The following is a 57,671-nucleotide window of genomic DNA, read 5'->3' on the forward strand; positions in this document are numbered from 1 at the left end:
CAGTCCGTTGCTCACGTTATATTGCTCAACGACAGTGCCTCCGGTATTGACATAGTCAAACAGCTTGTTCTGAATCTGTGCGATATCTTTATTGACATTGAAGATTCTGACACCCAAGATGATCGCGTCATAGCCCGATAGGTCACTTTTTAAAAGCTGTTCACTGGTCAGTATGTCCACTTTGATGCCAATCGCACTGAGCGATTCAGGAATAAGGTCTCCTGCACCATGGATGTAGGCTACTTTTTTAACCGTATTGATCAGGTTGATATTGCTCATTTTTATCGCAACATCAGGAAAGTAAACAATCTCTGGAATATGGTTATAACCAATTGTTTTTATCTCTTTTAGTCTATCCTTTTGATCAACTCGGAAAAGAAGTGTATCAATGGATGAAATAGCCGGATTCAAAGGGCTTATTGTGATTTCTTTTGATAGCCTGTTGACGTCTGGGGTAAACTGCAGTTCAAATGAAGCAGGATTTATTTCCCAGCCTTTTATTCCAATTGGCGTTATATGAAATGACTGTGCGGGTGTCTGTCCATTTTTTTGGAATGAAATATTTACTTTGACAGATTGGGCATTTTGGGTCAGAGCCAGTGGGCTCGAACTCTTTGCTGTGAGCTGTGGCAGAATGACGACCGGATTATAGATTTCGCCACGGACAGGGTCCGTATACTTATATTGTATATGTTGGTCAAATGTGACGGTGGTACCGTTGATCATTAATTCAAAGCGTACTTTTGGATGATTCGGGTTTTCGGGGTAACCGGTGAGATTGAAGTCCCTGACATTAAACTTCCCTTTGGCGTGCGGTTCATTCAGCCAATAGGGTTGTGTAGCGTTTGTCGCACGTACCGAAATAGTATCCTTTAAAAGAAGGTTGCTGACCAGATTTTTATGGATCTCTTTGCCATTGAGCTTCACCAGTTGTACGGTAACATCCGGACGTCTCGCAATAATGGCGTTGTCGACATTGATCTGATCATCCAATGCATAATCCGGGTTTTTTGCGATACTTTCAAACCAGATCCCGCCGCAGGCAAGGATCAATTTTTCGACTTCTTTTTTCTTTTGATCCCGCCAGTAATCATCCTTGATCTGGTCGAGTGCTTTATAAAGCTGGAGCAGATCAGGTAAGGCCGATTCCGGTTTGTCGATCTGATAGTTTTGATTGATTTTTGCGATCAATGATTGTACCGTTCCGCTATTTGGTATTCGTTTCCAGGAAGTATCTATTGCTTCCAACGGAGAAGCTGTTGCGGGGGCACCGTCGACATATTCAAAATATTCAATGGAAGAGCCACGTTGGGCGGCAGATCCGAAGCCCTGGCTTTTGTGGGAAGAGCGGCTATGCGCGGCAATTTCACCGTATGAGGCACCTATCAGCGCATTGTAGTTACCGATGTCCACTTTGAGCTGGTCTTCACGCGTATTGTCCTGTCCGCCAAAGTTAAAGGTATTCCAGAGGAGGCGTTTCGCCTGCCAGGGTTTTACATATTGAAGCTGTTCCGGAAACTGCTTAGGGTCAGCAGCGGCTTTGAATGCTTCATGTGCCAGCATTGCGGAGGCCTGATGATGCCCATGGCCACCCCTGGCATCAGGTGGAAACCTCGTTATGATCAGGTCAGGTCTGAATTTGCGGATCAACCATACTGCTTCGGCGAGCACCCGTTGTTTGTCCCAAAAGTCAAATGTTTCCTCGGGTGTCTTTGAAAAGCCAAAATCGTAAGCTGAAGAGAAAAATTGTTCCCCTTTGTCGATCTTTCTCGCAGCAAGAAGCTCCTGCGTACGGATCAGTCCCAATTCAACGCCTTGTTCGGTGCCGATAAGATTCTGTCCCCCGTCACCACGGGTCAGGGATAAATAACCCGTTCTATATTTTTTCTCCTGGGCCAGCCAGGCGATCAGTCGGGTATTTTCGTCATCCGGATGTGCGGCAAAGTACAGAACGGAGCCTAAAACATTCAATTTTTCCAGGTTGAGCTTAATCTCGGCGGCATTCCACTGGGGATTTTGTGCTTGTACAGTTGACTTTGACAGCATGCTGGCCAATAGAACAATGACAGAAAGAAAGGGTTTTCGCATGCCTAAAGATAAAGATTTCATCCAAAACAGCATCGTTGCGCATTGTAATTTTAATGTATATTATTTGCTGTAAAGAAGGTGAAAATCAGGGAAAATAAGGGCGTTAGCTTAAGATTCGTCTAAAAATAAAAAACGGAAATTCCAACCAAGTTGAAATTTCCGTTTAACAATTAAAATATTTTTTCCTGAAACGAATTTTTAGAGAATAGTTATTTTGTCGCTTCGCTCCAAGTGGCAACCTTTAACATAGTAAATATATGTAGAAAATATTTAGTTCTGTCAGATTCCTTCAATTAGTTTTCCACATTGCTAAATTTTGTCAACAATTTAGCTTTTGGGCAACTAAAAATATGAAAAGAAAGTTTCACTTCAGTGTGTTTAGTCAAGCAAAATTATTTGTCAATTGCTCCTAGAACACGTTTCATGAACATATTTAAGGCGTCTTTTTTCGAATTGCCTTCTTTTATCAATTTATCAACCTCCACGGCACCGTATAGGTTAGAAATTAATTCACCGATCACGTCGAGTTCCTCATCTTTCAATGGAGCTTCTGTAAGAGCTTCCAATGTCTCGATGGTCTCCAGGATATAGTCTACATCATTTTGTTCGATGAATTCTGTAAGATGTTTAATTACTGGCAGCTTCATTGAATAATTCTACTAATGCGTCCAACTTATTTGTTTGTACTTGATTCACCAATTTACCGTTTTTAAATGCAGCAAATGTAGGCAGATTATTGACGTTTGCCAATTTGCGTGATTCAGGAAATTTCTCCGCATCAGCGATGATAAAAGGAACACTCTCGTTTTCACCGGACAATTTCTTGAATTTTGGTTTCATGATTTTGCAGTTACCACACCATGTAGCAGCATACTGAACCATCACAATATCGTTATTGTTTACAATTTCTTGTAAATTATCGTTTTCTAATTCTTGTAACATGATTTTATTATTAAGGTGATTGATGGAGAAATCAACAGGAGCCGGGATAAAGGCCCCTGTTGATAAGACCTGAGGTCCTTTATTGTTAGTGTTTAGCTAAATAATCAGCTACACCTTTTCTGTCTGCATTCATTGCATCTTTACCTTCTTCCCAGTTTGCAGGACATACTTCGCCAAATTTTTGTACGTGAGCGTAAGCGTCGATCAAGCGTAAATATTCTTTCACGTTACGGCCCAAAGGCATGTCGTTTACAGACTCGTGGAATACACGGCCAGTTTCGTCGATCAAATAAGTAGCTCTGTAAGTAACAGCAGATCCCTGTGCCAATGTACCGTACTCAGGATGCTCAACTTCTTGAACGTCCAGGATACCCAATACGCTAGATAAGTTGCGGTTAGTATCAGCTAAAATAGGATATTCAACACCTTCGATACCACCATTATCTTTTGCAGTGTTTAACCAAGCAAAGTGAACTTCGTTTGTGTCGCAAGAAGCACCGATTAAGACTGTATTGCGTTTTTCAAATTCAGCAGCAGCCTCTTGGAACGCATGTAATTCTGTAGGACATACAAAAGTGAAATCTTTTGGATACCAGAACAAAAGTACTTTTTTACCTTCTTTAACTGCTTTTTCGAAAATGTTGATCTGCAAATTGTCGCCTAAATAATCAATTGCATCTACTGTAATGCTTGGAAAACTTTTACCTGTGAAACTCATAATATATCTTTCTTTTTTTGTTGACACAAAGATAAGGCAACCCGGTTCAAAAAGCGAATTGATTTTACCAATACACTATCATCAAAATCTATTATGACTAGAATATAACAATAAGTTTTTATTATATTAATATAAGGTCTTTGAGAGGCGGCGGACCGAACAGGGATTTCTTGAAAAAATAAAACAATTCATACTGGGGTAGTTACAGATTAATGCGTCAAAATAGTTGCACAATTGATGTGCAAAAGCTACTTTTGCGACGTTCTATTTCAAAATAGCGCAATGCTGGAGGGGTTCCAGAGCGGTCAAATGGGACGGACTGTAAATCCGTTGCTTCGGCTTCGAAGGTTCGAATCCTTCTCCCTCCACATTTTTTTCCTTTATAAATTTCACTTTAAATTTTCCTGTCAAAATTGATGAGCATATTGGGCCAACGGCTTATATAACTCCATTGATGGGAGTCTACTGCTGTTGTCCTATAGAACATATTGTAAGGATATTAAGTACTGCCTTTAAAATTTGGTGAATCTATTAAGTCTATTAAGGTATAGCCGGAACTGCCATTGTATATCATTATCGGGTGTTATACCAGCGGTGCGGTGGCAGTTGAGGTTATTGTCGGGATTCCTCACCGAATTGCTTTTTGCTTCTGATCACGGAGTCCGGCAAAAAATATAGCATGGATTTTCAACTTGCTATTGACTTATTTATAAAATAAACCTAAGTTTGGCTTTTGAAACGGCCCCGTAGTTCAACGGATAGAATAGATGTTTCCTAAACATTTGATAGCAGTTCGATTCTGCTCGGGGCTACATAAGGAGAAGTGATGCCAGCAGTTTCGCTTTTCAATTGCAGGAGAAATACGATAAAAGTTATTTCTCCTGTTTTATTTTAATGGATAATCATCTTCGCTATTTGTATCGTTATTCCTCCCATCAGACAGTCGGTCTCCTGTCAGAATGTTTTCTTTCAGAAAAACTGTTGGTTTTCAAAATAAAATATTGGGGACAATCTTTCGTTCATGCTAAATATGGGCGTAGCAGACGAAAAACACCCTGATAATTGGTCGCCACAAGACACCAATAGAAGCAGCGAAGTTCAAAAATCAGCAAAAAAAAGAAGAATGTATTCCCAAATACCAGTTGGATTAGGTATTAGACGGCGTTTCTTTAAATAGAGATAGCCTTCCGACCATGCCAAACATGAGTAGGCCAAAGCAGGCGAAAACACCATAGGAATAGCGCAAACTAAATGCTTCTGCGATATAGCCGATCAGTGGCGGCCCCATTAAAAACCCGAGATAGCTAATGCTGGAAACCATGGCCAATGCCACGCCCGATGGTACATTTTTATTTTGACCGGCGATACTATAGATAGACGGTACATTACAGGCGACACCAATACCCACAAGCATAAAAGCAAGCGTGCATATAATAAACTGAGGAAAAATGACCGAGGTCATCATGCCTACGAACATCAGGAGTCCGCTATATTGTAAGGTTCTTTTACGTCCCAGCTTACGGATCACGGCGTCGCCCACAAAACGGCCCGTTGCCATCATGATCATAAAAGAAGCATAGCCTACAACAACGAGTTTTTCGGGTGCATGAACGATTTCCTTAAAGTATACCCCGCTCCAGTCAAACATGGCGCCCTCGGTTGCCATGCTGAAAAAACCGATGATGCCCAGTTGTAAAAGACTTCCCTCAGGTCTGGAAAAAAAGCTTCGCCGTTCTTTCTGTGGTGATTTTCCCGGAACCAGATAGCGTTGATTGATGAATGTATTGCCGATGACCAAGGCCAATATGATCAAAAAATGTGATAAGGTATCCAGGCCGAGGTTCATGGTGAGCAGCCCGACCAATGCGCCTGTAAATCCGGCGATGCTCCAAGCGCCGTGGAAAGAAGTCATAATTGACTTTTTATAGATCTGTTCGGTAGCTACCCCCTGGGTATTGACCGAGATATTGCACATATTTCCCGTTACGCCAAAAAGAAAGAGAATAGCTCCCAGTTGCCAGGCATTTTGAGCAAAGGCGATGGAGCATAAGACCAATGCATAAGCAATCGGTACGATACGCAGCACTTTGGCGCTCCCATATTTGGTGACCAATTTACCCGAAAGGGCCATTGTGACCAGCTGTCCTATGGGAAGCATCAATAAAATGGTTCCCAGCTGCCCTTCGCTCAGATGAAGACGCTCCTTGATGACCGGAATACGGCTTGCCCAGGAGGCGAAAGCAATACCCTGACAAAAAAAGAAAAGAGATACTGCAATCCGAATGCGATTGCGTTTATTATAAAGATCTTCCTCTGAGAGAGTTAGCATAGTGTCCATAGTTCCTGATTTGAGGGTGCAAAGTTACGGATAAGTATTTCATTTTACGACAGGATCAATAAAGAAATTTATTCACTCAGTCCCGAAGGAACATCATCGCTAAAGCTTGGCAAGAGTAGAACATGACAATAAAGACTGTTGAAAATTATATCTAAAGCAAGTGAAAATTATCTTCTTTAATTTTGCTTTATGGCAGCCAAGGTTGTGATAATTATCTTCTTTCATGCGCTTGTGTAAATTTTACTATGTTAAACGCTTTATTATTAGATTGATACATATTCTATAATCAAACCCGATCCTACCCTATGCTACTTGATCAAGTTGGCATAAGTTGAATTTACCAGCCTTTCTTTACTTTAAATATACGAAGTTGTTCAAACAAGACCTACTCATGTCAGGTTAAAATACAATCAAAATGTAAAATTCGCAATACGTCAATAGTTTTTCGATAACGTATCCTATTTTTGTTAAAGGCAAACAATTATTAGCCTCCTAGATAAATGATAAAAAAACTGCTTTTGAGTGCAGTTCTGGCCTACGGCGGAACTGCTTATGTCGTTGCGCAGCAACCGACATTTTTGTCTCATCCAACATTGACACCCGATGGGAAGGAGATGGTATTCAGCTATGAAGGAGATCTTTGGAAAGTAGCGAGCCAAGGAGGTGTTGCTGTCCGGCTTACGGGTATGGAGGGTAACGAAATCAACCCCCGAATCTCTCCGGACGGTAAATGGTTGGCATTCTCGGCCAATCAAAATGGGAATATGGATATTTATGTCATGCCTTTGGCTGGCGGAGATATCCGTCAGTTGACAGCACATGATGCCTCGGATGAGGTGGACAGCTGGAGCTGGGACAGTAAATCACTCTATTTCACTTCCTCTCGTTATAATCGTATGGGGGCTTATCAGGTGTCTCTGGACGGTGGAACGGCAACACGCCTATTTCCGCATTTTTTCAACTATATCAGTGGTGTCGTTCCTACACCTTCGGGGGAGCTCCTGTTTAACGATAGCTGGGAAGGATACAGTTCGGCAAACCGCAAACGCTATAAGGGAGCATTTAACCCAGATATCCGTTCCTATAATCCCAAAACAAAAGCCTTTCAGCAATATACAGACTATGTTGGAAAAGATCTTTGGCCAACAACAGATCAAAAAGGAAACATATACTGTGTTTCGGATGAAAACAACGGCGAATACAACCTGTATCAGCTCAGCGGCAAGGCCAAAACAGCGCTAACAAGCTTTACAGAATCCATTAAACGTCCTTTTGTATCAGCAAATGGCGATAAAATCGCATTTGAAAAGGGGTATCAGCTTTATATTTATGATGTCGCCGGAAAAAAAACGGTACAGCCCAATATCGCATTAAACCGCAATCAGGTACTTGGCAAGCTGAAGGAATTCAATATCTCGGGCAATATCAGTGATTTTGACGTTTCGCCCGACGGAAAAAAGATAGCCTTTGTATCCAGAGGCGAGCTGTTTGTTTCCGATAGTGAAGGTAAATTTGTGCGTCAAATGCCGGGCAAAGGGGAGCGTGTCATGGAAGTCAAATGGCTCAAGGACAGTAAAACCCTACTTTATAGTCAAACCTACCAGGGATATCAGAACTGGTTTTCCCGTACCGCAGATGGAAAAGGCGAGGTGAATCATCTGACCGAAGACCTTCGAAATAACCGCGATATTAGCTTTAACGCCGACCGAACGAAAGCGGTATACCTAAGCGGCCGCGATGAGGTACGAACATTGGATCTAGGGAGTCTAAAAAGCCAGACCGTGATTAAAGACGAAATCTGGGGCTTCCAGAATTCTTCGCCCTCATTTTCGCCCGACGGTAATTATCTGTTATTTACGGCAATGCGCAATTTTGAACAGGACATCTTTGTCCATAACCTCAAGAGCGGGCAAACGACCAACCTGACCAATACCGGTGTCTCCGAGACCAACCCCTATTGGTCTCCGGATGGGAAGTATATTTATTTTGCGAGCAACAGAACCAAGCCTTCATACCCTACGGGAATGCAAAACTCGAGCATCTTCCGTATGGCGCTGACCAATTTTGACCAACCGTATCGCAGTGCCAAGTTTGACGAATTATTTGCCCAGCCCGCAGTAAAAAAAGATTCGGTCGCAAATAAGCCGAAAGCGCCTAAAAAAGAAAACGACGCCAAGGATAAGAGTAACTCGAATGCAGATAAAAACAAGCCGGCAGCTCCCGGTTCAGAACCGAAGAAAACGGTCTTGGTACAGCTTGATCTTGAGGGCTTGCGGGATCGTATCGAACAGGTCAGTCCTGCATCCGGGACACAGTACAGCCCTTTGGTGATCCAAAAAGCAGACAAGACTTATGTGTTCTATTCGTCTGACCATGAGGGCAAATTCAGCGCTTACCGTACCGTATATGAGCCATTCACGGCTCCTAAAACTGAAAAGGTAATCGAAGGTGGCATGGGACGGGTACAGGAATCGGCAGACAAGTACTTTGTGCTGCACCGAGGTACCATACAGAAATACAGTCTGGAGGGAAACAAGCTCGATGCGATAACCATGAGCTTTAAATTCAACCGAGACCTGGAGAAAGAATTTAACCAGATGTTTTATGAGACCTGGGCCAATCTGGAAGAGAACTTTTATGACAGTAATTTTCATGGGGTAGACTGGACGGCAACCAAAAAGAAATACGAAAAATATCTGCCCGGAATCAATGACCGTAATGATCTGCGTATTCTCTTGAACGATATGTTGGGCGAGCTCAACTCATCACACTTGGGCTTTAGTTCCACGGGGGCTGAAGAACGTAAACCTTTTGGCTTCGTGACCAACGAGATCGGAGTGGAATATGATAGCGAAAACCCTTATAAGATCAGCCGCATTGTAGGCAATGGGCCGGCGGCAAAGAAAGAGGTGGATATTAAAGCGGGTGATGTGCTGGTCGCTGTCAATGGTGTTAAAATAAACACAACGGCAGATCGGGACAGTTATTTTACATGGCCATCAATGGAAGAGGAAGTGCAGCTGACGCTAAGCCGCAATGGCAAAGAGGTTCATACCAATGTGCGGCCGATTTCCAGTACAGTTTTTAGGGAATTGATTTACGATGAATGGATCAAGGATAACCGCAGCCGTGTAGACAGATTGAGTGACAATAAGATTGCTTATTCACATATGAAGAATATGTCGGGCGGAGAATTGCAGCGTTTTCTTATCGATATGGCTGAGCAGGAAAATAACAAGCAAGGAATTATTTTGGACTTACGTTATAATACCGGTGGAAATGTGCACGATGAAGTATTGCGTTTTCTGTCGCAGCGGCCTTACCTACAGTGGCAGTATCGTGGTGGAAAACGAGCGCCACAAAGTAATTTTGCGCCCGCTGCCAAGCCGATTGTGCTGTTGATCAATGAACAGTCTCTGAGTGACGCAGAGATGACCGCGGCCGGATTCAAAGCCTTGAAACTGGGTAAAATCATTGGTAATGAAACTTACCGCTGGATCATCTTTACCTCAGGTAAGGGACTGGTCGACGGGTCTTTCTACCGCTTACCTTCCTGGGGTTGCTATACGCTGGACGGTCAGGATCTGGAGCAGACAGGTGTTGCACCTGATATTTTTGTAAAAAATACAGTTCAGGACCGTATGGAAAATAAAGATCCGCAGCTGGAGCGGGCAGTGAAAGAAATCTTAGCCGATCTCAAGTAATATAGTAACAATTATAAATGACTGCAAGCTGGAGGGAATACCCCTCCAGCTATAGCAAGATTAATTCCCCGACGGCCTCTTTACAACTATTTAAAATTATTTTATTCCGCTCTTGTGAAATTTTGATCTTTTGTGCATCCCTTCTCAAAACATAAAAGGAATAGACATGGAAAAGATCATATTACAAGTAAAAGAATCCTGCATAGCGGATTGGGGCAAAATGACAGCACAGGAACAAGGACGCTTTTGTGGCAAGTGCGAAAAGATAGTCGTTGATTTCTCGCAGATGAGTGATCAGGAAATCGTTGATCAGATCAAAAAATCCAGTAAAGGGCTTTGCGGTCGTTTTTATGAAGATCAGCTGTTACGTGAATTGGATGCCAGTTTTTCCTTTGCAAAAAATCCGGTATGGCTTAATAGGTGGAATGGTATTGCTGCCGGACTGATGCTAATCGGTTCATTGAGCTTACCTGCGGTACAGGCGCAAACCTTCACAACAGGAAAAGTGGCTGTGGTACAGACAAAAGATGTAGCAGCGACCGAATCTGTAGAAAAACTGACTATTCCAAGCCAACCTCTGAAAAGTGAACCTGCATTGTCAAATCAGGATAGCATTAAGGTAAAGATCTCAGGAAAAATTGTATGTGCTTCTGGCGAGGGCAGCATGACGGGGACTGACGTGTCAATTGGAGATTACCATACGAAAGCTGGTGAAAATGGCAGCTTTGAGTTTTGGGTACCACAATCCCTATTTAGTAAAGATCAGGAACTACGTGCACAAATGATCGGGTATAAGACTGTTGTTGTTCGCTTAAAAAAGGGCAACAAGAAAGCTATAAATAAGCCTATTAAGATGGAGGTTAGACCAATGATTATGGGGCTTATTGCTACTTCAGATCGGTAGGGACTAGGCCACATGAAGGTGCTCTATTTTTTGCTTGGCTGTAAGTGAGTAACGGTCGAAGCACCGAGATGACCAGCAGACTTTTTTGACAGTTTATAAGTGCATATATGTCTAATCTGGACTTTGCCGACGAGGTTTTAATTGTTATCGCATGTGATATAATTTTGCGGGACCAATGGGTGAACGTACATTTAAGGCGATCGAAGCCATGGAACAAAAAATGGAAGACAAAGAATAAAAAATCTCCTTTTATACTTGACTTTCTCTCCGCTGAATCTTACATTTGATTTATCGAATGACTTCGTAGCTCAGTTGGTAGAGCAACAGACTCTTAATCTGTGGGTCCTGAGTTCGAGCCTCAGCGGGGTCACTTTCAAAAAAGCCGTTTTACAAATGTAGGATGGCTTTTTTGTGCCCTTATAATGCCTTTAAAGCGATTTTTTGCATTTATGCCATGCCGAGAAGTTATAAAATCTATTAATTACTTCTTTGTTCAAAGATACTAAAAAATGGTCATTTTAGGACCTTTTTGTCTCGCAAAGTGTCTCACTTTGTCTCACTTTTGTCTCGCAAAATAGTGAAAAATCAATATTGAACTTCTTTTGGTATACTTCAAGCTTCAAAATGTATAGACAAATCTATTGTTAGAACAGTAGTTTAAAAAATATTGTTAATTAACCTTGTTTTTTGAGCCTTAAACAGGCTTCTGTTCTCGCAACTGTTCTCGCTAATTTATATGATAAAACCTCCTTTCTTTTTGTATAAAGTTAAGAAGGTTTTTTATTTTTTTTAATTTTAACGAGTAGGGAACCAAATGCTCTCTAATTGAATAAGACAAGAAAGTTGTGAGAACCCAAAATTTTTAAGGGGTATAAAATATAGAAATGAGTTCTCAATAGTCCTCAAAAATAATATGGATGCGTAATCCATCGGGTAATATCCCCTATTCTATTAGAAAGTGTTTCGTCATCTAAATACCCTCTAAGATATTAAGCCAGTTCTTTTGCTCGGGATCCCAGAGTGTTGAGAGATTAGCAAGTATGACTCAATGACCCAGAAAAAATTAATCGCTATATTTATCGTGGTAAGAATTGAAAAAATAAACCTAGTTATGATATCATTTCACGAAATCAACCATCATTGGAATTACTTTTTAGCAATAGAAAAAGATTTAGAAAACTTATCTAGATATATCGAATTTTCTGAAAATAATCTTCAAACATATTCTATTGAGATTGCTCATATTTTATTATCATCTTCCTCGGAAGTAGATGTAATGCTTAAACAGTTTTGTAAGCTGATTGAACCAAGTTCCAACCCCAATAATATTAATGATTACAAGACCATAATATTGTCTTCAGGATCAGATATTGTGAATCAAAAAATTTCGATTAATAGATATGGATTAGAATACAAACCATTTGAAAATTGGATAACTGATGGTGAAAACCCCGTTTGGTGGAAGAGTCATAATAACGTTAAGCATAACCGTAATAAATATTATTATCAGGCTAATTTACAAAATGTTATTAATTCTGTTGGGGCTTTATTACTTGTAAATATTTATTTTTATGAAAAGCAATTCTCAGTAAACGATGGTAAAGAAAGTATTGGACTTTTAGAAACAACAAGTAAATTAAAACCGGAATCTTCATTTATAAAAATCCCTTCTGAATATTATTATAAATACTTAGTTGTAAGGAGCTCGAAATGATTCTTCTGCTCGCCGTCCTGCGAGTTGAACGAAGGTCGTTGAAGAAAAGTGCGAAGCACGATTCAACGATATCTATGAAATAGACGAAGCTTCTTGGCGGTATTTTTGAAAAGAGGATTGTGACCTGGGCTTATCAAAAATAGTGACAAGAGCGAAGCCTGAGAGAACAGCAGGCGAGCCAAACTCTAAAAACGGTTGGATTTTGAATGTGCATGCAATGCTTATTCAAAAGACAAAAGAGTTTTTATGAAGTGGAGGGATTTATAAAACATTAAGTATGACAAACAGCGAAGCTATAAATATGAAATTTTATGAAATAAGGTTTCATATTTATGAAGTTTGGCGTATCTTAATGGCAGAAATTCCGAAACGGAATGCCATTTTACCAATGTTTACAATTTGATAAAATATTATTTTAAACAGTTTTTTTGATAATATACTATCGAAAACAAAATGTTACTTTTGCAGAATGTATGATTTAAAAAACATAGAGACTTGGGAATCAAAGTTTGGATTGCTGCCAATCAAATTAGACCCTCTTATTCAGGAGGATAAGTTTCTGATGTTAAATGGAGGGGTTGGAGATTTTTGTTTGAGAACTTCGTCTTTTGAAAAAGGGAATATTGAGCAAATTTTCCAAGAATCATGGTCAACAAATACAAAAAACTTTTTATTTATTGGTGAAGATTCTATTGAAGTAACCAATTGGTATGATAGCAAGATAGAAAATATTTCTAAAAGCAGAGTTAACTTAAATCTTGAACAATTTTATAAATATTTATCATCCAAATCATATAAAACACAAAATGATGTTGTTCCCTTTATACTAGATATATTCAGACAACTTCGAAATATTACTTTTGAAAAGCAAGATTCTTCTGAAGCGATTAATTTATTATTTCATTTACTAATAAGTTTAGAAGAAGATTACACTCATATTGATACGAAAAAATGGGGAATATCTGAATCAAATTTTCCAGATAAATTTGACTATTTCGTAGGGCTTATAAATCAAGGTGTGAGAAATATTAAGCCCAATCTAGATCTTATATTGAGGCACACTTCTGGAGTCTTATTTCAAGAGGCACATCGTGAAGTGATTTATTTTAATCCTCAGAGAGATTTATTTGGGGGTGTTTCTAGTAGATTAGAAACGAAATTAGATGCATATTCGAGTATCCATTATACACCACAATATATTGCTAGAAGCATCGTTGAAAATGCACTTAAATCATTTGATTTAGAAACTAAAGAAATAAAAATTTTAGACCCTTCATGTGGTTCCTCAGAGTTTTTAATAGAGGTGCTAAAACAACTGAAAAATAAGAATTACAATGGGAAGATCACTGTAAAAGGGTTTGATACCTCAGATAGTGCTATTAGAACATCGAACTTTTTATTGACGTATGAGAACCGTAAACAGTGGAACAATGAAATTGTAGTCGAAATAAAGAAGGTCAAAGATTCTTTGATTGAAGATTGGGGGAAAAATGATATAATATTGATGAATCCTCCATTCGTTTCTTGGGAATTATTGAAGGAGAAAGAGAGTCGCGATAACGTCTTAAATATTTTGGAGGATGTTATTAAGAGAGCTCGACCAAATCAAGCGACAGCTTTTTTTTATAAAGCTTGTTTATCGCTTAATGATGGTGGCATAATTGGGTGTGTTTTACCAACATCTATATTTAACTCGGAGATTTACCAAGAATTAAGAATCAAACTTAACAATGAGTTATCATTTAAGGTTTTAGCAAAGCTTGGAAACTATGTTTTTGAGGATGCTTTAACTGATGTTAGTTTATTTATTGCAACAAAGGCACATTCGATATTATTACCTCAACTGCTATGGACGAGAAATGAAAAGGGTGTAGTTCAGGATGCGTTAAGGGAATTTAGAAAAATGAATTCAAATAATGAACTATCTGTTGATAGTAAGTCTTATAGCATTTATACTCCTTCTCATTTTCCAATTTTGAATAAGAGCTGGAAGATTATCTCCCTGAGGGAGAACGAATTTATAAAGGAGCTTGGTATTTTTAATAAAGCTGAAAAATTATCTCCTATTTCAGAGGTTTTTGATATCAATCAAGGAGCTCTTTTAGGAATAAAAAATGTTTTCAAGATTTCTTCTGATGACTATGAATTATTGCCAAAGCAAGAAAAAAAATATTTTCGCCCCATTTTGACTAATAATTCGATTAGAAACGGAAAAATTTCGGTGTATGAATATGTTTGGTTCCCATATAATAAAAGCGGTTTAATTTTTAAAGATGAAAATGAGCTAGAGGATTTGAGTTTTTTTAAAACAAATCTTTTGCAAAATAAAGAGATACTTGAAAAGAGAGCTGGTATCACTCATTGGTGGGCATTGACGAGACCTAGGAACTGGCAATTTATTAAAGAGCCTAGGTTATTTTCTTCAAGATTCGGAAGTTCAAGTTCATTTGGTTTTGATAAAGAAGGGAACTGTGTAATTGAAGAAGGTAATGCTTTCATTCCAAAAAGAACATTTGATTCTGCCGATTATTATTTTTATTTGGCTTGTTTTAGTAGTAGTGTATTTGACTTATTACTGTCGATATATTCTAAACCGATAATGTCGGGTTATGATCTTGGTAAAATTCAAATCAAAAATATTCCTATTCCGAATATTAATAAAAATTTATTAAAACAAGAACCTGCTTATTTAAAATTAGTTCAACTTGGTGAAGAGTTGCAAAATGGAAATTCTATTGTTAAGCCAGTTATAGATGATATTTTGAGGTCCTATTTCTATCCGAATTTTTAAATATTTATGAGTGATTTTTTAGGAATTGTCGAAGCAATAAATAAAGAATGTAAGGTTTTATTTATTGAAAATTTTAAACTGTTGCCTTCAAAGGGGCATCATAATATTTATGTATATAGAACTTTTGGAAACGCTTCGGCTTTAAATAGATATGATTATGAACCCGTTAAAGTGTTAAGATGGTTTGATAATTTTTGGGTTTATGTTGAGGTCAAATTTATTATTGAAAAATCGAAAATAGTCAATAGAAATATTGAGAATACTCACACAAACATATCATTATCTGTTTATGAAGGACAAGAAGGGGATGATATGAAAATACAACTATTCCGTGCTGAATGGGATGATATGAATAATCCAGAGGAGAAACACTCACAGCCACATTGGCATATAACTTCCAGTCAAGCAATTGAGAAAACATTTGAAGAGTATTCCAGTCATTTTGATGATGGTGATTTCATTTCTTTATTGGAGAAGGAAAAAGATAAAGTTTTTGATGTAAAAAAAATCCATTTTGCAATGAATGGTAACTGGCAAGATAATCAGACCCATGTACACCCGATTAGGAGTGCCGATCAGGTTACGAAATGGCTCAAAGGATTACTTGCCCATATAAGACTAGAACTAGTATAATATTTATATAATCATTATTGAGAAACAGCTTTAAAATTTAAAAAAGTGTTTCCATATTACAGATTAACAATCTTTTAAGTCCAATTAGTATGAATAGAATGGTTAAAGTAAATATTTAACATTGTTGCAAAGAAATCCTAAATAGACCATTATAAAAATTTTAAATCCCACTCACGAAACCCTCCAAGTTTCAAGTGAGTGGGATTTTTAGTTAGATGTAGGACGAGTTATAAAGGTAGATGTAGGACGGTCGAAATCTTCTCTTACCAAAAGCGAAGCCACCTCGGCAGAAAAGAACATTTATTCTTTAATATCTCTTTTTTGACCAAAATCCCTTTTTCAAAGGTTAAATGGATCTCTTTCTTGTACACTGTATCGCAATAATCCTCACTAGTAAGCTTTACACGCTGTATTAATCTTATCTCTCCTGAAAACCATTCAGCAAAAACGTTCTGCTGATTTGGAAACAGATGATTAAGGCTAATACTTTTGGTCTCGTAGCATAATTCAGGGCTGAATTCATTTTTTTCAATTTGATAAATTCTGATCGCTCCAGAAAAATGAGTTAGAAACAACTTATTGTCTGAAATGACCCATAATCCACTATAACCCCTCCAACAATTAGAAGCTATTGGTTGAAATTCAATATTCTGCGTTTGTAAATATTGATCCAATGGTTCGGCATAGAGACCTTGATACCTTTTTCCTTTATAAATGAATTCTTCGGGTTTTTGTGCCGTCATACTTGTTGGTTTAATGCCTCTCGAAATGAGAGGCATTGTCATAATTTATTAAGTAGGGTAAATAAGTTAATCCCATTCATCCTCGGCAGAAATGCGCATTTCTATGAAGATTATTATTAATGCGTCGATTATCCAAAATGCAATTGTGCCTTCTTTATCAAAATTGAAGATACTTACTTGAAATACCCTTGTTATCGAATGAATGAAATCTTGTTCAGCTTTTAAAAGATATAACACAAAGCCGATGACGATTGACAATAGATAAGACGCGATTAGTAAAACGATTGTTATAAAAAATGGGGCCAGCAATTGAGCCATTCCTTTTGAATGCATACTTAAAAGTTTAATATTAGGATGAAGAAGTGTGAGGATTATTCACACTGATAATTATATTTATAGATATCTGAGCTGTTCGGAATAACTTCTATAACGTTTCCACTTTGGTCGGCTTTAGAATCGTAATATCGAGTTTTATTATCGGTATTATTAATAGGAGGAGTCATAGATTCCACCATATTTTTCGATGTAATTCCAAAATAACCCAGTGAATACAGGAGATTTTCACTGTCATCAACAGAAGATGCATTTTCAAATAATTCTAGATATGCTGAGTTATAAAGTGGAGCTTTAAATTTTGTGAAAGTGAATGTTTCTGTAAAAGTTCCTTTCAAGGTCTTTGGCTCATTTAATAATGAGGTTGTTCCCACGATTTTCACCAAATTTCCATTCTCATAAATCAATTCTCGTGTAGTTTTAGTTGGGCCATAGAAATAATTGTCATCCTCAGATGTTATCAATGCTAATTGATTTGATGAATTATAGGAGTAATTGACCTGAGGTTCATTGGTATTGTAGGGATTCTTTCTAAGTGTGTTTATAATTAAACCTTTATTGTTCAATGTGTAAATTACATCGAGATCATCCTCAGAATATTTAATGGTATTGCTTTCATATGTAAATCTGCCAAATTTTATCGTGTTTTTATATTTCTTCTCAATCTTAGAAACTCGATTTTGTGAATCATAATAGAACGTAGATGTCTCCTCATAATAAGTCCCTTGAGGCCCTTCACCTATTAATTGCACAAAAGACAATGTTTTACAATTCTTATTTTGTGGGTGTTCTTCGTCTGTTGGATTATTCTTAGAACAGCTTACAAATACACTGACGATCAGTAATAAAAAAGATATTTTTTTCATAAAATCTAATATGTATAAACCGCTTTGCCCAGAACGGTAGATCTTGATAAAGCGATGGGCATGAAATGTCGCTTATAAAAGTAAATTCATTTGTGAGTTGGGTTTTACGGGAATCCGTACTGTAATGGTCAATTCATTTAGGATGCTGATTTAACATCGATTCATCCCCTATCGATCGGTTAATAATAAAAAAGCGTGGGACGTAACCTAGAGCTGAATTGCTGAGAGAGGTACCTAGGAGAACCCTGCACAAACAAAACAGATAGGCACGTCCCACGCTTATATATAGCGTAGAACGTCACCTTATCCGCTCTTGTTGTGCAATTGAAAATTTCCTAGGTTTTCTCTTTCACAAGAACTTCAAGCTAACGCTTTATTTCTTCAATATTTTAATACAATACAAAGATAAATAATTATTGATTATCAATGTCAAAATATCCTTCATCTTTTAAACTGAGGTATTTGTCAGGCGTTACTATCAGATGGTCGCAGATTTCGATATCTAAGAACTTGCCTGCATCAATTGCTTTCTTTGTGATTGCTCTATCGGCAGAACTTGGTTGTAATTGCTCCGATGGATGATTGTGTGCCAGTATTATTTTAGAAGCAGATGCTTTCAGCGCAATGGAAAAGATAACTTTCATATCCACTGGAACGAAATCCTTGCCTCCTCTTGCTAGGTCTATAATTCCTAGTACCTTGTTCACATTGTTAAGCAAGATAACTTTAAACTCTTCTAAAAAGCTCATAACTGATCTGTCCCAGACCTGCATCAATATTTTGTAGGCTTGTTGTGAATTGGTAATTAATGGACATTCTGAAATTTTAAATTCGGGAACGAACTCGACCCGAATTTCTGAAACATTTAGTAGATTTTTCATGGTTTGATTGTGTTTTTAATAAATGATTTCCAAGTAGGTTGACGTCGGGGGATGATAATTTACACCTGTCGTGCGTAAAACACATATATTAGATTCAATGGCTGTGCATTAACTTCGGATTATTTGCCAAACAGTGCCTTATTCTATTAGAGAGGGGGCGTTTATAAAAGGTAGGTATATAGGTATTTACGAATTAGGTAAAAAACAGATTACTATAATTATTTGATATATAGCGAAATAAAGTGGATGACTTTTCTAGACTAGAAATGCCCTCTAATTGAAAAAGCAATATTTTTCGGTTGGGATCAGGTTATTATATTAACCGCTTTCAAGACACCTGCAAAGCAAAAAACAGGCTCAAAAATTTCATCCTCCGTATGGATTAGAAATTTTTGAAATCCTGTTTTTATATCGATGATTTGAGAACAGTAATTTTCCCCAAAAGCCCCTTTTTAGGGGCCGGGAATTTACTGTTCCGACAGGCTATTTATGTGATAAGATAGTATGCTTCCATATTTTCTTCTCTTTTCTTCTTTCACTTATATCCATAAAGTTTCGAGCTTCTTCGATGGTGGATCTGATTGAGAGGTTATGTTTTTTAATCAAAGTACTAAAAACATTCCTTAATTCTTTACCTTCAAATTTGGATCCAATAGGGAAGGTATTTCTCATTTCCTCTATGAATTCAAAATCACTTCGTTCGGCTTCTATACGCTTCGCTTTGATTAGTTTTTCAACATCCCTTTTTGTGTTGCATCCATCTAATTCTTCCATTAATCCCAATTCAGCAACCTTAATAAGTTCAGAATAGTAGAACCTGTAGGATGAATAGATTTCCGCATGAATTCTCTGGCTTTTACCATCGTCTTTACTCTTTTCATAAGCGGTCATTATCCTTTTAAAATCCCCTATCCTAGACTTATATGTCTTAAATACTTTGCCAGTAACTATGTCATCCGAGCTTACGTAAAAGGGCTGACTGGTATGATTGACTTGAAAATAGTTGATATCGGTATTTATAATCCTTGTTTTTATATACTCATTTACAATGGACTCCTCTTCAGTATAATAGTACTTTGTCCGGTTATGATAAATGAAATTATCATATTTGAAATAGCTCTTTTTCCCGAATTCGTCCAGAAATTCATTGAAAGGGAGAGTTTTTAAAGTGAGTTTTAATACTTCCTTTACAGCCTTATTAGTTGTTGTCCTCTCATACTGAAAAATGGTGTTATAAATTCTTTCTGCACAATTTAGAAACGTCTCAGCGTCATCGATAGATTTACAGTTCAGGTTTTTATCAAAGTTTGTTAAGATGGATACGTTTGTCTGACATGCCCGATTTCTAAATCGTCCAATTATCTGTATCGCATCAGAATGAGGGTCGATCACCGAATGCTCTGCAATATTGAGGTCTGTAATAATATATACGTCGGCATCATAAGCGATATTTATATCAACGGCCGTGAAAAATCGACAGGTAAAGAAGTTGAATTTCTTAAAAGTATTTTCTTCAATTTCAGCGTAGGCTGATACGCTTTCGCTGATACCATCAAGAGCTTTTTCAGAACAATAAATTGCGCTCTCAGATTTGATTTTTAGGAGGTTTATTATTTTCTCCACACCTCTAGTACTATTGAAAAATATGAATTTCTTATTCTGAGAATCTTTCGCAAGGTTATTGAACAACTCATACACATTATTTGTAGTGTATAAATTTATAGGCTTAGCAATATCATAATCTGGTATTATTGATATTTCTTCAAATCCGTTTTCTATAAACCTCGGATCTGATGGTCTGACGGCTGTAGCTGAAATAAAGGACTTTCCCTTGTGATCAAAAAAGTAACCTAAGGGGTTTACAATATCCTCTCTATAATCAATATCTTTCGTTACTTTATCGCATTCGTCAAATAATACAAAGAAATCTTCTAAAATATTGTAAGGGGTCTGGTTAAACCATGTTGCTTGCATTATCTTGATGTATGATTCCGGTGTTACAATTAGCTTTTTGTATTCAATTGAGGTATCGTTGAGATATTGCTCAATCATCTTCACCGAAACGTCCTTATAAATACCCAAAGCCTTGGTGTGTGTACGACACTTTTTTATAATAACAGGAACATTTGGTTCGATGATTATAGAGTGGCGTTTTGCTTTAAGTTCCAATGTAGTTGCACCAATTCCAGTCAGGTTTTTATAAATAATAGTATTCGATGGAATTTCTGGAATAATATCGCCTAAAAATTGATTTTTTGAAATCTTTAGATTTTTCATCTGAATTTAAATTAGGGGGAGGTTTCCCTCCCCTTTTAGATTAAAGTTGTGTTTCGGATTCTTTTTGGTTTTTAATCGCTTTTGCGTTGTTTTTGATGATTTCAAAGTCATTATTTTCTTCATCAGCTGAGGCCTCTGCGATCAATCCTTCAAGATCAACTTCAATTTTATGTGTTGCTAATAAGGCTCTAAATTTATCAAAACCATCAAAGCAGATAACTGTATAGCTGGTTCCGCCACCATTTACAAATCGAAGATTTACGTAGACAAATGTGATTTGATCTTCTTCTGTAGTGTAATCAAATGGAGATAGTTGTATTGGCACTCCATTCTGTAAATCTGAGAATAATTTTTCCAGTTTACGTTTCTCAAATTTTGATAATTTAGAAAGATGCTCTGTAAAAGATACTTTCGTTATAATCCCATTTTTAGGGTTATTTTCAACAAAAAAAGTTTTGTTGTTAATAGATTTTATTTTAAAATCTTTCATCATCTAATCGTGTAAAAATAATATTTTTGTCAACCCAGTTCGTCTCCACATCAACACTTGGCGCCTTATTGTTTTTGTGTTATCCCTTTCGGACAATACAAAGGTGCAAACAACGAAATAGGGGGCAATCTTTTCGTTTTTTAAAGATCACCCCCCATTGAAAATAAGGTTAAAAAAATCTTGAAGGAATTTACATTTTCAGCAAATCTTTTATAAAATCCTCCTTTTCCGAATAATTGCCGGATGGAGGTATGAGCTTGGGTGAATCAATTGGAATCATACCAAAAAAGCGCATAGCAGAAAAGATATATAGATGCTTTTGTTTCATCATTGGGGCGACCTTGGGTCCGGCTTCATCGATTAAAATATCCAAGAATTTCATGAGAGATTTGGCAACAAGACTGCTAAAGATTCTCCTAGCGGATTTATTTTTGCTTATTTTAAATACGCACATCTGTTTATGCAATCTTATAAAATATTCCAATGTGAATTCGAATTCTAGTCCCTCATTAATTGCCACACTTAATATAGAATTGGAAGTGATGAAATTGGTATTATAACGTCCCTTTATTCTATCATCAAATTTTGAATATCTATCATCAATTAATTTATCCAATATTTCTTTTGAACTCGCTGGGTCAACAAGAATATTATCCTGTGAGATTAAGTTGCCTTTTTCGTCCCTGTGTTTGATGGATATTTCACTCCGACTGATATTTTTTCGGATTCGTAACAGTTTTACAAGTTCTTCAACGTCTGCAATCTCCCAGTTAACCAATTCTTGATGATTCATTCCATCACTCTCTTTATTATCCAGTAGCTTGTAATGCAATTCCCACTCATAATCAAGATATGTATTAATGAGACACAGACTTTCAAAGATGAGGGCTAAAATCATCTCTTTATGATATTGATCGAGATTTTCATAATCTTCATTTAAAAGCATTGAAGATAGGTCATAGATCATAGAATAATCGTCATGCCAGAACTTTTTTCCATTTTCGTCGATATATCCCAAAGGATAAGCCATAAAGGCAAAATGTTGGTTATCTGTCCAGTCTTTGGTGTTATAATCATTTTGGTAACACTGTTTTAAACGAAATGGATTAAGTTTAATATCTATATTGAATGGCATTTCTTCTATCATGACCCAAAAATATAAAAGCCATTGGATTTACCCTCGGAATGATAACAGAAAATGAGAACTCATTTTATTAGAGGGGGTATAATTAACAAAATGAATTCTCAAATTCTCATTATAATTCTGGCATCACATGTTTTAATTCATCCGCATTATGAACACCTAATCCACGCAGGTATTTAAGCGTTACAATCATATCAGAATGACCTAACAGTTGTTGGAGTATATGAAGATCTTTGGTTTTCTTATATACATTTATGGCAGCGGTGTGTCTAAAAGAATAAATGGTTTGGTTTTCACTTAATAAACCTAATTCTCTCATTTTCTTTGCCTGCCTAGACCATGCTTTGCTAAAATAATTTTCGTTAAAATAATCTGCGGTTTCTGTAAATAGGTTTTGATTAGGTAAAAGTTTCCTAGCTCTTTCTATTATGGCTTCTTTGACATATTTGGGTATAGGCGTGACCCGAACTCTCCCGCTTTTGTTTTCTTCTCCTGAGAGGTGGATTTCACTAAAATCATTTTTAAAATGTTGTCCCTTTAGCTTACGAACTTCAATATGTGGTCTCAGAAAGCAACCATAACTAAGCAAGCAACATAAGTAAAGATTTTCGTGTGCTTTTTTTAAATAGTTCAATACTAAATGGATTTGTTTTTCATCGTAGGTCTGATGTAAAACACTCTTAGGTTTTCTTCTTTCTGTTTTCTTAATCAGATTAATATTTAAATCATACAAGTTGTTGATTTTGGACAATAAAACTCCTAGATCTCTTCTTTTGTCCATATAATAGGTGTTTGAACTTTGAAATTGATTGAGGAAATTCTGAACCTCTCGCACCTTTAAAGTGGAGATTGGATTATCTAAATTTTCTTCCCCAAGGTAACTGATAAATGCGGAGTGAACTTTTGTCAAGTTCTGTTTATAACGAGTATTTAAATTCGAAATTAATTTTTGATTTAAGGCACTCTGAAATGCTTTTCTTATAGATACCTCTTCTTCAACAAATGTGTGGTTAATTTCAGAGATTGGCGGATAATTTCCAATGTCAATAGCCTTCCTAAATTCATACTCTAATATTTGTAGTTGTTTATCTCTTTCATAAACCGATGTAGCATAATTAGGTTTAATATCTAAGCCTATTTTTAGTCCTGTGTATTCCTTTGTTCTTTTCCCATTTAGGCAAATTGAAATAAATACTCTTTTTTTTAAATCATCTGATCTTTTGATTTTGACTGAATAATCACTCATTGTGTCTCACTTTTGTCTCAGCAAGACGAAAAATGGAAAAAAGCGCTTTTAAACGTGCTCTAGTGGGTATAGCCGGTACACTCTTAATCTGTGGGTCCTGAGTTCGAGCCTCAGCGGGGTCACTTTCAGAAAAGCCTTTTTACGTAAGTAGAACGGCTTTTTTTATGCCTTTAAAGTGGTTTTTTCATTTTTGTCATACCGAGAGTTATAAAATCTATTAATTAATTTGAAACACTTAAATACGACTTCTATTTCATATTTAACCCAATTCTGGCTAAAATTGTACTGATTTGGCGCACTTTTGGCGCATTTTTATCTGTATATTCTAACCACGAGATCCCAATCTAATGCTCTCTAATTGAATAAGACACCAACGTTGTTGAGAACCCAAAATTTTTAAGGGGTATATAATATCAAAAATAAATGAGCTGAAATAACATGGATACGTAGTCCATCGGGGCAATATCCCGTATTCTATTAGAAAGTGTAGGGTTATTTAATTTTTTCTAAAGTAATGAGTAAAGTTTGTTCTTCAAGCTACTTAATTCAGTAAATTTATTCCGTAAATTTGTATCGGAGGCAATAAGTTTATGGAAAACAAGAAGATTTCAATATTGTATGTTGATGATGAGGAGAATAATTTGTTTTCCTTCAAGGCGACATTCCGTTTAAAATATAAGATATTTACCGCCATCAGTGGAGCAGAGGCAATTGATCTCGTTAAAAATAATTCGATTAATATCATTATCACCGATCAACGAATGCCCGAAATGACCGGTGTCGAGTTTTTGGAGAGGATCATTAAGATTGATGCAGCTCCAATGCGTATACTTTTAACGGGGTATACTGATATGGCTGCTGTGGTCGATGCTGTCAATAAAGGAAAGATATTCCATTACCTCAATAAACCTTGGAGCGAAGCAGAACTGGACGAAACGATTCAGCGTGCGTATGAGGTATATCTGGAACGGCAAAAAATAATCGAAACGAATGCGAAACTCGAATCATCCAATGATCAACTCGAGTTTATGTTGCGCCAAAAACTGCTTTCCTAAAACAAAAGCTTTTAGGAAAGGCAGAACTATTTACTCGGTATACTGACTGTAAATGTCGTGCCTGCACCCAGTGGCGATTGCACATCAATGGTCCCTTGCAGCTTTAGTAGCGCGTTTTGTACGTTATACAAGCCAAATCCCATGCCTTTAGCCTGATCACTGCCCCTAAAAAACAGTTTGAAAATATCATGAATGTGTTCGGGAGAAATACCGATACCATTATCGCTCACCACAATCTTCGCCTGCTTGTCAGATACGTCAACAGATAGTTTAACGAATGGCTCCGCCTGGCCCTTACGCTGATATTTGAAGGCGTTGGATAGTAAATTGTGTAAAATCAATTCCAGAATTGCCTTGTCACATTTAAATGGTTCTTTTTGGTTTACATAGATATCAAAGCTTACGTCTTTGTTTTGGGTATACATTTTATAGAACTGTCTTACATTGCCAAAAAGTTCGTCAAAATTAATTTCAGAGAGCATGAGCTCACCTCTCCGCAACAGATAGTAGTCCCTTAGACTATCAATATAGGCATCTAGGCTGACTAATGAACTATCCATCAAGGTAAGTAATTCATGGATGCGGTCTATATTATCAAATTCTAGCCCAAGTTTTACTGCGGAGAGTACCCCTGTTAAAGGATCACGTAAATCATGGCTGACACTATAGGCAAACTTATCCAGCTCATCGTACGCTTTCTGCAGCTCCTGATTCTTTGTCTCTAACAGCGAATTTGCAACATAAAATTTATTTGCTTCTTCAACTGCTGAAATAATCTCTTCCCTCATCCAAGGCTTGCGGACAAAGCGAAAGATATGGCCCTTATTGATCGCGTCAATAACTGTATCCATGTCAGCATACGCAGTCAATAAAATACGGATAGGCTTCGGAAAATCTCTTTTGATACGGTGCAGAAAATCTATTCCCAGTTCTTCGGGCATACGCTGGTCACAAAAGATCACACGGATCTCCGGATTGGCGAGAAGTATTTTCTCGGCTTCAGCTGTGTTTGATGCAGTATGAATGACATAATCGTATCTAAAATTCGCTTTAAAACCAATTAAGTTATTTGCTTCATCATCAATATATAATATTTCAAGCTCCGTCTGCATAATTTGTATAATATGGTTTATTTTCCCAAAATGACCGAAATTAATCATAATTTATCGAACTCATTGGGCTTACTTTTACGTCAATTCTTTTGTTGTATGGGGATTTGTAGCGTGAAGACTGTTCCCTCTCCTACTTCTGATTCTACAATAATCCTACCATGATGCTTGGCAATGGTATTATAGGCGATGGACATCCCTAACCCTGTCCCCTCGCCGACGTCCTTTGTCGTGAAAAAAGGTTCAAAAATACGTTCCTGAATATTTTTTGGAATACCGATGCCATTGTCTGCTATTTTAACAAAAATACTGGACAGATCCGCAGCAAGTCCAGTTTCTATCCCTAATTTCCCCCCTCCGTTATCACCGAATTTTTTGTTGATGGCATACAGTGCATTCGTTATAATATTCAGAAATACCTGGTTCAGTTTCCCTGCATGGCATTCTACCATCGGCAGGTCGCCATATTTTTTTTCGACCTCAATCGTATTATTGATCAAGCTGTTCAGTATCACCATCGTGGACGCTATGCCCTCGTTGATATCGGCAAATTTTAATGTGTCCTCATCGACACGTGAGAAGATACGTAAACTTTTTACTATTTCAGCGGTACGATGGGCTCCATCATGCATTCCTTTCAATAGGAAATCGACTTCCGTCTTCAGATAGTCAATGTCCAGATCATCCTTGAATTTTTTGATCTGTAATTGTTTCTCGTCATCAGAAAGCTCCGGTGCAAAAGCAATACGTTCGACTTCGTCCAACGTGTCCCAGATCATCCTGATATCTCTTTTCAGGGGGGCTACATTCGAGGTGACGAAGTTGATTGGATTGTTGATTTCGTGTGCCACTCCTGCGGTCAACTGTCCCAACGAGGCCATTTTTTCGGCTTCAACCAATTGTGACTGGGCTTCTTTTAGATGTGTCAGTGTCATTTGTAATGACGCATTGGATTCTTTTAGTTCATGTGTTCGTTCACTGACCTTTTGCTCCAACACCATATTCTGTTCACGGATGAGCCGCTCGTTTTCTAAAGAGATCGCTAATTCTCGTAGCCTAGATTCTTCCTTTTCCTGCTTAAGTATATTGATGCTGTAGGCCAGACCAAAGGATAGCAATGCCATTTCGATTACGGAGGCAATCTGCACAGCGTTGCTTGTAAAGTTATTATAGTCTAATATTCCGTAGTCTTTTAATAAAAACACAACGGATCCTAGGAGTAAAACAGTCCATCCATAAACAAAGTATTTTGCTGGTCTATAGCCGCTTATCATAATGCGATAGGATAAGTAGAGAACAAATAAAGAGCCAGCTCCAGTGGTCACCTGCATCACAAAAAATGCGGATTGCGTTAAACTGGCTAGCGCCAGGATGGTACCAATGGCAAACAAAATAATAAAAATGATGATTATCCGTCTTGATCGCGGTGCATTTTTCTTTAATTGGAGAAATGAATCTGCAAATAAAAGCGCACTAAGCCCCGATAGACAACCAAATATCATGGGGCCTTTGGTTGCAAAGTAAGGCCAGGAAGGCCATAGATACTGAAAACTATAACCTTTGATGCCCATTTGGGTGACACCGGCACAGAGGACATATAACACGTAATAAAGGTACCCCCTATCCCTTACGGAGAAAAATAGAAAGAGATTATATATCACCATAATGAGTACTATTCCGATATAGATACCACTAATGAGGCTATCGTTATTCATCTGCGTCACAAATTGTCGCTCGCTACTCAGGTAGATGGGTAATATAATCTGCTCGGTACTTTTAATACGAATGAAAAAGTTCTTTTCAGCCCGTCTGGGCAGATGAATGTCAAATACATAGTTCGGAACTTTATATTTTCGTATGGAAAAATTTTGATGTTCCCCAAGTTTGATCGATTGGTAAGAGCCATTCCCGGACGGGCTATATAATTCAACTTCATCCAATAACGGATAGGCAATTTCTAATAGAAAATATAAATCTTGTTCGCTGCTATTTTTTATAGGGAGGCGAAACCAGACGGCGTCAGATGAGGTGCCTAAGTTTGGAACTGCACTATTTAGGGGTTGAAAGTCCGATGAAGATAAAATGGTTGAAAATGCGGGGTTCCCAGGCCCGGTATAACGCTCCAGCTGATGACCGATCAGTAGCCTTTGTCCGGGATGGTCAACAGTGAGCTGTGCTCGTGACGGGAGGCATGCGAGAATATACAGACAGATTAGGGAAAACCAGCACTTCATTTTTAGGAGGCTATTTTTTTGCCAGGGCGATGACCAGATTCATTGACACTAAAAAACAGCCAGTTTCATCCAATTGTTTCAGTGTTTGTTGGAATTCCTCAAATTCTGCTTGGCTCAATTTGCCTTTTTCGAACATCTCCAAGAGGATGCTGTCTAAAAACAGATAGCGGTTGGCTTCTTCTTTAGAGCGTGTCACCATGCAGAAAGTTTGCAGTTGAACATCTTGAAATCCATTTGCAAGGAGGTCTGTTGTCAGCTTATTGCCCGCCCAGCCGTTGTTGACTTTCTCTTCGGTCAAATAATGGCAGATCTTGGCTTCTATGCTTACATGCTGGGTGTAGAAAGTCAGGCTATTCCAGATGGTCTCAACGATAACCACAGGTTGGCCCTTGCCCAATATGCGATATACCTCACGAAACATCTTTTGTGGATCAGTCAAATGCTGGACAAGACGTTCCATCCGTACTCCGGAAACCTCCTCATCTTCGAAATCGAGCTGATATACCTCACCCTGAACGAAATTAACATTGCTGATTCCGTCGCTACCTGCTTTCGCATGATCAATCAATTTCGCATCATGGTCTACGCCGATCACCTGTACTTCGCTTCCCAGCATATTGGCCAGGTTAATAGCATCCATTCCGGTACCGCAACCCAAATCGGCAAGGAGCCCCTCTTTGATCGTTGTGAAAGGAGAATAGGATTGTATTTTTAATTGCTTGAGAAAGTCTCCGGTATCCTGTAAATAACCGGCGCCATAGTGTTTAGTGTCCATTACAAAATATTTAGATTACGTTGATCTGTTTTGAGATCTGCCGATGTGTGCTGCAAATTTTTTATGACCTCTTCAAGATCCCAACGGTCTAGGTTGGGGATGTCTATTTGATAGTGAATTTCAATTTCTTTATTTCGCAGGGTTTCTATCCGGACAATATTGGAATTGTTTCGGAGGGAGAAAATAGCTTCCTTATTTTCCTGATCGGCTTCAGTCAACGTATCCAGATTTCTCATGATCATGACTGTCGCCACTAAGTCTAATTTGGGATAGTAAAAAGTACCATTGTTACCAACGCTGGTATCTATGCGGTAACCCACACTTTCCGCCAGTTTTACCGTATATGGGGCGCACAGTGCAAATAACGATTTGATTCCGATCTGTGTACTGATGGCTGCTCCGGCCCTGGTGAGGAAAATACTCCCGATTCCATAGCCCGCGATCTCCCGCGAGTTCCATAGCCCGCAGCCTTCGCCGGTGCCATGTAAGGCGTAGTCGTATACTAAATCGTAAATCCGCGCATCCATGGCACCTGTAGCCTGTTCTATCGGCAATGGCTCACTTCCGCCGGCGGCATGTATGCGAACACCTCCATATACCTTCTCACCATCAAGAGATTCTACAATAAGGACGAATGACGCCGGATTGTACATCCATTCGTTCTTGGACGAAGTAACTTTCTTGACACCTATCGCTGTCAAGACATGGGCGTGCCCTTCTATAAAACGTTCACAGGTCTTAGGATCGTCGATAGCACGAAATGCTCTCAATCTAACTACCGGACGTCCATCGTTGAATAATAATGCCACCGAAATGCTTTAATTTATCGTTGAAACACAAAACTAATCAATAAAAAGCAAAAGGTGTTTAAAGCTTTGATAAATAAACACCTTTATGATCTGCCTTTTACAAAAAATATATGTAAGGCCGGTTCTATCCATAAAATCAATTATATTAATAGAGATCGGAACCAGCCTGGAATGAACTGTCAACGTTTTTGTAAACTATTCTTATAAATTTGTCCGTCTTTGACAATAAGGAGAAAATTTTTGTCCGGATCGGCCAGTAGTGCCAGGTCCCGGAGCGGATCGCCATTGACCAAAAGCATATCAGCCATTGCTCCCTCTTCGATCACGCCAAGTTTGCCGGGATATGGGCTCCGTAAACCCGCAAGCTGTAACAGCTCCGCATTGTCCTGGGTAACCATTTTAATGATCTCAGCATTCGTAAACCATTTTTGAAGACGGAGGATAAATGAATTTTGCAGTTCATTCAGATCTGGTTCAAAAAGGAAGTCGGTTCCCCAAGCGAGCTTAACACCGTGTTTCTTGGCCAAAGGCCATACTTTTTCCTGTCCTTCGATAACGGGCTTGCGTTTTATTCGCCTTTGCGGATCCATATCAGGTGTGTCTTCGACCAAATTTTGTAAGCTGAGCCAGATATTTTTCTCTGCAAGAAGTTGCAGCGTTTCCTCATCCAATAGCTGTCCGTGTTCGATGCACTTTACCCCTGCTTCGACCGCCCGGCGTATCGCCCTGGGGGTATAAGCGTGTACGGTAACATAAGTGCCCCAATCTTCCGCTGCTTCGACCGCCGCCTTCATCTCATCCAGGGTATATTGCGTAACATCCACGGGGTCATACGCCGAAGAGGTGCCTCCGCCAGCCATCAGTTTGATCTGACTGGCGCCGAACCGTAAATTTTCCCTGACGGCTGTCAGTACCTCATCGCGTCCGTCGGCTATAAAAGTGGCTCCATATCTTTCGGCGCGTGAAACAATGCCGAAGAATCTGCGCGATTTTTCCTCTGGCGTCCTAAAATCACCATGCCCCGCAGTTTGGCTTACCGTAGCTCCGGAAGGCCAGATCCTGGGGCCGATTAGTTTACCTTTGTCAATCGCAGCCTTCAATGGAAATATCGGTCCACCCACATCGCGCACACTCGTAAATCCACGCATGAGCATTTTCTGCGCTGATTGGCCAACCTTGTTTACCAGAAATTCCTCAGAAAGATCGTTTGTCATCATCTGTGGCATTGTAAGTGCCCCAAAGACCAAATGCACATGGGCATCAATCAAGCCGGGCAGTAATGTTTTGCCTTTGGCATCTATCTTTACAATTTCGGCTCCTGTGGTTTTAATGGGCGCAGCACTGATCGTTTGAATCGTGTTGCCGTTGATCAGAACGTGTTTCAGACCGTTAAGGCTCTGGTTTTTATAATCTATGAGTTTGACATTTTCCAAAAGGATCTGTTTCTGCTGTGCTGTTAAAACATGGGTGCTGCAAGCACAGATAAAGAAGGTAAGTACATGACGTAAACGCATAATTATTAAATATAATGTGTTTAAATAATACTATGACTACAGTCATCAAACCATATAAAAGACATGTTTAATGAACTATTCCCTAAGTTAAATATAATTTGGATATTTCTTTATTATAGTGTAATAATATTTCGCCATAATTAGTCGCTAAGTATCTCTGTACGATCAAAAAGTGCTATAATCAGCGCTAAATTTTTAGTAAATTTGTCACTGATTATGATCAGTTTAACTCGATGGCTAGGGCGGCACCAACAGGTCATTCCGGAAATATTTTCACTTCGGACCTCGCTGCGGTATGCTTTTTTGCTCGGAGGATCCTGTTATCTTTTTTTAATCATTTTTCAGCCTTTTGGTACCTACAATTTTGAAGATTCAGGGAAATATATACTATTGATGGGCTATGGGGGCATTTTCGCCTTATCTTATCTATTCGCTTCCGCCTTATTGGCCAACAGAAAGAAATGGACGGTAAAAAAAGAATTCCTGCGTATGCTATTGGTATACGTAGCAGCGACAATATTGAATTTTTTATACAATAGCTGTATTGTGAGCCGGGTGTCCATGCAATGGATCAACTTGCTGTATATGGGACTTTATACCCTGTCGCTCTATGTACCCATCGGACTGATTTATTTTTTAACACTCATAAAAACGGATCGGGGTAAACCGACGGAGTCTGTATCGGTCCCTTTCGCCCAGAGGCAAGTTTTGCCGATACGGGTGAGTTTACCGGCGCAGCGTATATCGAACCTCGGCGCTCATACCCCGGCTGCTCCACTATTGGCGAGCTTACCGGATCAGCATGCCGTGGTTTCTGATAACAGCACTGTTGTTTGTCTTGCTAATGGGAGCCAGCTTTTATGTTTTGGCCGACAGGATTTTATATTTGCCAAATCCATGGATAATTATTGTGAGGTCTATTTTTATGAAAATAAAATAGCCAAAAAGGAGATTATCCGGATCACATTGGGAAAGTTGGCGGAGCAATTGACAGATGCGAACATACACCGTTGCCATAGGTCATATCTGGTTAATTTCGACAAGATTCTGGTCAAGGAGGGCAATGCAAAAGGCTTCCTGTTGCGTTTCGCCGATAGGGACGAATATGCACTGGTATCGCGTTCGATGCTCCCGGCTGTAAGAGCCTACTTATTGAAATGATGCGGTTCAATTGGCTCCCTGGGATAACCGGTACCATTCATCCCTAAATCTGGCGAACCGCCACATATTTTTGTCAGTCCTGACATTGCCATATAGTTTTGTGCCAAAAAAATATGAATCCTACAAATTTCAACTTGCTTGTTTTGTTTTCCTTCTTCGGGATTTACTTTGGCTTAGATCAGGCATTTTTTACCTCCGTTCAGTCCTGGGTAATCGGCTTTGTTCACAACAGGGCCTTGGCCCACATGGTAACCTATATCCTCAGCCTGCTGCCTTTGCTCTTGGGGGCACTTTTGCTCAAGCCTAAAGATCAGGACACATTGGTGTCTAAATTTGGGGTAAATGGGTCTCCTGCATTGGGGATAGGTATCGCCGCGCTGGCAACACTTCCGATGTTTATCGGTTATGCATTTAGGTTTTCTTTGATCAGGGAACCCGATTTCAATTCATTGGTCATTAATACCTTCTCTGCGGGATTGTTTGAAGAACTCATCTTTAGGGCTTATTTTTTTGGTCTTGTTTACCGCTATACACGCCTAGGGTTTATTCCCGCTATTCTGGCAACATCGTTGGTATTTGCCTTACTGCATCTATATCAAAGCCAGGATCCGATGGAATTGGTTCTCATTTTTATGACAACATTTTTGGGATCGGTATTGTTTGCCTGGTTATATGCTGAGTGGAAGTTCAATGTTTGGGTTCCGGTAGCCCTACATATATTGATGAATCTGGCCTGGATGCTATTTAATGTTGACGAAAATGCTGCAGGCAACTGGTATGCTAATATCTTCCGCTTTTTGACGATCGCTCTAATGATCGTATTGACAGTAATCAGAGCCAAGAATAGCCATAACGGTCTCCGGGTAAACCGAAAGACACTCTGGCGCAAGGTATAAAATTCGGAAGCGAAGTTCCGGGAGTTTACATTGGCTTTTGCCCGATATCGGTAGGTTCGGTTTATAGGCATTTCCGAATTTATAGCAATAGAAGAGAACCCCTGAATACCAGTATTTTTTTTCGGCACGGGAATCGCTATCTTCACCTATATGAAAAGACTGTTATTTTTACCCGTGTATATGCTTGTCGGAAGCACTATTTTGATGGGAATGTCAAGCTGTGGTGACGGAGCAAAAAAGAAAGCTATCCGGAAGGAGGATTCGGTGCAAATGGGTGTGAGTGCGATCAAAGATACCGCGATAGCGGAGAAATTTCCGCCCTTGCCGATCATCTATGATCAGACAAAGGTCTTGAAAAATCTATATGTGATCGACCGTGCTGGCGTGGTTTTGCGTCAGGGGGCAGATGAAAATGCTCCGTCTCTTGGAAAATATCCTTTTGGAACAAAACTGGACGTGATCGGTGAGGAAGGTGAGTGGATTGCAGTGATGGATCGTATTCAACGGGATTATAAAGGGGCTAACGGTGAAGCCAATGATGTAACACAATGGGAAAAAGTATATGTGGCGAAATCTAAATTGGGCAAACAGGATAAAATAACAATATCGCCCAAGGATTTAAATATTATTGTCTCACAGACCGTAAACGGAAAAGAAAGCTATTATGAAAAAGGGCATCCATTGGATAAATATCTTTTTGTGGAATTAATAGATGAACAAACGTTTTTGGCCGCCCGAAATACGGTAGAAAATTATCTGATCAAAGATACGCTGTCCTATACCAAAAACGGAAAGATTTTGGAACTGCCGCTGGCAAACGGGAAAAAACTGACTTTTACAGATAAGGATATAGATAATGAGCTGGAATCTAGCTATTCGTACATGGGGCATTACGATTTTCTGAATGCTTTTGCCGTAGCGGGCAACTATTGGGAAAGTGCTGATGTACGCCTTTTTGATCGGCAGGATGGTCATCTTATTGTGGAATGCGGCGATTATCCTTTCTTTTCCGCGGATAAAAAATATTTGATGACGTTGCATGCTGATCCCTATGAATCAACGGGTGACCTACAAGTCTTCCACGTGAAACAGGGAAAGGTGATCCCGATGATTTCAGTAAGTTTTAAAGAATGGATGCCAACCTGGAAAGAGGAACTGATGTTCTGGGGTAAAGATGGGTACATCTATACCGCCGCCAACCATGTGAATGGTTATTGGGGCGAGGAAGGAAGCTTGAGTGAAAGGTCTCAGTTTATTAGAATCAAGTTGCTTAAACCTTAAGCGGTGCCAAAAAGGTGTTTTGCCGATTCAATTTGCGAGTATCAGGCTGCATGGACACTATTTTTCTGTTTTAAGTAAAACTATTTTGGGACGCACCTGTTGTATTCCATAAAATAGATTATAGTTTGTAATTTAGCTGGATGAAACTAAAAACACTACTGTTATTTGCTGCGCTATGTTGTTCATTCTTTCTGGTAAAGGCCCAAAATAGGCCTTGGCGGGAGCATAACAGCTGGATCTGGGGGCCTTCAGCGGGATACCAGTACCAAAGCGGCAATTTTCTAAAAGTTTCTGGTTGGGGCCTATTTGCACCGAACGACTTTCAGTACATGAAAATCGACGCCGGTGCAAATTTCAGCTGGATGGACAACAAAACGACAGTTATTCCCGAGGTGGGCTTTACCTATTATCTAAATGACTTTGTCCTGTTCCCATTTGTTAAGGCCGAACTGACCCCTTATACCATCACTCCAAAAGTTGGAGCAAGTTTATTCTCAATCGTCGACTTGGGTATAGGCTATGGATTTGATTACAACACAAAGAAGAATTTTAGGCCGATAGATGGTTTTACGGTGTCTTTAGGGGTGAATATACCGCTGAATTTTCATCTTTATTAAATGACGGATTATGCAAAATAGAAGTATACTTTGGATAGGCTGTATGATTATTTTGCTTGCTTTTGGAAAAAAGGCAGCAGCACAGGATCATTTGATCGGTCCTACGCTGAGTTATCAATTCCAAAAAGGGAGTATTATAAAAACAGGCGCTTATTTTGCATTTCCATTTTTAGGTGATAATATCTTGCGGGCAGATGTCACAGCCAACTTCACCTGGACTCAAAAGAAATTTGCGGTTATTCCAGAAGGGGCCATTACATATTATCCACAAACGTATGTGTTGACTCCATTTGTACGTGCGGAAGTGACGCCTTATACCTTTACCCCAAAACTTGGTGTCAGTCTGGCAACACTTTTGGATATTGATTTTGGATATGGTTTTTCCATCAAAGACAAAGCGGATTATCGGCCAATGAAGGGATTTGCAGTGTCTCTGAGATTCAGTATTCCGCTGAACTATAGGCTCAACATGTAACTTCTTCCGCCTTCAAGTCATCTGTCCGATTGCTCAGTGATCAAAAAGAAGATGATTCGGAAATTTTCTCTGCCTGATTACAGCGCCTCATGAATAAATGGGTGAGGTCAGCCTTCGGTTACTGATTTATCCAACTTTTGAAAGCGGCAACTTTCTCTCTCGAAACAATCAAATCGTCAGACTCGTAGTGCTTGAGGTATACTTTCAATCTGGCATTGGAGTGCACAGCGACGTTTTTTATAGCATTAAATTGCACAATGGAACTTCGGTTGATTCTGAAAAAATCTTTGGGCGACAATTGTGGCGTCAAAGCATCCAGCGTCTGGTCCAGCAGATAGGTCCCATTTTCATCGGTATATATATAGGTCCCTTTGTTTTCGCTGTAGATACATTCGATCTGCTGACTGGTTACAATTTTGAGGCTCTGTCCGATCTTGATGGTAAAACGCTCTTTAAATGTCTGGCTTGTATTTCTGAATAATGCCTCAAAAGCTGCGGGATCAAATGGAAGAACAGGGCGCCTGAACTGCAGAAATTTTTTAATTGCGTTTTCAAGTTCTTCATCTTCAATTGGCTTCAACAGGTAGTCAATGCTATTTTGCTTAAATGCCCGTAATAGATATTCATCGTATGCCGTCGTGAAAATAATGGCTGAGCTGGGTTTTATCCGTTCAAGGATCTCGAATGAAATTCCATCGGCAAGCTGAATGTCCATAAGAAGTAGGTCCGGTTCGACATTTGACAGAAACCATTCGATTGATTCTTCTACGGTCTGTAGTATCGCCATTACAGTGTAACCGAGCCCTTCCAATTTTCTTCTGAGCAGTCTCGCAGAGGGGAGTTCGTCTTCTATAATTAATATCTTCATTGCATATTCGTCCTCATTGATCATCTGATCCATGAGCTACTTGTTTAATAGTGATGTAATACCAGTCTGATTATTATCTTCAGTTGCTGCTGGTGTTTCGTTTGTTTTATTTAATGGCCTCCTGGGCCGGGCTCATCCTTATGGCAAAAATTTACAAATCTGTTTTAAATGAGCTGATTTTCATAATACCGTTTCCGGAATAATCGGTAGCCCCACAGAAAACAAATCATCGCTTTCATGTATGTATACAGGTAGACTGGATAACAATGCATATCGCTCCTGAATATTTTTCAAACCGATTCCGGAATTGCCGTTAAGTACTTTCTTTTTCTGCAGATTGTTCTCAATATATAAATAATTGTTTTTTCGATAAATCTTTAAAAAGAGCGGGCTTTTTAGTGAAATGACATTGTGCTTGATCACATTCTCGATGAGCAGCTGAAGCGAAAGCGGTAAAATAAGACCACTGATCTCGTCTTCATGAATATGTAGATCAATCTGAATACCTGCTTCAAACCGCAGGTTCAAGAGATTCAAATAGGCTTTTGAAAACGAGAGCTCTTCCTGTAAGGAAACAAGACTCTTGTCTTTGTGTTCGAGCACGTAGCGGTATATCCTTGATAGGTCTGTTGTAAACAGGCTTGCCTTTTTGGGATCTTCTTCAATAAGTCCATTCAGCACATTTAAGCTGTTGAACAGAAAATGTGGATCCAATTGGTTTTTTAAAGATTCGAACTGTGCAGTAATCTGTTGTTTTTCCTGCTCCGATTCTTTAATCTGGTAGTCTTTAAATTTTTTGTAAAAATAAAAACCAAAGAAGACCATGGAAATAAATAATGAGGATACAGCAATCTGAAAATAGTAGACAATATGCTGTTGGCCTACAAAATTATAGAAGCGCTTTGAAAAGTTTTTTGAGCTGTTGACTATGAATAAATCAGAGAAAAAGGCATTAACAATAAAAACAACAAGTATGGTCAAGATAATGCTTCCAGTATAAATGAAAACCATCTTTTTCCCAAAATCTTTATTGGCAGGGTATTTCTTTGTTGCCCATTTTGAGAGATAGTTATTGCCAAGAAATAGAATAAATCCATACGATAAACCTCTAGCCATATTAGGATGCAATATGATGGAAAGCCAAGGGGTATCTTTATGATCAAGTTTGGCCACGATTCCAAAATAGATGCAAATAACCATACTTGCCAGTATGGCCTGAATGATGGCTTTAAATGGTGCTTTCTTCACAGCAATATTATTTGCACGTTTTCAGTAATTGTTCTGCCCGGTCTTTACCCCATGAGGGCGCAAATAGGACAGTCACTTTTTCTTCATTGAATAAAGATAGTGCTTTCTTCACGTCCTCACATTCTTTACTGCTGTCCTTATTGAAATATTTTTTTGCGTTCATTTGGAATTCGGCTAATCCTAACACCGCACGAGGATTATTGGGTGTTATTGCTAGCGCTTTTTTGTATAATCCGATAATGACCGGCGATAGGTCTTTGGCTTTTGTCATTGGATCCGTTACCATTAATGCTGTTGTGTTCATTGCTTTCAATACCAGCCATTCTGAATTATTTTCCTGTGCACCGTTGTTCAGGATGACTTCGGCAGATTGTATATATTTTGCCTGCGCTTCCTTGTCTTTTTCCCTGAAAGCGGCTGTTGTCAGGATCATGGCCTGATAATAAGCCGGAATCCAATTGTCTTTTTCCGCTTGGCTAATACGTTCCAGTAGTGCGGAGGCTTTCTGTATATCTCCTGTCTTCCACAAACTCATGGCTTGTCCCATGTTTTTTTCGTAATTGCTTTGAGCAAATGCTGTGCTGCTGATTAAGCAGACAATGATAATAGCAATTGATTTCATAACATCTCTTTTAATAGTTGACATTTTTTTTATCTCGTTGGTCCTCATCTTGTTGAACTTCGGTAAAATTGCCGATAGTCGCTGACAAAAAGGAATAATTTTGGATGAACCGACATATTTTGATGATGAGCTGTTGATTGTTATAGATGGTCCAGTTGATTGTCTTTTTCATTTTTACTTATTGTCCAGAAATAACCCAGAAAAACAAAGCGTTTGGCTGTGGGTACGATAGGCCTACGGTCGTAAATGCCCTGTGTGTTCGGACAGTTGGCATATTGATAACCATAGATTGGTGATGCTCCGAGGACATTGCTGACAGAGAAATGGACAATTTTTTGCTGACTGTAGAGGAATGACCAGCTCATTGATAGGTTGTTATAACCTTTGGTGTGAGCGTTCATAAAAAGGGTCTGGTTCGGATTGTTGTAATTTCTTCCTGAAACAAACGAATTTGTCAAACTGAGCTGTGATCGGAGGCCTGCAAACCAGTATTTCCCAACGATAGAGAAGCTATGCTTATAGACATAAGATGGAGTAACCATATAGGGGTAGTTAGCCTCATTTCTTTTGCTGTCCGTGTAGGAGTATGAAATCCAACATTGTAGATTCTTTACGCTGCTGCTGTTTTTGTAAAATACATCAAAACCTTTGACCTTGCCATTACCCTTGTTGTCATACCGACTGTCGTACTTTGGTCTTTGGCTGTTGTATTTTATTAGGTTGTCATATGTTTTGTGATAGGCTTCCAGACGCAACAGGTGCCCACTTTTCTCATAAAAGTAATTTGCGATATAGTGCATGGCGGCCAGCCAGTCCAGTTGGGGATTATATTTTAATAATAGGCTGGGGGCCTGTTGATTATTCAAATTTGTACGCAAACAATTGCTTCTACGAAAAAGAGTGGATGAAATGTCAAAAAATCATGACGAAATGTAGTATTCCGATTTTATGCTGTAAATTAATGTTCGAAATGAAAACCGGTCATCATAAATGAGCGGTGTAAATTAAGTCACAGAAAGATGCGAATTACCATTTTAGATGACTATCAAGATGCTGTCCGACAGTTGGATTGTTTCAAAATACTTGATGGTCATGATGTTCAGATATTGAAACAATCCTATACAGATCCTCATGAATTGGCGGAAAAACTTAAAAACACAGAAGCGTTGGTGCTGATCAGGGAACGAACGAAAATCTCTGCCGAGCTGCTCAGTAAGCTGCCAAACCTCCGGCTCATCAGCCAAACCGGAAAAATTTCCAATCATCTTGATCTGACGACCTGTAGCTTTTATCAGGTTGCTGTTGCAGAAAGTACGGGATCCCCAACTGCTCCCGCCGAACTGACCTGGTTATTAATTATGAATGCTTTGCGGAAACTGCCGCAAGCGATTGCAGCGATGCAAAAAGGGCAATGGCAGACGAATATTGGTCAGTCCGTGGCAGGAAAAACAATGGGGATATGGGGCTACGGTAAAATAGGTCGGCTGATCGCCCAATATGCCAAAGCCTTTGGCGCGGAAGTGATCGTTTGGGGCAGCGAATGTTCAAGGGAAGAGGCTGTGAGGGATGGATTCTTAGCAGCATCCAGTAAATCAGATTTCTTCCATTTTGCGGATGTGGTAACCCTACACCTACGATTGGTGCCAGAAACCCGGGGTATCGTAAAATTGGAGGACCTAAGGTCCATGAAGCCGTCAGCACTATTTGTAAATACTTCGCGGGCGGAACTGGTGGAACAAGGTGCGCTTCTGAAGGCTCTGGAAAGTGGAACTCCAGGCGCCGCTGCTCTGGACGTCTATGAGTCCGAACCGATCACGGATCCCAATTATCCATTGTTGAAAATGCCAAATGTCATCTGTTCTCCGCATTTGGGCTACGTGGAAGAGGATGGGTACGAAAAGCTGTTTAGGTTGGCATTTGAAAATATTGTCGCTTTCGCACAAGGAATACCACAACATATCGCCAATCCAGAAGTACTTACAGCTTACCCCAGATCGACCGGTCAGAGCAATTAACGAGCTTTCTGGAGCACCAATCGACTCTTCGTTCATTGGCAAATGAAGCAATTAAAAGCCTCCTACAATGTTACTCTTTGGTCATAAGTGGAGCTGAGGATTAGGGACGAATGTTTCTGTTACAATTTGATAGGCCAAACCAAATGCGTATTATTGATTACAATACCCTGCATGTAGTAGGGGCTCCATGGTTAAAATGAAAAATTTCACAAAACTTGATCAACCCACTGGGCGGTCCATATATCTGGATGAAAAGGAATACCTCTTTTTTGGGGGAACCTCCTATCTGGGGCTGGCAACGGATAAAGCATATGCCGAACTTTTTATTGAGGGAGTGCGACGGTATGGTGTTAATAACGGGACTTCGCGCAATAATAATGTTCAGCAGGCTATATTTGATCAAGCTGAACAATATGCGGCCATGCGGTTTGGTTTTGGAGCTGGGTTATTGCTGTCTAGCGGCTATTTGGCGACCCAATTTGTTGTCAAAATGTTATCAATGGAGGGAGAACTGCTTTATGCCCCCGCCTGCCATCCCTCCTTGTGGCTTGACATAAACCCTGCTGTAACGGGCGATTTTAGGGACTGGAGTCTGCGAACTGTCGAGTATATCAATCAATCCAAAGCGGCCTCTTTTGTTATCGTGAGCAATAGCTTGGATAATATGACTCCAGAACGATATGACTTCTCGGTTTTTAAGAACGTTTCGGCAATGAAGAAAGTTACCTTGATCCTGGATGATTCTCACGGTATAGGTGTACTGCGTGAAAATGGCATTTCGATCGCTGACCGTGATTTTCTAGGGGAAAATATAGAATTGATTGTTGTTGCCTCCTTAGCAAAGGGTTTAGCGACAGATGCAGGACTGATCTTGGCCAGCGCGAAACGGATTGAACAGCTCAAGAAATCAAATTTTTATACGGGGGCCTCTCCCAGTTCCCCCGCGAGCCTCTTTGCTTTTTTAAATGGGGAACACATCTATCGTAAACAATTTGAAAAATTGCAGGCAAATATTCGTTATTTCGAATCACTTTCTGAGGGATATTTAAATAGCATGGCTAATTTCCCAGTCTTTTCGTCCAAGGATACCAGCCTATATGCAAGGCTGATGGAAGCCGGTATACTGGTCTCGAGTTTCCCTTATCCGCTCCCTACGGATCCCTTATTGAATAGGATTGTGGTCAATGCACATCATACATCCGAAGATTTGGACCGTATTAGTCATGCAATTGGCATATCTTGAATTTTCTATGACATCCAATGAATCAACTTGTTGTAAATTAGGAAATTGTTTTTATTTTTGAGATTTATTTCAGCATTTGTTGGATGTGAAATGGCGTTAATTGATTGTAAATGTTTGGCTTTTGGAAGGTTATTTATCAAAAAAGTGTTTAAATAATTTCCATTCCTCATTTTAAAACAATACTTTTGCATCCCCAAACATTAGTTGGCTTAAGGGTTGAAAAATAAATAATTACAGTAAAATAGATATGACTAAAGCAGAAATTATTGCAGAAATCTCTAACAAAACTGGCTTAGAGAAGGTAGATGTTCAAGAGACCGTAGAGGCGTTCTTCAAAGTTGTCAAAAACGCAATGATCGGAGGAGAAAATGTATATGTAAGAGGTTTTGGTAGCTTCGTAGTCAAAAAAAGAGCTGAGAAGACTGCAAGAAACATTTCAAAAAATACAGCAATCATTATTCCGGAGCATTTTGTCCCTAGCTTCAAGCCAGCTAAGATTTTCGTTGAGAAAGTAAAAAATGGCAATAAATAATCTTAAAATAGATTAAAATGGCAAATACCAAACAAATAATAGTCATAGGAGCAGTTGTAGCCTTGGTTGCTGTGCTATTTGCGCAGCCTATTAAAGGTTTGGTGGACAAAGAAAAACAAACTGCTGCAGCATCTGAATCGAAACCTTCCAATGAAGTAAACTTGGAAAATATCTCTTCGATGACAAAACAAGGTTTAGATGCTAGTTTAGTCAAAGAAATTTCCGATATTGAGGCCCAAGTTGCAAAAGCTTCTGGTGAAGATAAGGTAAAGCTGTTGCAACAGTTGGCAGATAAGTGGGACGACGTCGCAAAACCAGCCCCTCAGGCATTTGTGTATGAGGAAATGGCAAAGGTTTCCCCTCAATTTGAATATTGGTTGAAAGCCGGTAATGCTTATCGTGCTGCTTATACGAATTTGCAAGATTCTACTTTAGCCCAAGCACTCAATCAAAATGCAATTCATGCATATGAGGCAGCGCTAAAAGCGAATTCAAGTAGTCTGGATGCAAAGACAGGATTAGGTGCCGCAATGGTATCAGGGACAAACAACCCAATGGCAGGAATTGCTTTATTACGGGAAGTTGTTGCTGCTGATCCGAAAAACTTAGAAGCGAATAAAACTTTGGGATTGTTTTCATTACAGTCCCGTCAGTTTGACAAAGCCATCGAGCGTTTTAAGACCGTTATCGATCAGAAGCCCGATGCAGAGTCATACTTTTACTTAGCCACAGGCTATGAAAATATTGGGATGAAAAAAGAGGCCGTCACTGCTTTTCAAAAAAGTAAAGAGCTGGCTGCTGATCCATCCCTATCACAATTCATTGATCGCAAGATTGCGGAATTGAGCAAGTAATTAATTTATTATTTATAATCATTAAAAAATTTAGCTATGCCAAGCGGAAAAAAAAGAAAAAGACACAAGATGGCTACTCACAAACGTAAAAAACGTTTAAGAAAAAATAGACACAAGAAAAAATAATCTTGTGATGAGCTTTTAAACATCTTGGCCCATTTTGCTGAGATAGCTTTACGAAACGATCTACATGTCTTTATGGATGTGTAGATTGTTTTTTTCGTAACAACGTTCTTTAAATGTTTAATCGGATACCGAAAATTGCGATAGGATATCGCATAGGTATCAAAAATGAGTAGCTTTTGGTAAAGGAATTAATTATCGATTCAACTCCTGATAAAGGGGTAACTATTGCTTTACTACAGGACAAGCAGCTCGTTGAACTTAACCGTGAGCCCGCAAATAACAATTTTGCCGTTGGGGATATCTATCTCGGACGGATTAAGCGAATTATGCCGGGGCTAAATGCGGCTTTCGTAGATGTAGGCTACGAAAAGGATGCTTTTCTACATTATTTAGATTTGGGTCCCCAAGTTCAATCTTTGCTTAAGCTTACGCGTATCGTAAAGAATGGCAGTTATCAAGAGAAACTGCTCAATAGTTTAAAACTTGAAAAGGATATCGATAAAGCTGGTAAGATCTCTGATGTCTTGAGCAAAAATATGCTCGTGCCAGTACAAATCGCCAAAGAACCCATCTCAACAAAAGGACCTCGTCTGAGCTCAGACCTATCAATTGCCGGTCGTTTTGTCGTTTTGGTGCCTTTCTCAAGTACTGTTTCCATTTCCAAGCGTATCAAAGGCAGTAACGAACGCAACCGCCTCAAAAAGATTGTTGAAGGTATTAAACCAGCTAATTTTGGTGTAATCATCCGTACAGTCTCCGAAGGAAAGGGTGTCGAAGAACTGCAACGTGACTTATTGGACCTGATCTCAAAATGGGAGCTATTTACCAAACGTCTTCGAAATGCTGAACCACCACAAAAGGTTCTCGGCGAAATGGATCGCGCATCCACTATTCTACGGGATATCCTAACGGATGAGTTCTCGCATATTTATGTTAATGATCCTTCGATCTTCGAAGAAACAAAATCATATATACACGATATATCTCCGGATCTGGAGAAAATTGTAAAACTTTACAAACATAAAGAACCAATTTTCGACCATTTCGGAGTTGAAAAGCAAATCAAGGCAGCTTTTGGCAAGACTGTTACTTTGCCCGGCGGCGCGTATCTCGTTATTGAGCATACCGAAGCCCTGCATGTAATCGATGTCAATAGTGGTAACCGTTCTGCCAATAAGGAGAATCAGGAGGATAATGCATTGCTGGTCAATATGGAAGCAGCAAAGGAAATTGCGCGGCAACTGCGCCTGCGTGATATGGGGGGAATTGTAGTCATCGATTTTATTGATATGCATAAGCCCAATCACCGAAAAGAGTTGTATACATTCTTAAAAGAATGTATGGTGTCGGATAGGGCAAGGCATACGATTTTGCCACCAAGTAAATTTGGTCTGGTGCAGATCACCCGTCAGCGTGTAAGACCTGAAATGAATATTGTCACAAACGAGAAATGTCCGGCTTGTGATGGTACAGGGGAAATCCGATCAAGTATTGTCCTAATGGATGATATTGAAAATAATTTGAGTTTTATTCTTCAAGAACAGAATGAGAAAAAGGTGACCTTATGTGTTCACCCGTACATAGACGCCTACATTAAGTCTGGTCTGATTTCTAAAAGAATGAAATGGTTTATGAAGTACGGTAAATGGATTAAAGTAAATCCAATGACGTCATATTATCTAACTGAATTCCACTTTTTCAATGCGAAAGACGAGGAAATCAAGTTATAATAGAAAGAGATTAACGAAAAGGGTTAGTAGTCATACTAGCCCTTTTTTGTTTATATCCAATGGATCTTGATCCCATCCTTTTCCATTTTTCGGAAGTAGGTCATTTGACGTTTGGCATACCGGTGTATTTCCGTTTCCAGTTTGGTGAAGAAGGTCGTGTAATCCACTTGCCCAAGGAGATATAAGGAGGCATACTTGTACTCTAAACCATAATATTGCAGCTGATCATGAGAAACGCCCTCGATCAGCAATTGTTCGACTTCTTGTAGAAATCCGCTTTTGATTCGCTCATTCAATCGTTTACTGATACTTTCCCGTCTTTTTTCTAATGGTGGATTTAATCCAATGACAAGAGCTTCTGGAGCTTGCTGTTTGGGTTTGAACTCGGGGTTCTGTTGGAGAAATTCCAGTATCTCGATGGCGCGGATAATACGTTTATTCGTGGAATGGTCTATCTGAAAATCCAATGGACATGCATAGGTGCTTAGTCGATCCATCAATTCAGGCGCTGTCTTTCCGGCGAGAGACTCTTTGAACCCCGTTATACTCGGAATTAGTGCATAGGGGGTCTGTTGGATAACGCTCTGTAAATATAAGCCCGTTCCACCGCAGAGGATCGTGTGCTTGCCCTTTTTTAAAATGGACTGATGGGCTTGATGGAAGTCCGCAATAAAATTTCCAAGATTGTATTTTGCTCCCGGTTCCTGTATATCGATGAGATGGTATGGAATGCCTTGGTATTCAGTAAGGTCTTTTCCAGTTCCAATATCCATGCGTCGGTAAATTTGACGAGAATCGGCACTGATAATTTCGGCATCAATTTGTTGGGCGAGTTGTACTGCCAGTTTGGTCTTGCCGGAGGCTGTGGGTCCTAGGATAACGATAACTTTCTCTTTCGGAACCGATTGTTGTTCCAAAAGAGAAAGTATAGGTTTTAGTCTGTCTATCACAGAACAAATTTAGTCCATTTTTCTGTTCCTTCATTATTTTTTACGACAGTATCGATGAAGGCCATACCTCTGACCCCGTCATAAACCGTTGGAAAGTCTTGTTCTTCCGCGGTTGGAGTTCTTCCTTCACGTTTTGCGGTAACTGTTGCTGCAAAGTTGCGATAGATATTAGCAAAAGATTCCAATAGCCCTTCTGGGTGACCAGCAGGAACACGTGTATTATGGGTTGCAAACGAGCTCAATGTATAAGGCGCAGCGTATGCATTTCCTGTACGATACAGCTGGCGAGGTTGATCAAGCATTTTGACGATCAGGTTGTTCGGGTCTTCGTTGGCCCATTCCAATCCGCCTTTTTCGCCATAAATACGTATACGAACAGCATTCTCTTCTCCTGCCGAGATTTGTGATGCCATTAATACGCCTTTGGCACCGTTTTGGAAACGCAATAATACGGAGCCATCATCATCCAATAATCGGCCTTCAACAAATGTTGTTAAATCAGCACATAACTCTTCGATTTTTAATCCCGACACATATTCCGCAAGATGAGCTACGTGTGTACCGATATCACCCATGACCAACGACTTGCCCGAGCGTTTTGGATCCGCGCGCCAAGCCGCGCCAGCATTGCCCTCGCGTTCAGTTAAACGGCTCAACCAGCCCTGTGGATATTCAACAACAATTTTTCTTATTTTACCAAAGTGGCCTTCTTTTACCATCGCTTTGGCCTGCTTTACCATCGGATAACCTGAATAGGTATGTGTCAAACATAATGTACGGCCCGTACGCTCTACAGTCTCCTGTAATTCTTTTGCTTCTTCAACAGATACAGTCATTGGTTTTTCAACAACAACATCGAAGCCTTTTTCCAAAGCTAATTTAGCTGGAGCAAAATGTAGAAAGTTTGGAGTAACGATCGTTACAAAATCCATACGCTCCCCCTCAGGAAGCAACGATTCTTTCTCGATCATCTCTTCGTAGTTGAGATAGACACGCTCAGGAGATACAAATAAGTCTTCTCCAGACTGTTTTGAAATCTGTGGATCAATGCTAAATGCGCCACAAACCAATTCAATCTTTCCATCCATAAAAGCGGCAATGCGGTGTACAGCACCAATAAAGGCGTCGTTTCCGCCTCCGACCATACCCATGCGAAGTTTTCTCTTCATAACGTTATTATTTTTTGATTATTTATTTTTCAAATTATTACAGTGTACAATATACACAATTTAGCTTATTTTATATACAAAATCATCTTGATGCTTCCCATGTTTTCCTTTGGAAAGCCAAGTGGAGCCTGATCCATTAATACACTTAGATCTTCTTCGTTACGATAAGTATATCTATGCGCTCCCGCAATCCAGAAGGTGATCGGAGCTGTAATTTCTTTTATCGTAAAGCCGATTTTTTCTAAGGAAGAATGCTGATTCCAGTCCCTGTCGGTATACGTCATAATATCCCCCGGGGAAAAGTCTTTCGAAAAAGCCTTGATTAACTTGCTTAGCCCGCCAATCACGTTATAGCCAGATTTATTGCAAAAGCGCAATAACTCAAAAGAACGGTATTCGTCATTTTTATCGTTCATACGGCGCCCTCCGGAAAAAACAGCTATGGACACGAGTTCGCCCTGCTCATATAGTCCGTATCTGTATTTTCCCGGAAGTGGAGTTTGTAAGTGATGTTCCACGAGGAACTGCTGACTTACTTTTTTATCAATCCGTGCAACGATTGTTTTCCGTGCGTAGATACGACGATTATTCTTCCATTTGGCAACGATGCGCTGAACAATGAGGTCGAATTTTTGTGCTAATATATCCTCGTCTATATGAATGCCCTCTTCGGGGCCCTGAAACCGTAAACGTCTTTCGTTGGGATAGAGAAAGATCTTTTTTGTTAATTCAGAAGAATCAATTTGTAGATATCCATCTAGTTCGATCAGGGGTAACCGCACTGCTAGGTGACGTTCAAGTTCGATTTTGAACCGAATAACAAGATCTTTAAAAGCTGGATTCATAAAACAAAAGTAACTCTTATGGAAGTTCTGGCGAAATATTCGCTTTTAATAATTATCCGTATCTTTGTGCAAAATATGATTGTACTGTGAAATATCCATGCTTAAAAAGCATAACACCGATGCGGGCTAAGCAGCTGCAGGCGAAAAAAAATTTGTGGTATATAATTTATACAGCATATTTCATAGGACTTTAAAAAACAAACTAAGTGCGACGACTTGATTTGTATCAATGACAATCGACACTTATAAATAATTATTTATATATGAAACTTCCGATAGTGGCGTATGGCGACCCTGTATTAAGAAAGGTTGCTGAGGAAATAGATGAAGACTATCCTGATTTAAAGAAATTGATAGATGATATGTTTGATACCATGTATGCTGCACATGGTGTTGGAATTGCGGCGCCACAAGTAGGATTGCCAATACGTATGTTTGTTATTGATGCGACGCCGTTTGCAGAAGATGACGAAGAGAATAAAGAAATGCTCAAATCTTTCAAAAGAGTTTTCATCAATCCGATTATGGTGGAGGAATCTGGTGAAAAATGGGCTTTTGGCGAAGGCTGCCTAAGTATTCCTGATATTAATGAAGACGTACTTCGTCATAAGAATATTCGTATCAATTATTTGGACGAGAATTTTGAGGAGCACGAAGTTGACCTGACCGGATTGGCGGCGCGTGTTGTTCAACACGAATATGACCATCTTGAAGGGAAGCTGTTTACAGACAAATTGAGTACGCTTAAGAAAACGATGTTAAAGGGTAAGTTGGACGCAATTGCCAAAGGCAATATCCGGGTGAGCTATAAAATGAAATTTCCACAGCAAAAGAAAAAGCGTTAGTCCAAACTAACGCTTCTCTTATTTTATTGTAGCGATTGCTTTCCAACCTTATCACTCAGTCCAATCGGGGAAGATATAACCTATACTTAACCGCGGTCATTCGAATCAGAAAAACCACACCGGCAGCAATAATAGCTGCCCAGGACAAATCCAGATTGAGGTGTACAAGCAAAATATAAATTAATCCGCCCGCCAAACAGGCCGTAGCATAGACCTCTTTTTTGAAGATCAAAGGCGTCTCATTGAGGAGGATATCGCGTATCATTCCCCCGCATACAGCTGTAAACATACCAAAGATGATGGCTGCATAGACGTTACTTTCGTAGTTCAATGACTTTTGCACGCCTAAGATGGTGAAGAAACTGATTCCTATCGCATCAAAAAGTGTCAGGGTTCGATAATAGCCATAGAGCTGCCTATTGAAGATGATGGCAATTAAGATGCCTAAGAATATCGCAATAAGATAATTGCTGTCATTTACCCAAACGGGGCGTAAATTTAGAAATACGTCACGCATGGATCCGCCGCCAATAGCCGTCACAAAACCCAAGAAGGCAGCTCCGAAAATATCGATGTCCTTACGCTTTGCGGATAAGGTGCCCGATATCGCAAAAAATAAAGTGCCAAGCAAATCGCTTAAATAAAAATAGTTGGCATCAGTTATCATCGTAATATTGTTATTAAAATAATTCCCTTATTTACGCTCTACTAAATCCAGAGAGATTATACAAATTTAGGAGAAATCCCGATAGTTTAGGTTTACTGTAAGACGAATAGCTTTCAAACCTACTATTCCTTGTACATCCTCCAGTTTGAGGTGCTCTACGGTCCTTTCAATGATGCCCATATCATAAATAGCCTGTATGCTTAGATTAAGGTCTTCTAGCACCTCATCCGACAGATAGACAATGGCAATCTTGTTGACCTGGGTGAGCCTTTCCTTGGTCCGTTTTACCCGTATTTTATCTATTCTTTTTTTGATGATTTCGTAACGGATATTCAATGATCCTTCAACATCAAATCGACGCTCGTCTTCCCGAAAGCTGATATCAATACTGTGTGGGTTAATGAAAATAAGCTGTGTGGTCTCCAAGGTAATTGGTAAATCCTGTTTTGCGTGATGTGCTTTCAGGGCAATACGGGCCATGGAGATAATCTGTTGTCGCCTAAAGATATTGATAAATTCTTTGCTAAAGGTCTGCTGTGGTGTAATGGATTCTCCTATATAGATATCGTATTCGATACCGTCGGTCCTGAATTTTTGAAAATAGGAGGGATAATTGCCCTGGATAAAACTGTTGAAATGATTGAGTTCCTTACTGATGATTTGATTTATCTTCCATAATGAGGTCTCAAATTCATTTCTATAAAATTCTCCGGTTTCACGATTGGTGAAAAAATGCTTGGCATAATGTTCGATAATGGCGTGCTTTGTTGAGAATTCTCTTCTCGCGGCCTCGATAAATGGCTGAACATCTTTTCTGAAGAATTCAATGATCTTGACCATGGATTCATCAAAGGAGATTTGGTCGAGCGACATGGTAATCTGGTCTACCCGTTTTGAAAAATCAATAATGAGCTGATGTGTGCCGTCCCTGGATAGTTCGTCAATGAGAAGAGCCAGTTGTTTCACTTTGAAACTAAAATCCTTTAAAATAGATGCATTGCGGATGACGGTAGAATCCTTTACATCTATAGCTCCATAAAGTGGATAGACTTCCTCGAAAATAACAGGTTTGATATGGGTGTTCTGTTCATCGTTTTCCAGTTCCTGAATATACTGAGCTGCAATATGATTAAACTTCCATTGTACGGCCGGCTGGATTGTTGTAAACCGGTTAATAATAATCTCGTCAATGCGTTTCCTGAACTCTGCCGTGATATCATAGGATAGCTGAGACAGTAGCGGCACAAGCGTGCGGAGGGATTGAATGGTTTCATTGTCCAATTGATCCAGCTGATGACTGTAAATTTCCATAATCCCGGACAAGGCATGGTTATGTATCAATGGAATACACAGATAGGTCTTAACCCCGGACGCCTTGATTCGTTCATCAAAAATGGATGTCGTATTTTTAATGGCATCTAGGGTATTATAAAAAATAAGATGCGGGTGTTTTAGGTAGTTTGCAACTTGCGGATTGATGTTGGTATAGCTATTGCTGGCGTTTGCTTCGGAAATTAAAATACTTTTATTTGTAATGGAATAATCAAAAAAAGGCAGGCCATTTAACTGAAACAATGGAAACAGGCTAAAAATTGTATCCGTACTCTTTAGGATCGGCGCGATGATTTTCTCCAGATCTGATAAAAAAAGATGGTAATTGTATGTGGCAAGATCCAATAAAATAGACTGTATTCTCTTAATAGTATGTTCGAGACTACTTTTTTTGACAGTGAGCATAGTGAACCCGGATAATTCAAAATCTTCTAGCTTAATTGCATTAATGACATGATCCCAGTTGAACAAAGAAGCGTCATTGGTGTTTTTGGTCAGATTTCTCAGGTTGAATTGGGGAAGTTCTTTTTTGGGCTTAATATCAACAAATTTGAAATCTATAGTTAGATCATAATAATCGATGATTTCGCCTTTTTCATTTAAATGATGATAAACAATTGTATTATTTTCTTTGGCAGGCAGTCCGTATAGACGTTCGAAAATAAGCGTATATATCAGCTTTTCTTGGTTGTTTAGGGGCTCTCCATCTTGCAATTGATCTTGGATATCCTGTTCCTCCAATCTATTTTTCCAGAGGTCAAAAAAGGCATCAGTCCCATAAAATGCTTCTTCTGCAAGTGGCGTAGCGAGCGCCCAATATCGTTTAGGATCTGTATCTATAAGCGATACCGAAAGACTATAGATGAGCTGTAAAATATCTTTATAGGCACTTAAATTGTGTTTACATAGCTTGCCGCTGACATGTTCAATTTCTTTTATTCGCTCCAGGGCAAATAATGGAATCATGTCATCAGAAGATATACCACTTTCGGTAAAGGATTCTAGGTATCGAAAGAAAGGTTCAAAATGAAGTTTTTTTTCGAGCTTATAGAATGTGTTTTTACCTTTTGTTAGCTGTACTTTCCTTATTTCCATTTATTGAATATACTTTAGAAGCGAAAGCCTGTACTAAAATAAGGATACCAGCCTTCGTTGGATTTGGCCATTACGAAGTGAAGGGGCAAGGCATTTGCCACGATATAATAAAGCCCTCCGCCGAATCCTTGGTGGAAAGTGGAGCTGTTATGGTCTTTTGCCCAGACTTTTCCAATATCATACATGCCCATGAGGCCTAGCTCCCCAGGCAGAACGTAGCTTTTTATATCATGGATCTTAACACGAGCCTCCAGGTTATTGTAGACCATTTGTTCCCCAGCAAAACGGTATTGGCGATAACCACGTAGATTTTCGTGACCACCAAGAAAAAGATATTGATAGAATGTTGGGTTACCCACGACGGTTCCTCCTCCTACCCTGTTGGCAAATATAATACCTTCGTTAATTGCACTAAAATAACCGGTCATTTCTGCACTTAACTGTGCCGAATGCCGCGAATATTTGTTTAAGCCTAAATAGGATTGTAGCGCAGCTTTAACAAATACACCTTTACTTGGATTGATTTTACGATTACGAGTATCTTGTGTTAGAAAAGCATTTAATCCGGCGAAGGCCTTGTCATGGGTAATGGAGAGACTATCATAGGAATGCAGTGCCTGCGGATTTAGGATAAAACGATCTTGATTTTCAACGGGATCCAGATGATAGAACTGGATATGGGGGCCAATAGCGTAATTTAACGTCGATGATGGATGCCACCTCAGTAGTGGATTGATATTAAAAATATTGAATCGGCTTCGGTAATATTTTGCTCCATACTGATCTTTTAAAAACAAGGAATTGTTGCCCACGCCAAAAAAGTTTTGCGTATTGTCGGGCGCTTTTGCCAGTGCGTCGATAACGAAGTCGGCATTACCTATGACATCTTCCCATTCACCGCGATAATGAATTTTATAGGCACCTGTCCGGAATGCCGTAGCGACTGTAATCTGTTGTTTATAGGTAAAAGGCACTTTCCTAAATCCCCGCTGGTGGGTATATGCTGCGCCAAGCCCCAAAGAAAAACCATCATCAGCATTGTAACCAGCTGTTAATAATGGTAGCCAGGAATTGTATAAATTCACGGGAACAAACGCTGTATTTACGCTATCCTTACCGCGATGTAGCTTGACTCGTTTTTTTTCTCCTAAAATCGTTGAATTGGACGTGTTTTCATAGAGCTTTATTCTTGATCTGCTATTATCAATTACATAGGTCTTTGGCAAACTATCGCCAATTATTCGCAGTTTTATCGGAGAATTTGTATTATTTATTAACAATGAGTCTTGACCCTCAGAAAGATATAATCGGATCTCTTTCGTCAAATTTTTTTCGTAAACTTTGTCCATCAAAGTTTTAGTCACCTGTCCATTTTTGTTGATTTTGGATACCTTGACATTTAATCCCCTGTCTTTGGTGCTGACGATCTCTACCTTCTCGTTCTTATCACTGAAATGGATATCTACAATATTATTGATAAAGCGATAATATTGTTCCATCGCAGTAGGCAGGGCATCACGTCTGCTCTGAAGGGTGCGGAAAATCTGTTCGCCCCGAATGGCTATGGATGATTGAGGCAAGCTGTTGACAGACTGCCGGAGTACCGAATCGGTCAATCGGGCGACAAATTGGTCTACTTCTTTTGTCCATTCTTTGTGGGAGAGCTGATTGCTGGGATGTGCATTTAAAAACCTGGATTTGAAAAGGGAATATCTGATATTTGGAATGCCCATTGTAAACCCTTGCATAACAGGATTTACAAATCGTTGATAAATATCTTTCATTAAAAATCCCTGTGTAACACGTAAGGCCTGATCGCGGTCACGTGGAATGGGAATATAGTCCTTATCTTTGTCATTCGTATTCTGATTTTCATTGTACCAGCGCCATTGATCTTCATGACGATCCCAATCGCTTACCATCACGTCCAACATACGTGCTCTGAGGTATGCCTTGGGTTTAAAATCATCGTCATTGTCTTCCTGGAGTTTGCGCACCGCTTTAGCACTATTATCAGAATCGCCCAGCGGTTCCCGTTCTTCCAATAGGGCTACAGTATTTTCGAATAGCGCTGCGTATTGGCCAAGGATCGGATCTGGTGCGACGAATCCGATAATAGGGTGTGCATGTGGGATGTTGACAGCATTGGCCAGTGCCGGGATCATCAGCGCGGAATAAGGATGTTGCGCACTTGTTGCATCGTCCAGGACATCCTGAACAAAGGTCCCATGCAATTCTTCTGGAATCAAAGATTCTGTTCGTTTATTTACTGATCGAAGGGCCCATTCTCTTCCTGTTGGATCCGTCAATCGAAGTGACACGGATTGCATGCCCCCTCCCTGTTTGATGGGCGTTAGACCTCCGAATAATTTAGAGAGCTGAAGTATGGGTAATGAGGTTTCGGCAGCCCATTCTTTGCGATAGTTTTCTCCCAGAAATGATTTTTTAAATTTGCCCGCCTGTCCATACTTTGCATTTGCGACAACAGTAATACTGTCTTTTATCACGGCTTGTGTCAGAGGCTTGTCTTTGTGTGCTTCAGCTGCCAAGGTCGACTTGTTCTCCTGCTGGGAATAAGCTTGTGCGGTGAAAAAAAGTAAAAGAAATGGTAAGACCCGTTGCATGCTTATTATTTTTCAAATTTATAAATGATTCCTTTGTCCTGATCACCGGCTTCACTGCTGATGTAAAGATTGGATTTTGAATCAAAGTTGATCCCTTCTGGTTGGGGAAATAGCTTTGGATCCAACGGCGTTAAGGATTTGACCTTGAAGTTTTCGTCCGTTACAACGAGCGCCTTGTCAATGGAGGATAAAATATACCATTCATTGCTATCGGTTTTCTTTGCAAGTGCTGACGGTTTGAAGGTCTTTTTGATCTTGGGATCAAGTTTCTTTAGCTCATCGACTTGGATGGCAAATTCGCCTTTTGGACTGAATTTGCCATCCGTTCCAATGGAAAAAATATATCCGGTTGTTTGTGATTGTTTTTTGTCTACCCGGCATTCTTTGCAGAGAACATAAGCGAGGTTAGCTGCTTTATCGACATAAAGTCCTTCATATTCGCCCTTGGGAAGAATGTCTTTTTGCTCAGCGACCGCCTGTATGTTATCTTTATCTGCCATTGGGAAGGAATAGACACTGCCATTGCTCTTTAAAACAAAGAAGTGTGTTTTGCTAATACCAATGTCTTCGTAATCACCGTCTTTTCCGAATTGGCTGAATGTGAGCTTTTGTGTAGGCAAATGGTATTTAAAAAGTAATCCTTGTTCATCTTGAATGGCATAAATCTCTTCATCCTGACCCTCTAAAAATGCGATCCCTGATATTTCGAGCAGCTCGTTGGGTAAACTTATCTTTTCGCCGGACAGCAATTTATAAGGAATTGCCTGTTGCGGTTTTTTGTCGGTTGTTGTGTCCGTAAAATTAGCTGTGCGTTCTTTGTTTGCATTACTGGGGTTGCAGGCTAATAATACCGTGGAAATTATCCCCAATGCAAAAGCGGATAGTCGTGTTGAGTTTTTCATCAATTTAGTTGTTTAAGTAATCAACAATTTGTTGCTGCGATTTATTGCCAATCGGATGTGCTATAGGTAAATTTTGCCCTAGGTCATCAATAAAAGTAGCTTCGATATCGTCAGCGAACTGGATTTCGAAGAGCTGCTGAATCCTTTTGGATAATACTGTTTCCAGTATCGGAAAACAGGTTTCTATCCGACGGTAGATATTGCGATCCATCCAATCTGAGGAACCTAAATATACTTTTGTATCATCGCCGTACCGAAATATAAAGATTCTCCCATGCTCTAAATAGCGACCTACGATCCGTTTAATTTTGATATTTTCACTTAAGCCTTGTACTTGAGGTTTAAGCCGGCAGATTCCTCTGACCAACAATTGTACCTTTACACCGGCTTGGCTAGCCTCATACAATTTATTGATTAACGATTCTTCCTCTAAATTGTTTAACTTAATTTTTATCGAAGTAGTTATTCCTTGCTTGAGCTGAGCAATTGCTTCGTCGATCAGCCCGATGAAAGTTTGCTTTAAATTGAATTGTGCTACCAATAGGTGCTGAAATATAATCTCTGTTGGACTGCTTGGTTTCTTTCTATTGGGTAAAAACTCAAATAGCTGGCCTAGTTCCGTTGTCAGCAAACGATTGGATGTCATCAAAAAATAGTCGGTATATACGGTGGCGGTCTTCTCGTTTAAGTTGCCAGTCCCAAATAGTGCGCTTTCTTTTCCATCTTTTCGTCTGACAAGTGCAATTTTAGCATGTACTTTGAGATTAGGGATACTATAGCTGATTCTTACCCCCTGCTCCTTCATAATTCTGGACCAATGTATATTATTGGCTTCGTCGAAACGTGCTTTTAATTCAACAAACACATTCACTTTCTTGCCATTCTTTGCTGCAGTGGCCAGTGCTTGGGCGATATGCGAATCACCGGCAATTCGATAGAGTGTCGTGTGGATTTCCACAACCTCAGGATCGATAGCCGCTTCGTTAAAAAACCGAAGAATGGGATCAAACGATTCATAAGGAGTACAGATCAATATATCCTCCTGATCGAGCTGGTCAAAAAGGGAATGTTCGAAATCCTGATGTACCTCTATCTGTCGCTGTTTCGGGAAGGACAATGCTTCCTGTTTTACCGGGAAGGAGAAAAAGTCCTTTAGATTATGATAATATCCTCCGGCGACAATACTACTTTTCCGTAGGTCAAAAAGAACTGCAAGTCTTTCGATGAGCTGTTCTGGAAAACCCGGCTGATGTAAGAATCGGGTTGCGTAACCAAGATCTCTTTTATTGACTTCTGCCTCTATTTTCTGAGCGATATCACCATCAAATTCATCTTGCAAATTAAGCTCAGCATCCCGCGTAATTTTGAAGGAGTAGAAATTTAAACTCTTGTCTTTTATTAAGTTGGGTAAAAATAATTTAATGATATCGTCGATGAAGACAACATATGTTTTGGAATTGACCTGACAGGTGAAGAACCGATTAATGCGATCTGCGGGTATATTAACAATGAACAGATCAGCCGTATTATTGTCTGTCAATGCAAAGTACAGGCGGTTGTTGATCGGGAAAAAAGAGAATTCTTCGTTAACAGGAATGATTTGCAGATAAGAAGCAATCGTGCTAAAAAAATATTTGGCGGCAAGAGATTTTACTGCTAATGGAATCTCTTGGTTATAGATTAGGATAATGTTTTCCGCAGCTAACTGCTGAATAATATCAGTTAAAAAGAGTCCAAATTTTTGCTGTTGTTTATCGATAATTTTGGATGCTTTTTTATACGTTCCAATATCGAGATTCGGGATGACCTGGTCAGTAGTCTTTTTTCTAATTTTCTTCCAAGCCATTAATACAGGCATCCGTACACGGTAGAACTCATCTAAGTTTGATGAAAAAATGGCGAGGAACTGTAATTTCTCCAACAATGGTACTGCCGGGCGCCCAGCTTCGTTAAGCACCCTGTCATTAAAGGAAAGCCAACTGATATCTCTGTTGATATATAGGTCTTTTTTTTTCATTCGAAAAATAATCTAAGGAATAATGCGGTTAAAAGAGCTGTATCTATTTTATAAGAGTGTTGCAATAACAAATGAAATAACAGAGATGACCAGGCCAAACATAAAGATGCCATAAGCATAACGTAATAACTTATATTTTCTGCCCAGAACGACACCTTGGGAATAGACATCTTTTGTAAGCATTCCGTATAAAAACTCGGAGTCGACCATTACTTTCTGCATCCCTTCGTTATAGTCGTTGAGTTTCAT

The 57,671-nt window shown here is 39.3% G+C and carries 48 protein-coding genes and 3 tRNA genes (2 of these 51 running past the window's edge); 20 read left to right on the plus strand and 31 right to left on the minus strand.

Annotation, left to right across the window (positions count from 1 at the left end):
* The 4 genes from DCO56_RS19650 to DCO56_RS19665 all read right to left on the minus strand — a co-directional run.
* Positions 1-2,088: the 5' portion of a PIG-L family deacetylase gene (locus tag DCO56_RS19650; protein WP_108635506.1), read on the minus strand. 366 nt of this gene lie to the left of the window's left edge; 2,088 of the gene's 2,454 nt are visible here — the first part of the coding sequence; the start codon lies at positions 2,086-2,088; the stop codon falls past the left edge of the window.
* Positions 2,089-2,480: 392 nt separating this feature from the next.
* A complete protein-coding gene (locus DCO56_RS19655) occupies positions 2,481-2,735 on the minus strand; it encodes a DUF6952 family protein (RefSeq protein WP_108635448.1) in 255 nt (84 codons plus the stop codon).
* Entirely contained in the window at positions 2,716-3,030 is a 315-nt protein-coding gene (locus DCO56_RS19660) for a thioredoxin family protein (RefSeq protein WP_108635449.1), read from the minus strand. The genes DCO56_RS19655 and DCO56_RS19660 overlap by 20 nt, the downstream gene beginning before the upstream one ends.
* A gap of 85 nt (positions 3,031-3,115) precedes the next feature.
* Positions 3,116-3,748, minus strand: coding sequence for a peroxiredoxin (locus DCO56_RS19665; RefSeq protein ID WP_104384792.1), 633 nt, complete (start codon positions 3,746-3,748; stop codon positions 3,116-3,118).
* Positions 3,749-4,035: 287 nt separating this feature from the next.
* On the opposite strand from DCO56_RS19665, the gene DCO56_RS19670 reads away from it, so the two are divergent.
* A tRNA-Tyr gene (locus DCO56_RS19670) sits at positions 4,036-4,116 on the plus strand.
* Positions 4,117-4,488: 372 nt separating this feature from the next.
* A tRNA-Arg gene (locus tag DCO56_RS19675) sits at positions 4,489-4,560 on the plus strand.
* A gap of 335 nt (positions 4,561-4,895) precedes the next feature.
* Here the strand turns inward: DCO56_RS19675 and DCO56_RS19680 are convergent.
* Complete coding sequence (locus DCO56_RS19680; protein ID WP_241254888.1) at positions 4,896-6,086, minus strand: MFS transporter; 1,191 nt, start codon at positions 6,084-6,086, stop codon at positions 4,896-4,898.
* Between the two features lie 500 nt (positions 6,087-6,586).
* Here DCO56_RS19680 and DCO56_RS19685 point away from each other — a divergent pair, with 500 nt between their 5' ends.
* From DCO56_RS19685 to DCO56_RS19715, 6 genes are all read left to right on the plus strand, one after another.
* Positions 6,587-9,790 (plus strand): S41 family peptidase, encoded by a 3,204-nt coding sequence (locus tag DCO56_RS19685; RefSeq protein ID WP_108635451.1) that lies wholly within the window; start codon positions 6,587-6,589, stop codon positions 9,788-9,790.
* A gap of 166 nt (positions 9,791-9,956) precedes the next feature.
* Entirely contained in the window at positions 9,957-10,694 is a 738-nt protein-coding gene (locus DCO56_RS19690; protein WP_108635452.1) for a peptidase associated/transthyretin-like domain-containing protein, read from the plus strand.
* A gap of 297 nt (positions 10,695-10,991) precedes the next feature.
* Positions 10,992-11,064 (plus strand) — tRNA-Lys (locus tag DCO56_RS19700).
* Positions 11,065-11,742: 678 nt separating this feature from the next.
* Complete coding sequence (locus tag DCO56_RS19705) at positions 11,743-12,408, plus strand: hypothetical protein (protein ID WP_108635454.1); 666 nt, start codon at positions 11,743-11,745, stop codon at positions 12,406-12,408.
* A 469-nt stretch (positions 12,409-12,877) separates the two neighbouring features.
* Positions 12,878-15,199 (plus strand): N-6 DNA methylase, encoded by a 2,322-nt coding sequence (locus DCO56_RS19710; protein ID WP_108635455.1) that lies wholly within the window; start codon positions 12,878-12,880, stop codon positions 15,197-15,199.
* Positions 15,200-15,205: 6 nt separating this feature from the next.
* Positions 15,206-15,832: a hypothetical protein gene (locus DCO56_RS19715; RefSeq protein ID WP_108635456.1), complete on the plus strand. Its 627-nt coding sequence runs from the start codon at positions 15,206-15,208 to the stop codon at positions 15,830-15,832.
* Positions 15,833-16,095: 263 nt separating this feature from the next.
* Here the strand turns inward: DCO56_RS19715 and DCO56_RS19720 are convergent, their stop codons facing one another.
* The 8 genes from DCO56_RS19720 to DCO56_RS19755 all read right to left on the minus strand — a co-directional run bounded on the left by DCO56_RS19720 (position 16,096) and on the right by DCO56_RS19755 (position 23,812).
* Entirely contained in the window at positions 16,096-16,575 is a 480-nt protein-coding gene (locus DCO56_RS19720) for a hypothetical protein (RefSeq protein WP_146191090.1), read from the minus strand.
* A 66-nt stretch (positions 16,576-16,641) separates the two neighbouring features.
* Positions 16,642-16,908, minus strand: a complete 267-nt coding sequence (locus tag DCO56_RS19725) for a hypothetical protein (RefSeq protein WP_108635458.1) — start codon at positions 16,906-16,908, stop codon at positions 16,642-16,644.
* A 38-nt stretch (positions 16,909-16,946) separates the two neighbouring features.
* A complete protein-coding gene (locus DCO56_RS19730) occupies positions 16,947-17,774 on the minus strand; it encodes a hypothetical protein (protein ID WP_108635459.1) in 828 nt (275 codons plus the stop codon).
* 413 nt (positions 17,775-18,187) lie between these two features.
* A complete protein-coding gene (locus DCO56_RS19735; RefSeq protein WP_108635460.1) occupies positions 18,188-18,655 on the minus strand; it encodes a JAB domain-containing protein in 468 nt (155 codons plus the stop codon).
* 483 nt (positions 18,656-19,138) lie between these two features.
* Positions 19,139-20,932: a hypothetical protein gene (locus tag DCO56_RS19740; RefSeq protein ID WP_108635461.1), complete on the minus strand. Its 1,794-nt coding sequence runs from the start codon at positions 20,930-20,932 to the stop codon at positions 19,139-19,141.
* 40 nt (positions 20,933-20,972) lie between these two features.
* Complete coding sequence (locus DCO56_RS19745; protein WP_146191091.1) at positions 20,973-21,425, minus strand: hypothetical protein; 453 nt, start codon at positions 21,423-21,425, stop codon at positions 20,973-20,975.
* Positions 21,426-21,612: 187 nt separating this feature from the next.
* Positions 21,613-22,569, minus strand: coding sequence for a hypothetical protein (locus DCO56_RS19750; protein ID WP_108635463.1), 957 nt, complete (start codon positions 22,567-22,569; stop codon positions 21,613-21,615).
* 109 nt (positions 22,570-22,678) lie between these two features.
* Entirely contained in the window at positions 22,679-23,812 is a 1,134-nt protein-coding gene (locus DCO56_RS19755; RefSeq protein ID WP_108635464.1) for a tyrosine-type recombinase/integrase, read from the minus strand.
* 590 nt (positions 23,813-24,402) lie between these two features.
* Here DCO56_RS19755 and DCO56_RS19760 point away from each other — a divergent pair.
* Positions 24,403-24,867 (plus strand): response regulator, encoded by a 465-nt coding sequence (locus DCO56_RS19760; protein ID WP_108635465.1) that lies wholly within the window; start codon positions 24,403-24,405, stop codon positions 24,865-24,867.
* Between the two features lie 26 nt (positions 24,868-24,893).
* Here the strand turns inward: DCO56_RS19760 and DCO56_RS19765 are convergent, their stop codons facing one another.
* The 5 genes from DCO56_RS19765 to DCO56_RS19785 all read right to left on the minus strand — a co-directional run bounded on the left by DCO56_RS19765 (position 24,894) and on the right by DCO56_RS19785 (position 31,308).
* Complete coding sequence (locus DCO56_RS19765) at positions 24,894-25,979, minus strand: sensor histidine kinase (RefSeq protein WP_108635507.1); 1,086 nt, start codon at positions 25,977-25,979, stop codon at positions 24,894-24,896.
* An 80-nt stretch (positions 25,980-26,059) separates the two neighbouring features.
* On the minus strand, positions 26,060-28,210 hold the full coding sequence (locus DCO56_RS19770; RefSeq protein WP_108635466.1) for a sensor histidine kinase: 2,151 nt from the start codon (positions 28,208-28,210) through the stop codon (positions 26,060-26,062).
* Positions 28,211-28,220: 10 nt separating this feature from the next.
* Entirely contained in the window at positions 28,221-28,985 is a 765-nt protein-coding gene (locus tag DCO56_RS19775) for a methyltransferase domain-containing protein (RefSeq protein WP_108635467.1), read from the minus strand.
* Entirely contained in the window at positions 28,985-29,794 is an 810-nt protein-coding gene (locus DCO56_RS19780; RefSeq protein WP_108635468.1) for a hypothetical protein, read from the minus strand. The genes DCO56_RS19775 and DCO56_RS19780 overlap by 1 nt, the downstream gene beginning before the upstream one ends.
* A gap of 179 nt (positions 29,795-29,973) precedes the next feature.
* A complete protein-coding gene (locus DCO56_RS19785) occupies positions 29,974-31,308 on the minus strand; it encodes a metal-dependent hydrolase family protein (RefSeq protein ID WP_108635469.1) in 1,335 nt (444 codons plus the stop codon).
* A gap of 216 nt (positions 31,309-31,524) precedes the next feature.
* Here DCO56_RS19785 and DCO56_RS19790 point away from each other — a divergent pair, with 216 nt between their 5' ends.
* From DCO56_RS19790 to DCO56_RS19810, 5 genes are all read left to right on the plus strand, one after another.
* Positions 31,525-32,469 (plus strand): LytTR family DNA-binding domain-containing protein, encoded by a 945-nt coding sequence (locus DCO56_RS19790; RefSeq protein ID WP_108635470.1) that lies wholly within the window; start codon positions 31,525-31,527, stop codon positions 32,467-32,469.
* A 113-nt stretch (positions 32,470-32,582) separates the two neighbouring features.
* Positions 32,583-33,365 (plus strand): CPBP family intramembrane glutamic endopeptidase, encoded by a 783-nt coding sequence (locus DCO56_RS19795; protein WP_108635471.1) that lies wholly within the window; start codon positions 32,583-32,585, stop codon positions 33,363-33,365.
* Positions 33,366-33,515: 150 nt separating this feature from the next.
* On the plus strand, positions 33,516-34,646 hold the full coding sequence (locus DCO56_RS19800; RefSeq protein WP_108635472.1) for an SH3 domain-containing protein: 1,131 nt from the start codon (positions 33,516-33,518) through the stop codon (positions 34,644-34,646).
* A gap of 140 nt (positions 34,647-34,786) precedes the next feature.
* A complete protein-coding gene (locus DCO56_RS19805; RefSeq protein WP_245935875.1) occupies positions 34,787-35,263 on the plus strand; it encodes a hypothetical protein in 477 nt (158 codons plus the stop codon).
* Positions 35,264-35,273: 10 nt separating this feature from the next.
* A complete protein-coding gene (locus tag DCO56_RS19810; RefSeq protein ID WP_219929423.1) occupies positions 35,274-35,738 on the plus strand; it encodes a hypothetical protein in 465 nt (154 codons plus the stop codon).
* Between the two features lie 118 nt (positions 35,739-35,856).
* Here the strand turns inward: DCO56_RS19810 and DCO56_RS19815 are convergent, their stop codons facing one another.
* The 4 genes from DCO56_RS19815 to DCO56_RS19830 form a co-directional block, all read right to left on the minus strand.
* Positions 35,857-36,639 carry a LytR/AlgR family response regulator transcription factor gene (locus DCO56_RS19815; protein ID WP_245935876.1) on the minus strand — a complete coding sequence of 261 codons (783 nt, stop codon included), beginning with the start codon at positions 36,637-36,639 and terminating at the stop codon, positions 35,857-35,859.
* A 147-nt stretch (positions 36,640-36,786) separates the two neighbouring features.
* Positions 36,787-37,854, minus strand: coding sequence for a sensor histidine kinase (locus tag DCO56_RS19820; protein WP_108635474.1), 1,068 nt, complete (start codon positions 37,852-37,854; stop codon positions 36,787-36,789).
* 7 nt (positions 37,855-37,861) lie between these two features.
* Positions 37,862-38,476, minus strand: a complete 615-nt coding sequence (locus DCO56_RS19825; RefSeq protein ID WP_108635475.1) for a tetratricopeptide repeat protein — start codon at positions 38,474-38,476, stop codon at positions 37,862-37,864.
* 140 nt (positions 38,477-38,616) lie between these two features.
* On the minus strand, positions 38,617-39,342 hold the full coding sequence (locus tag DCO56_RS19830) for a TonB-dependent receptor (RefSeq protein ID WP_146191092.1): 726 nt from the start codon (positions 39,340-39,342) through the stop codon (positions 38,617-38,619).
* Between the two features lie 153 nt (positions 39,343-39,495).
* Here DCO56_RS19830 and DCO56_RS19835 point away from each other — a divergent pair, with 153 nt between their 5' ends.
* The 5 genes from DCO56_RS19835 to DCO56_RS19860 all read left to right on the plus strand — a co-directional run bounded on the left by DCO56_RS19835 (position 39,496) and on the right by DCO56_RS19860 (position 44,976).
* A complete protein-coding gene (locus DCO56_RS19835) occupies positions 39,496-40,491 on the plus strand; it encodes a D-2-hydroxyacid dehydrogenase family protein (RefSeq protein ID WP_108635477.1) in 996 nt (331 codons plus the stop codon).
* Positions 40,492-40,687: 196 nt separating this feature from the next.
* A complete protein-coding gene (locus DCO56_RS19840; RefSeq protein ID WP_108635509.1) occupies positions 40,688-41,734 on the plus strand; it encodes an aminotransferase class I/II-fold pyridoxal phosphate-dependent enzyme in 1,047 nt (348 codons plus the stop codon).
* Positions 41,735-41,981: 247 nt separating this feature from the next.
* Positions 41,982-42,266 (plus strand): HU family DNA-binding protein, encoded by a 285-nt coding sequence (locus tag DCO56_RS19850; RefSeq protein ID WP_028071165.1) that lies wholly within the window; start codon positions 41,982-41,984, stop codon positions 42,264-42,266.
* 17 nt (positions 42,267-42,283) lie between these two features.
* Positions 42,284-43,120, plus strand: a complete 837-nt coding sequence (locus tag DCO56_RS19855) for a tetratricopeptide repeat protein (RefSeq protein ID WP_108635479.1) — start codon at positions 42,284-42,286, stop codon at positions 43,118-43,120.
* A 302-nt stretch (positions 43,121-43,422) separates the two neighbouring features.
* A complete protein-coding gene (locus tag DCO56_RS19860; protein WP_077436961.1) occupies positions 43,423-44,976 on the plus strand; it encodes an Rne/Rng family ribonuclease in 1,554 nt (517 codons plus the stop codon).
* 50 nt (positions 44,977-45,026) lie between these two features.
* Here the strand turns inward: DCO56_RS19860 and miaA are convergent, their stop codons facing one another.
* The 3 genes from miaA to DCO56_RS19875 all read right to left on the minus strand — a co-directional run bounded on the left by miaA (position 45,027) and on the right by DCO56_RS19875 (position 47,940).
* The gene (gene miaA, locus DCO56_RS19865; RefSeq protein ID WP_108635480.1) at positions 45,027-45,926 is read right to left on the minus strand and encodes a tRNA (adenosine(37)-N6)-dimethylallyltransferase MiaA; all 900 of its coding nucleotides are present in this window, start codon (positions 45,924-45,926) and stop codon (positions 45,027-45,029) included.
* A complete protein-coding gene (locus DCO56_RS19870) occupies positions 45,923-47,095 on the minus strand; it encodes a Gfo/Idh/MocA family protein (RefSeq protein WP_108635481.1) in 1,173 nt (390 codons plus the stop codon). Before DCO56_RS19870 ends, miaA begins: the two co-directional genes overlap by 4 nt.
* 65 nt (positions 47,096-47,160) lie before the next feature.
* On the minus strand, positions 47,161-47,940 hold the full coding sequence (locus tag DCO56_RS19875; protein WP_108635482.1) for a hypothetical protein: 780 nt from the start codon (positions 47,938-47,940) through the stop codon (positions 47,161-47,163).
* Positions 47,941-48,203: 263 nt separating this feature from the next.
* Between DCO56_RS19875 and def the strand changes: the two genes are divergently transcribed.
* Positions 48,204-48,785, plus strand: a complete 582-nt coding sequence (gene def / locus DCO56_RS19880) for a peptide deformylase (RefSeq protein ID WP_108635483.1) — start codon at positions 48,204-48,206, stop codon at positions 48,783-48,785.
* A gap of 55 nt (positions 48,786-48,840) precedes the next feature.
* On the opposite strand, the gene DCO56_RS19885 is transcribed toward def, so the two are convergent.
* The 6 genes from DCO56_RS19885 to DCO56_RS19910 all read right to left on the minus strand — a co-directional run.
* Positions 48,841-49,452 carry a trimeric intracellular cation channel family protein gene (locus DCO56_RS19885; RefSeq protein WP_108635484.1) on the minus strand — a complete coding sequence of 204 codons (612 nt, stop codon included), beginning with the start codon at positions 49,450-49,452 and terminating at the stop codon, positions 48,841-48,843.
* Between the two features lie 66 nt (positions 49,453-49,518).
* Positions 49,519-51,879, minus strand: coding sequence for a GAF domain-containing protein (locus tag DCO56_RS19890; protein ID WP_108635485.1), 2,361 nt, complete (start codon positions 51,877-51,879; stop codon positions 49,519-49,521).
* Between the two features lie 14 nt (positions 51,880-51,893).
* A complete protein-coding gene (locus tag DCO56_RS19895) occupies positions 51,894-54,503 on the minus strand; it encodes a BamA/TamA family outer membrane protein (protein WP_108635486.1) in 2,610 nt (869 codons plus the stop codon).
* Positions 54,504-54,508: 5 nt separating this feature from the next.
* Positions 54,509-55,405 carry a hypothetical protein gene (locus DCO56_RS19900; protein WP_108635487.1) on the minus strand — a complete coding sequence of 299 codons (897 nt, stop codon included), beginning with the start codon at positions 55,403-55,405 and terminating at the stop codon, positions 54,509-54,511.
* 4 nt (positions 55,406-55,409) lie between these two features.
* Positions 55,410-57,422, minus strand: a complete 2,013-nt coding sequence (gene ppk1, locus DCO56_RS19905) for a polyphosphate kinase 1 (protein ID WP_108635488.1) — start codon at positions 57,420-57,422, stop codon at positions 55,410-55,412.
* 48 nt (positions 57,423-57,470) lie between these two features.
* Positions 57,471-57,671 carry the final stretch of a Pycsar system effector family protein gene (locus tag DCO56_RS19910; RefSeq protein WP_245935877.1) on the minus strand. It continues 984 nt past the right edge of the window, so 201 of the gene's 1,185 nt are visible here — the last part of the coding sequence; its start codon lies beyond the right edge, outside the window; it ends in the stop codon at positions 57,471-57,473.

Source organism: Sphingobacterium athyrii, from assembly GCF_003071065.1.
Classification (GTDB): Bacteria; Bacteroidota; Bacteroidia; order Sphingobacteriales; family Sphingobacteriaceae; genus Sphingobacterium; species Sphingobacterium athyrii.

What these genes read in the sequence shown, in the direction of transcription:
- DCO56_RS19785 (WP_108635469.1), bottom strand. Translation starts at nt 31,308, where the DNA reads ATGCGTTTACGTCATGTACTTACCTTCTTTATCTGTGCTTGCAGCACC.
- DCO56_RS19895 (WP_108635486.1), bottom strand. Translation starts at nt 54,503, where the DNA reads ATGCAACGGGTCTTACCATTTCTTTTACTTTTTTTCACCGCACAAGCT.
- DCO56_RS19710 (WP_108635455.1), top strand. Translation starts at nt 12,878, where the DNA reads ATGTATGATTTAAAAAACATAGAGACTTGGGAATCAAAGTTTGGATTG.
- DCO56_RS19835 (WP_108635477.1), top strand. Translation starts at nt 39,496, where the DNA reads ATGCGAATTACCATTTTAGATGACTATCAAGATGCTGTCCGACAGTTG.
- DCO56_RS19750 (WP_108635463.1), bottom strand. Translation starts at nt 22,569, where the DNA reads ATGATAGAAGAAATGCCATTCAATATAGATATTAAACTTAATCCATTT.
- DCO56_RS19765 (WP_108635507.1), bottom strand. Translation starts at nt 25,979, where the DNA reads ATGCAGACGGAGCTTGAAATATTATATATTGATGATGAAGCAAATAAC.
- DCO56_RS19740 (WP_108635461.1), bottom strand. Translation starts at nt 20,932, where the DNA reads ATGAAAAATCTAAAGATTTCAAAAAATCAATTTTTAGGCGATATTATT.
- DCO56_RS19705 (WP_108635454.1), top strand. Translation starts at nt 11,743, where the DNA reads ATGACCCAGAAAAAATTAATCGCTATATTTATCGTGGTAAGAATTGAA.
- DCO56_RS19900 (WP_108635487.1), bottom strand. Translation starts at nt 55,405, where the DNA reads ATGAAAAACTCAACACGACTATCCGCTTTTGCATTGGGGATAATTTCC.
- DCO56_RS19805 (WP_245935875.1), top strand. Translation starts at nt 34,787, where the DNA reads ATGAAACTAAAAACACTACTGTTATTTGCTGCGCTATGTTGTTCATTC.
- DCO56_RS19885 (WP_108635484.1), bottom strand. Translation starts at nt 49,452, where the DNA reads ATGATAACTGATGCCAACTATTTTTATTTAAGCGATTTGCTTGGCACT.
- DCO56_RS19870 (WP_108635481.1), bottom strand. Translation starts at nt 47,095, where the DNA reads ATGAAGAGAAAACTTCGCATGGGTATGGTCGGAGGCGGAAACGACGCC.
- DCO56_RS19810 (WP_219929423.1), top strand. Translation starts at nt 35,274, where the DNA reads ATGCAAAATAGAAGTATACTTTGGATAGGCTGTATGATTATTTTGCTT.
- DCO56_RS19840 (WP_108635509.1), top strand. Translation starts at nt 40,688, where the DNA reads ATGAAAAATTTCACAAAACTTGATCAACCCACTGGGCGGTCCATATAT.
- DCO56_RS19745 (WP_146191091.1), bottom strand. Translation starts at nt 21,425, where the DNA reads ATGATGAAAGATTTTAAAATAAAATCTATTAACAACAAAACTTTTTTT.
- DCO56_RS19680 (WP_241254888.1), bottom strand. Translation starts at nt 6,086, where the DNA reads ATGGACACTATGCTAACTCTCTCAGAGGAAGATCTTTATAATAAACGC.
- DCO56_RS19815 (WP_245935876.1), bottom strand. Translation starts at nt 36,639, where the DNA reads ATGGATCAGATGATCAATGAGGACGAATATGCAATGAAGATATTAATT.
- DCO56_RS19790 (WP_108635470.1), top strand. Translation starts at nt 31,525, where the DNA reads ATGATCAGTTTAACTCGATGGCTAGGGCGGCACCAACAGGTCATTCCG.
- DCO56_RS19755 (WP_108635464.1), bottom strand. Translation starts at nt 23,812, where the DNA reads ATGAGTGATTATTCAGTCAAAATCAAAAGATCAGATGATTTAAAAAAA.
- DCO56_RS19655 (WP_108635448.1), bottom strand. Translation starts at nt 2,735, where the DNA reads ATGAAGCTGCCAGTAATTAAACATCTTACAGAATTCATCGAACAAAAT.
- DCO56_RS19795 (WP_108635471.1), top strand. Translation starts at nt 32,583, where the DNA reads ATGAATCCTACAAATTTCAACTTGCTTGTTTTGTTTTCCTTCTTCGGG.
- DCO56_RS19665 (WP_104384792.1), bottom strand. Translation starts at nt 3,748, where the DNA reads ATGAGTTTCACAGGTAAAAGTTTTCCAAGCATTACAGTAGATGCAATT.
- DCO56_RS19690 (WP_108635452.1), top strand. Translation starts at nt 9,957, where the DNA reads ATGGAAAAGATCATATTACAAGTAAAAGAATCCTGCATAGCGGATTGG.
- DCO56_RS19660 (WP_108635449.1), bottom strand. Translation starts at nt 3,030, where the DNA reads ATGTTACAAGAATTAGAAAACGATAATTTACAAGAAATTGTAAACAAT.
- ppk1 (WP_108635488.1), bottom strand. Translation starts at nt 57,422, where the DNA reads ATGAAAAAAAAAGACCTATATATCAACAGAGATATCAGTTGGCTTTCC.
- DCO56_RS19890 (WP_108635485.1), bottom strand. Translation starts at nt 51,879, where the DNA reads ATGGAAATAAGGAAAGTACAGCTAACAAAAGGTAAAAACACATTCTAT.
- DCO56_RS19760 (WP_108635465.1), top strand. Translation starts at nt 24,403, where the DNA reads ATGGAAAACAAGAAGATTTCAATATTGTATGTTGATGATGAGGAGAAT.
- DCO56_RS19775 (WP_108635467.1), bottom strand. Translation starts at nt 28,985, where the DNA reads ATGGACACTAAACACTATGGCGCCGGTTATTTACAGGATACCGGAGAC.
- DCO56_RS19855 (WP_108635479.1), top strand. Translation starts at nt 42,284, where the DNA reads ATGGCAAATACCAAACAAATAATAGTCATAGGAGCAGTTGTAGCCTTG.
- DCO56_RS19800 (WP_108635472.1), top strand. Translation starts at nt 33,516, where the DNA reads ATGAAAAGACTGTTATTTTTACCCGTGTATATGCTTGTCGGAAGCACT.
- def (WP_108635483.1), top strand. Translation starts at nt 48,204, where the DNA reads ATGAAACTTCCGATAGTGGCGTATGGCGACCCTGTATTAAGAAAGGTT.
- DCO56_RS19850 (WP_028071165.1), top strand. Translation starts at nt 41,982, where the DNA reads ATGACTAAAGCAGAAATTATTGCAGAAATCTCTAACAAAACTGGCTTA.
- DCO56_RS19770 (WP_108635466.1), bottom strand. Translation starts at nt 28,210, where the DNA reads ATGAAGTGCTGGTTTTCCCTAATCTGTCTGTATATTCTCGCATGCCTC.
- DCO56_RS19875 (WP_108635482.1), bottom strand. Translation starts at nt 47,940, where the DNA reads ATGAATCCAGCTTTTAAAGATCTTGTTATTCGGTTCAAAATCGAACTT.
- DCO56_RS19730 (WP_108635459.1), bottom strand. Translation starts at nt 17,774, where the DNA reads ATGAAAAAAATATCTTTTTTATTACTGATCGTCAGTGTATTTGTAAGC.
- DCO56_RS19715 (WP_108635456.1), top strand. Translation starts at nt 15,206, where the DNA reads ATGAGTGATTTTTTAGGAATTGTCGAAGCAATAAATAAAGAATGTAAG.
- DCO56_RS19685 (WP_108635451.1), top strand. Translation starts at nt 6,587, where the DNA reads ATGATAAAAAAACTGCTTTTGAGTGCAGTTCTGGCCTACGGCGGAACT.
- DCO56_RS19735 (WP_108635460.1), bottom strand. Translation starts at nt 18,655, where the DNA reads ATGAAAAATCTACTAAATGTTTCAGAAATTCGGGTCGAGTTCGTTCCC.
- DCO56_RS19725 (WP_108635458.1), bottom strand. Translation starts at nt 16,908, where the DNA reads ATGCATTCAAAAGGAATGGCTCAATTGCTGGCCCCATTTTTTATAACA.
- DCO56_RS19720 (WP_146191090.1), bottom strand. Translation starts at nt 16,575, where the DNA reads ATGACGGCACAAAAACCCGAAGAATTCATTTATAAAGGAAAAAGGTAT.
- DCO56_RS19825 (WP_108635475.1), bottom strand. Translation starts at nt 38,476, where the DNA reads ATGAAATCAATTGCTATTATCATTGTCTGCTTAATCAGCAGCACAGCA.